Source organism: Oleiagrimonas sp. C23AA, from assembly GCF_011759385.1.
GTDB lineage: Bacteria > Pseudomonadota > Gammaproteobacteria > Xanthomonadales > Rhodanobacteraceae > Oleiagrimonas.
Genome location: NZ_JAARLY010000010.1, coordinates 56,817 through 113,756, shown reverse-complemented (window position 1 = coordinate 113,756; position 56,940 = coordinate 56,817). Strand labels below are relative to the sequence as shown.

Annotated in this window: 52 protein-coding genes and 2 riboswitches (2 of these 54 running past the window's edge); of the genes, 38 read left to right on the top strand and 14 right to left on the bottom strand. The window is 65.7% G+C overall.

The annotated features are described in order from the left end of the window. The 4 genes from HBF24_RS15550 to HBF24_RS15535 all read right to left on the bottom strand — a co-directional run. Nucleotides 1-503, bottom strand: the 5' portion of a protein-coding gene (locus tag HBF24_RS15550; protein WP_167174932.1) for a YceI family protein. Its footprint begins 64 nt before the window's first position; 503 of the gene's 567 nt are visible here — the first part of the coding sequence; it begins with the start codon at nt 501-503; the stop codon falls past the left edge of the window. Then, nucleotides 500-1,081, bottom strand: a complete 582-nt coding sequence (locus tag HBF24_RS15545; protein ID WP_167174929.1) for a cytochrome b — start codon at nt 1,079-1,081, stop codon at nt 500-502. The genes HBF24_RS15550 and HBF24_RS15545 overlap by 4 nt, the downstream gene beginning before the upstream one ends. Beyond that, nucleotides 1,078-1,722 (bottom strand): YceI family protein, encoded by a 645-nt coding sequence (locus HBF24_RS15540; RefSeq protein ID WP_167174926.1) that lies wholly within the window; start codon nt 1,720-1,722, stop codon nt 1,078-1,080. Before HBF24_RS15540 ends, HBF24_RS15545 begins: the two co-directional genes overlap by 4 nt. A 71-nt stretch (nt 1,723-1,793) precedes the next feature. Beyond that, a complete protein-coding gene (locus tag HBF24_RS15535; RefSeq protein WP_167174923.1) occupies nt 1,794-3,290 on the bottom strand; it encodes a GTPase in 1,497 nt (498 codons plus the stop codon). A 163-nt stretch (nt 3,291-3,453) separates the two neighbouring features. Here HBF24_RS15535 and HBF24_RS15530 point away from each other — a divergent pair, with 163 nt between their 5' ends. After that, on the top strand, nt 3,454-6,960 hold the full coding sequence (locus tag HBF24_RS15530; RefSeq protein WP_167174920.1) for a hybrid sensor histidine kinase/response regulator: 3,507 nt from the start codon (nt 3,454-3,456) through the stop codon (nt 6,958-6,960). A 136-nt stretch (nt 6,961-7,096) separates the two neighbouring features. Continuing rightward, complete coding sequence (locus HBF24_RS15525; protein ID WP_167174916.1) at nt 7,097-10,639, top strand: hybrid sensor histidine kinase/response regulator; 3,543 nt, start codon at nt 7,097-7,099, stop codon at nt 10,637-10,639. A gap of 118 nt (nt 10,640-10,757) precedes the next feature. Here the strand turns inward: HBF24_RS15525 and HBF24_RS15520 are convergent, their stop codons facing one another. Next, a complete protein-coding gene (locus tag HBF24_RS15520) occupies nt 10,758-11,177 on the bottom strand; it encodes a DNA polymerase III subunit chi (RefSeq protein WP_167174913.1) in 420 nt (139 codons plus the stop codon). 115 nt (nt 11,178-11,292) lie between these two features. Continuing rightward, nucleotides 11,293-12,768 carry a leucyl aminopeptidase gene (locus HBF24_RS15515; RefSeq protein ID WP_167174910.1) on the bottom strand — a complete coding sequence of 492 codons (1,476 nt, stop codon included), beginning with the start codon at nt 12,766-12,768 and terminating at the stop codon, nt 11,293-11,295. 116 nt (nt 12,769-12,884) lie between these two features. On the opposite strand from HBF24_RS15515, the gene lptF reads away from it, so the two are divergent. Together lptF and lptG are read left to right on the top strand one after the other, a co-directional pair. After that, nucleotides 12,885-14,000 carry an LPS export ABC transporter permease LptF gene (gene lptF / locus HBF24_RS15510; protein ID WP_167174907.1) on the top strand — a complete coding sequence of 372 codons (1,116 nt, stop codon included), beginning with the start codon at nt 12,885-12,887 and terminating at the stop codon, nt 13,998-14,000. Then, on the top strand, nt 13,997-15,091 hold the full coding sequence (gene lptG / locus HBF24_RS15505; protein WP_167174904.1) for an LPS export ABC transporter permease LptG: 1,095 nt from the start codon (nt 13,997-13,999) through the stop codon (nt 15,089-15,091). Before lptF ends, lptG begins: the two co-directional genes overlap by 4 nt. Nucleotides 15,092-15,112: 21 nt before the next feature. On the opposite strand, the gene HBF24_RS15500 is transcribed toward lptG, so the two are convergent. Next, nucleotides 15,113-15,598: an RDD family protein gene (locus HBF24_RS15500; RefSeq protein ID WP_167174902.1), complete on the bottom strand. Its 486-nt coding sequence runs from the start codon at nt 15,596-15,598 to the stop codon at nt 15,113-15,115. A 42-nt stretch (nt 15,599-15,640) separates the two neighbouring features. On the opposite strand from HBF24_RS15500, the gene xerD reads away from it, so the two are divergent. The 11 genes from xerD (at nt 15,641) to HBF24_RS15445 (ending at nt 28,550) form a co-directional block, all read left to right on the top strand. Next, nucleotides 15,641-16,552, top strand: a complete 912-nt coding sequence (xerD, locus tag HBF24_RS15495) for a site-specific tyrosine recombinase XerD (protein WP_167174899.1) — start codon at nt 15,641-15,643, stop codon at nt 16,550-16,552. 90 nt (nt 16,553-16,642) lie between these two features. Then, a complete protein-coding gene (locus HBF24_RS15490; RefSeq protein ID WP_167174896.1) occupies nt 16,643-17,422 on the top strand; it encodes a DsbC family protein in 780 nt (259 codons plus the stop codon). Nucleotides 17,423-17,515: 93 nt separating this feature from the next. Then, complete coding sequence (purL, locus tag HBF24_RS15485; protein WP_167174893.1) at nt 17,516-21,379, top strand: phosphoribosylformylglycinamidine synthase; 3,864 nt, start codon at nt 17,516-17,518, stop codon at nt 21,377-21,379. Nucleotides 21,380-21,428: 49 nt separating this feature from the next. Continuing rightward, nucleotides 21,429-22,298: a glycosyltransferase family 2 protein gene (locus tag HBF24_RS15480; RefSeq protein ID WP_167174890.1), complete on the top strand. Its 870-nt coding sequence runs from the start codon at nt 21,429-21,431 to the stop codon at nt 22,296-22,298. Nucleotides 22,299-22,469: 171 nt separating this feature from the next. Continuing rightward, on the top strand, nt 22,470-24,194 hold the full coding sequence (gene gspE / locus HBF24_RS15475; protein ID WP_167174887.1) for a type II secretion system ATPase GspE: 1,725 nt from the start codon (nt 22,470-22,472) through the stop codon (nt 24,192-24,194). Nucleotides 24,195-24,200: 6 nt separating this feature from the next. After that, on the top strand, nt 24,201-25,418 hold the full coding sequence (locus tag HBF24_RS15470; protein ID WP_167174884.1) for a type II secretion system F family protein: 1,218 nt from the start codon (nt 24,201-24,203) through the stop codon (nt 25,416-25,418). A 42-nt stretch (nt 25,419-25,460) separates the two neighbouring features. After that, nucleotides 25,461-25,892, top strand: coding sequence for a type II secretion system major pseudopilin GspG (gene gspG / locus HBF24_RS15465; RefSeq protein WP_167174881.1), 432 nt, complete (start codon nt 25,461-25,463; stop codon nt 25,890-25,892). A 94-nt stretch (nt 25,893-25,986) separates the two neighbouring features. Beyond that, on the top strand, nt 25,987-26,463 hold the full coding sequence (locus HBF24_RS15460) for a GspH/FimT family pseudopilin (RefSeq protein ID WP_167174878.1): 477 nt from the start codon (nt 25,987-25,989) through the stop codon (nt 26,461-26,463). A 1-nt stretch (nt 26,464) separates the two neighbouring features. Further along, a complete protein-coding gene (locus HBF24_RS15455; RefSeq protein WP_167174875.1) occupies nt 26,465-26,905 on the top strand; it encodes a type II secretion system protein in 441 nt (146 codons plus the stop codon). Then, on the top strand, nt 26,902-27,555 hold the full coding sequence (locus HBF24_RS15450; protein ID WP_167174872.1) for a prepilin-type N-terminal cleavage/methylation domain-containing protein: 654 nt from the start codon (nt 26,902-26,904) through the stop codon (nt 27,553-27,555). The genes HBF24_RS15455 and HBF24_RS15450 overlap by 4 nt, the downstream gene beginning before the upstream one ends. Continuing rightward, a complete protein-coding gene (locus tag HBF24_RS15445) occupies nt 27,552-28,550 on the top strand; it encodes a type II secretion system protein GspK (protein WP_343162781.1) in 999 nt (332 codons plus the stop codon). The genes HBF24_RS15450 and HBF24_RS15445 overlap by 4 nt, the downstream gene beginning before the upstream one ends. Here HBF24_RS15445 and pyrF read toward each other — a convergent pair. Further along, nucleotides 28,532-29,350: an orotidine-5'-phosphate decarboxylase gene (gene pyrF / locus HBF24_RS15440; protein WP_167174869.1), complete on the bottom strand. Its 819-nt coding sequence runs from the start codon at nt 29,348-29,350 to the stop codon at nt 28,532-28,534. The genes HBF24_RS15445 and pyrF overlap by 19 nt on opposite strands. Nucleotides 29,351-29,426: 76 nt before the next feature. Continuing rightward, nucleotides 29,427-31,085 (bottom strand): energy-dependent translational throttle protein EttA, encoded by a 1,659-nt coding sequence (gene ettA / locus HBF24_RS15435; RefSeq protein WP_167174866.1) that lies wholly within the window; start codon nt 31,083-31,085, stop codon nt 29,427-29,429. Nucleotides 31,086-31,288: 203 nt separating this feature from the next. On the opposite strand from ettA, the gene HBF24_RS15430 reads away from it, so the two are divergent. From HBF24_RS15430 to ribD, 5 genes are all read left to right on the top strand, one after another. Then, on the top strand, nt 31,289-32,170 hold the full coding sequence (locus tag HBF24_RS15430; protein WP_343162780.1) for a DUF817 domain-containing protein: 882 nt from the start codon (nt 31,289-31,291) through the stop codon (nt 32,168-32,170). A 121-nt stretch (nt 32,171-32,291) separates the two neighbouring features. Further along, entirely contained in the window at nt 32,292-33,545 is a 1,254-nt protein-coding gene (glyA, locus tag HBF24_RS15425; RefSeq protein WP_167174862.1) for a serine hydroxymethyltransferase, read from the top strand. 104 nt (nt 33,546-33,649) lie between these two features. Continuing rightward, complete coding sequence (gene nrdR / locus HBF24_RS15420; protein ID WP_167174859.1) at nt 33,650-34,177, top strand: transcriptional regulator NrdR; 528 nt, start codon at nt 33,650-33,652, stop codon at nt 34,175-34,177. An 11-nt stretch (nt 34,178-34,188) separates the two neighbouring features. Next, a complete protein-coding gene (locus HBF24_RS15415) occupies nt 34,189-34,389 on the top strand; it encodes a DUF2905 domain-containing protein (protein ID WP_167174856.1) in 201 nt (66 codons plus the stop codon). Beyond that, complete coding sequence (gene ribD, locus HBF24_RS15410) at nt 34,386-35,486, top strand: bifunctional diaminohydroxyphosphoribosylaminopyrimidine deaminase/5-amino-6-(5-phosphoribosylamino)uracil reductase RibD (RefSeq protein ID WP_240922616.1); 1,101 nt, start codon at nt 34,386-34,388, stop codon at nt 35,484-35,486. Before HBF24_RS15415 ends, ribD begins: the two co-directional genes overlap by 4 nt. On the opposite strand, the gene HBF24_RS15405 is transcribed toward ribD, so the two are convergent. Next, the gene (locus HBF24_RS15405) at nt 35,478-36,074 is read right to left on the bottom strand and encodes a TetR/AcrR family transcriptional regulator (RefSeq protein ID WP_167174853.1); all 597 of its coding nucleotides are present in this window, start codon (nt 36,072-36,074) and stop codon (nt 35,478-35,480) included. The two genes, ribD and HBF24_RS15405, sit on opposite strands and share 9 nt — an antisense overlap. Before the next feature lie 167 nt (nt 36,075-36,241). Here HBF24_RS15405 and HBF24_RS15400 point away from each other — a divergent pair, with 167 nt between their 5' ends. From HBF24_RS15400 to HBF24_RS15365, 8 genes are all read left to right on the top strand, one after another. Continuing rightward, nucleotides 36,242-37,171 (top strand): sterol desaturase family protein, encoded by a 930-nt coding sequence (locus HBF24_RS15400; protein ID WP_167174850.1) that lies wholly within the window; start codon nt 36,242-36,244, stop codon nt 37,169-37,171. An 83-nt stretch (nt 37,172-37,254) separates the two neighbouring features. After that, a riboswitch (FMN riboswitch) is annotated at nt 37,255-37,401 on the top strand. Nucleotides 37,402-37,526: 125 nt separating this feature from the next. Next, nucleotides 37,527-38,168 carry a riboflavin synthase gene (locus HBF24_RS15395; RefSeq protein ID WP_167174847.1) on the top strand — a complete coding sequence of 214 codons (642 nt, stop codon included), beginning with the start codon at nt 37,527-37,529 and terminating at the stop codon, nt 38,166-38,168. A 162-nt stretch (nt 38,169-38,330) separates the two neighbouring features. Then, nucleotides 38,331-39,419: a bifunctional 3,4-dihydroxy-2-butanone-4-phosphate synthase/GTP cyclohydrolase II gene (gene ribBA, locus HBF24_RS15390; RefSeq protein ID WP_167174844.1), complete on the top strand. Its 1,089-nt coding sequence runs from the start codon at nt 38,331-38,333 to the stop codon at nt 39,417-39,419. Between the two features lie 90 nt (nt 39,420-39,509). Beyond that, nucleotides 39,510-40,448 carry an LD-carboxypeptidase gene (locus tag HBF24_RS15385; protein WP_167174841.1) on the top strand — a complete coding sequence of 313 codons (939 nt, stop codon included), beginning with the start codon at nt 39,510-39,512 and terminating at the stop codon, nt 40,446-40,448. Nucleotides 40,449-40,481: 33 nt separating this feature from the next. Beyond that, the gene (ribE, locus tag HBF24_RS15380) at nt 40,482-40,940 is read left to right on the top strand and encodes a 6,7-dimethyl-8-ribityllumazine synthase (protein ID WP_167174838.1); all 459 of its coding nucleotides are present in this window, start codon (nt 40,482-40,484) and stop codon (nt 40,938-40,940) included. Then, the gene (nusB, locus tag HBF24_RS15375) at nt 40,940-41,398 is read left to right on the top strand and encodes a transcription antitermination factor NusB (RefSeq protein WP_167174835.1); all 459 of its coding nucleotides are present in this window, start codon (nt 40,940-40,942) and stop codon (nt 41,396-41,398) included. The genes ribE and nusB overlap by 1 nt, the downstream gene beginning before the upstream one ends. Nucleotides 41,399-41,516: 118 nt before the next feature. After that, nucleotides 41,517-42,497, top strand: coding sequence for a thiamine-phosphate kinase (gene thiL, locus HBF24_RS15370; RefSeq protein ID WP_167174832.1), 981 nt, complete (start codon nt 41,517-41,519; stop codon nt 42,495-42,497). Beyond that, a complete protein-coding gene (locus tag HBF24_RS15365; RefSeq protein ID WP_167174829.1) occupies nt 42,494-42,994 on the top strand; it encodes a phosphatidylglycerophosphatase A in 501 nt (166 codons plus the stop codon). The genes thiL and HBF24_RS15365 overlap by 4 nt, the downstream gene beginning before the upstream one ends. Before the next feature lie 26 nt (nt 42,995-43,020). Here HBF24_RS15365 and HBF24_RS15360 read toward each other — a convergent pair whose 3' ends face one another. Then, nucleotides 43,021-43,605, bottom strand: a complete 585-nt coding sequence (locus tag HBF24_RS15360) for a TMEM165/GDT1 family protein (RefSeq protein WP_167174826.1) — start codon at nt 43,603-43,605, stop codon at nt 43,021-43,023. 97 nt (nt 43,606-43,702) lie between these two features. Beyond that, a riboswitch (yybP-ykoY riboswitch) is annotated at nt 43,703-43,809 on the bottom strand. A gap of 139 nt (nt 43,810-43,948) precedes the next feature. Here HBF24_RS15360 and HBF24_RS15355 point away from each other — a divergent pair. Together HBF24_RS15355 and HBF24_RS15350 are read left to right on the top strand one after the other, a co-directional pair. Further along, nucleotides 43,949-44,125: a hemin uptake protein HemP gene (locus tag HBF24_RS15355; RefSeq protein WP_167175091.1), complete on the top strand. Its 177-nt coding sequence runs from the start codon at nt 43,949-43,951 to the stop codon at nt 44,123-44,125. Nucleotides 44,126-44,222: 97 nt separating this feature from the next. Further along, on the top strand, nt 44,223-44,849 hold the full coding sequence (locus HBF24_RS15350) for a hypothetical protein (protein ID WP_167174823.1): 627 nt from the start codon (nt 44,223-44,225) through the stop codon (nt 44,847-44,849). Nucleotides 44,850-44,945: 96 nt separating this feature from the next. Here HBF24_RS15350 and HBF24_RS15345 read toward each other — a convergent pair whose 3' ends face one another. Genes HBF24_RS15345 through HBF24_RS15335 form a run of 3 tightly spaced genes read right to left on the bottom strand, consistent with a single transcriptional unit; the run spans nt 44,946 to nt 47,186 of the window. Then, complete coding sequence (locus tag HBF24_RS15345; RefSeq protein ID WP_167174820.1) at nt 44,946-46,034, bottom strand: PDZ domain-containing protein; 1,089 nt, start codon at nt 46,032-46,034, stop codon at nt 44,946-44,948. A gap of 1 nt (nt 46,035) precedes the next feature. Beyond that, nucleotides 46,036-46,629, bottom strand: coding sequence for a hypothetical protein (locus HBF24_RS15340; protein WP_167174817.1), 594 nt, complete (start codon nt 46,627-46,629; stop codon nt 46,036-46,038). Continuing rightward, nucleotides 46,626-47,186: a sigma-70 family RNA polymerase sigma factor gene (locus HBF24_RS15335; protein WP_343162779.1), complete on the bottom strand. Its 561-nt coding sequence runs from the start codon at nt 47,184-47,186 to the stop codon at nt 46,626-46,628. The genes HBF24_RS15340 and HBF24_RS15335 overlap by 4 nt, the downstream gene beginning before the upstream one ends. 226 nt (nt 47,187-47,412) lie before the next feature. On the opposite strand from HBF24_RS15335, the gene HBF24_RS15330 reads away from it, so the two are divergent. From HBF24_RS15330 to HBF24_RS15295, 8 genes are all read left to right on the top strand, one after another. Further along, nucleotides 47,413-48,690, top strand: coding sequence for an efflux RND transporter periplasmic adaptor subunit (locus HBF24_RS15330; RefSeq protein WP_167174814.1), 1,278 nt, complete (start codon nt 47,413-47,415; stop codon nt 48,688-48,690). Between the two features lie 113 nt (nt 48,691-48,803). Then, entirely contained in the window at nt 48,804-49,520 is a 717-nt protein-coding gene (locus tag HBF24_RS15325) for an ABC transporter ATP-binding protein (RefSeq protein WP_167174810.1), read from the top strand. 26 nt (nt 49,521-49,546) lie between these two features. After that, nucleotides 49,547-50,863 carry an ABC transporter permease gene (locus tag HBF24_RS15320; protein ID WP_167174807.1) on the top strand — a complete coding sequence of 439 codons (1,317 nt, stop codon included), beginning with the start codon at nt 49,547-49,549 and terminating at the stop codon, nt 50,861-50,863. A gap of 13 nt (nt 50,864-50,876) precedes the next feature. After that, nucleotides 50,877-52,127, top strand: a complete 1,251-nt coding sequence (locus tag HBF24_RS15315) for an ABC transporter permease (RefSeq protein WP_167174804.1) — start codon at nt 50,877-50,879, stop codon at nt 52,125-52,127. A 48-nt stretch (nt 52,128-52,175) separates the two neighbouring features. Then, the gene (locus HBF24_RS15310; protein ID WP_167174801.1) at nt 52,176-53,498 is read left to right on the top strand and encodes an ABC transporter permease; all 1,323 of its coding nucleotides are present in this window, start codon (nt 52,176-52,178) and stop codon (nt 53,496-53,498) included. A 10-nt stretch (nt 53,499-53,508) separates the two neighbouring features. After that, entirely contained in the window at nt 53,509-54,723 is a 1,215-nt protein-coding gene (locus HBF24_RS15305) for an FtsX-like permease family protein (protein ID WP_167174798.1), read from the top strand. Nucleotides 54,724-54,836: 113 nt separating this feature from the next. Next, entirely contained in the window at nt 54,837-56,129 is a 1,293-nt protein-coding gene (locus HBF24_RS15300; RefSeq protein ID WP_167174795.1) for an ABC transporter permease, read from the top strand. A 24-nt stretch (nt 56,130-56,153) separates the two neighbouring features. Continuing rightward, nucleotides 56,154-56,940, top strand: the 5' portion of a protein-coding gene (locus HBF24_RS15295; protein WP_167174792.1) for an FtsX-like permease family protein. The gene runs 440 nt beyond the window's last position; 787 of the gene's 1,227 nt are visible here — the first part of the coding sequence; its start codon is at nt 56,154-56,156; its stop codon lies off the right edge, out of view.

Below are 56,940 nucleotides of genomic sequence, written 5' to 3'. Positions count from 1 at the left end.
TTCCAGTCGCTGGCCGTGCCCAGCTTGTAATCGAGCCGGTTCAGCGTGGTGGTGACAGTAAGCGTCGAGGAAGCACCGGCGCCCTGGTGGAAATCGACCTTGAGCGTGACCGGGTGGCTGACGCCGTTGAGGCTGAGCGTGCCGGTGGCCGTGACCTGGCCGGCGCTGTCGCGGGTGAAGGCGCCGCTGGCAAAATGCGCCGTGGGGTGGGCGCTGGTGTTGAAGAACTCTTCGCCGGTCAGGGTCTGGTCGCGCTCGGGGCTTTGCGTATCGACGCTGGCCAGCTTCACGCTGACATCGAAATGGGCCTGATCCAGATGCGCCGGATCGTAGGCGATCTGCGCCTGGAAGTCCTTGAACACACCATGGAAGGCTTCGCCCTGGTAGCTGTCGGAAAAGCCCAGCGAGCTGTGCGTGTGGTCGACCTTCCAGTTGGTGGCGTGCGCGGCCAGCGGCAAGGCCAGCAGCAGGGCAAGCGAGGCGAAAACAGTGCGGATGGTCACGGCAGGTTCTCCGGTTCGGGACGCAGGCGGGTGAAGGGCAGCATGCGGCGCAGCACGTTGTCGCGCTGGAATACATGATGGTAGAGCGCGGCACCGATATGCAGCGCGGCCACCGCTACCAGAATCCAGAACAAGGTTTCGTGGGTTTCGCCCGCCAGGTGGCGCAGCGCCGGGCTGGGGCCGCCGGTCAGGCTGGGCATGCGGATGGTGTTCCACCAGAACAGCGGACGCAGCGCGCTGGCCGAATCGAACAACCAGCCCGACAGTGGCACCGCGAACAGCAGCAGATAGAGAAGGTGATGGGTGCCGTGCGAGATCACGCGCTGCCAGCGCGGCATGCCGGGCGGGTCCAGCGGGCGCCGGTCGAACGCGCGCCAGATCAGGCGCAGCAGCGCCAGCGCCAGGATGGTCAGGCCCAGCGACTTGTGCAGATTGTAGATGGCGAACACGCTGGGCCGCTTGGGCAGCTCGACCATCACCAGGCCGAGGATGCCCTGCGCGATGATCAATACCGCGACCAGCCAGTGCGCCAGCTGCGCGATGGCGCCCCAGCGCTGCGCCGTGGATTTGAGACTCATGGATGCTTCGCCTTGTGAGTGTCGGTCTGCGCCGATTGATAATCGCGGCGCGCGCTGCTGTCGGCGATGGCTTCCACTTCCAGCCGGATCTTCACGTTGCGCCCGATCGAGCCGGTGTGCGAAGTCATGCCCAGCCGGGTGCGGTCAAGCGCGCTGCGCGCGGAAAAGCCGGCCACGGTGTGCATTTCAAAAATGGTCGCACCCAGACGGTTGAGGGTGAAGGCGATATCCACCGGCAGCTGGTGACCGCGCATATCCAGCACGCCGTGCAGCATGCCGCTGTGCTTGTTGGTGCGCGTGACCGAGGTGGAATGGAAATGCGCCAGCGCATAGTCCTTGCAGTCCAGAAACTGGTGCTCGCAGACCACCTGGCTCCATTTGGCATTGCCCATGTCTACGGACGTGGCATCCAGTGTGATCTCGGTGGCCGAGGCGCTCCAGTCATCCGGATCGAAACGCAGCCAGCCGCCCTGGATATGCAATCGACCGACCGGGCGCGAGTAACTGTTGTGATCGACGCTGAAAAGCACCTGGCTGTGCACGGTGTCGATGCGGAACATGCGCGCGCGGGCCTGGGCGGCCGTGGTGGCGGCGCTCAGCAGCAGGCTGACCAGCAACAATGTGCAAAGGCGGTGTGTCATGCGTTGGCTCCTGCGGGCAGTGTGGTGCAAGCTGGCGCGCTTGGGCCAGCGGGAAAGGACGAACGCGCTGTTCATGGCTGGCGACGATCCTCCAGCTGAGGCGGTGGCTCGTCGCGCGGTTCGGCCAGCGCCTCGCGAGTCAATGCGGCCAGCCGTTTCAGGCGGCCGGGGCCGGCGGCGCCCAGCATGGCGCGCAGGTGCGCGGCGGCGGTGTCCTGGTCCAGCTGCTGACGTTCGGCCAGAGTGGCGGCCAGCGCCTTGCCCATGCTGTCGAAAATCAGCGCATAGGCCACTGCATGCACCATGCCGCCACCCAGCGTGCCCAGTCCGGGAAAGGCCTTCAGGGCGTTGCCGGCAATGGCCAGCACCAGCGAGGTGCTGGTGCGCAGGGTCAGGCGGGCCTGCTTCAAGAAGGCCTCGATCTCCAGATCGCTCAGCCGCACCTGATACAGCGTGGCCAGCTCACGCGCCATGGCGGTGGCCAGCGCGCCCTGGATGACCAGGTCCGAGCCCGGTGCAATGGCGGCCAGTGCCCCGACCACGGCGCGCCTGGCGTAGCGCGAAACGATAGCCTCGGCCTGCTCGCTGCGCACCTTTACTTCCAGCGTGCCGGTGGCCTGGTGGAGCTGGCTGAGCACGGCCTGCTCGCGGCCCGGCTCCAGCGCCACCGCGCCGGTATCGGCGATTTCCAGCAACGCCTGGGTCAGCGCAGCGATTTGCGGCGTACGGGCGCGACGTACATGTTCGATGGTGCCGTCGGCGCGCTCGCGACGGAAGTGTTCCTCGCCGCCGGCGCAGGTCGCCAGCACAGCGTCGACGCTGTCGCCGGCCTGCTGGCGCAGGTGGGTAATGAGCGCAGCCAGCTCGTCCGGGGTCCACTGATCGGTCTTGTTGAGCACCAGCAGCAGCGGTTTGCCGACCTCGGCCAGCGCGTGCAGCTCTTCGGCCTGGCGGCGGTTGAGATCGCCGGCGCAGACGTAGATCACCGCGTGTGAGCGTAGCGCCTCGTCACGGGCCAGTGTCTGGCGGGCCTCGCCGTCGACTTCCTGGCTGCCCGGTACATCGGCCAGCGTCAGCGAGCGACCATCGGGCAGTATGCCATCGTGATGGCTGACCGCGCGCGTGGTGCCGGCGCGGGCATCGGTCGGGCGCGTGGCCTGCGGGGCCAGCGCGTTGATCAGCGAGGATTTGCCGGTCGACACCTCGCCATAGACGGCCACGTATAGGCGGCCACTGTGATGGCGCCGATCCAGCTCGCCCAGTTCGCCGCTGAGTTGCGCGGTATTGGCGCCGGTGGCCTGAAGCTGCTGGATGCGTGATTCGATGGCCTCACGCGAGGGCGGCGGCACTGGTACACGCCGGCGCCGAGGCTTCAGCAGCCATACGCCAATGGCTGCGGCGGCGACGGCGAAAGCCAGCAACGCCAATCCCAGTGTCCACTGCAGATACGCAGGTAGGGCCTCAAAGCGCTGCGCCAGCGCCAGCGCGCGTTCGGCAGCCGCCAGCAGCAGCCACAGCAGGGCGGCGATGGCCACCGCACTCAGCAGTAGTCGCCAGCGGCGGGTCACGCCGTGCCTCCCGGTAGGCGGTCGGGCACGCGAGTGGCGACAGTGGAACGCTGGGCGGTGGGACGGGCGTGCATAGGTCTCGGGACAAGGGCAAGCTGCACTTGAGGTTATCATTGCCGCTCGTGGTCGCCACGCCGGCAGGATGCAAGGGGGCAGGGAGTTCATGGGATTTGCAGCGATAGCGCTGGGCGCCGTGCTGGCGGCGTCCGGAGCCGTGCCAGCGCCTATGGTGACACCGCGCTTTAGGCACTACGACCTGGACAGCGGCCTGCCGTCGGATACGGTCTACAGCGCGCTGGAGGATGCGCGGGGGTACATGTGGTTTGGTACCCATGATGGCCTGGTGCGTTTTGACGGCGTGCACTGGGAAGTGTTCCGACACCGCCCGGGAGACGCGTCCTCGCTGGCGGGCAACGATGTATCGGAGCTGCTGCAGGATCGCCGTGGCCGTCTTTGGGTTGGGGGTGCCGGCACGGGGCTTGCCCGATACGTGCCTGGCCATGGCTTCCGTCACTGGCGCCATGACAGCTCCGACCCGGGCAGCCTGGCGGGCGATGATGTCTGGGCGCTGGCGCAGACTTCGGACGGCTCGCTCTGGGTCGGCTTGCACGGTTCCGGGCTGGACCGGCTGCGGCCCGGTGCCAGACATTTCGAGCATCTGGGGTATCACAAGGGCGATGCATCCGGCCTTGGCGATGCCACGGTCACTGCGCTCAAGGCCGGCGCCGGCGACCGGTTATGGATCGGCACCTGGCACGGGGCCGAGCTGCGACGTGCCGATGGGCGGCTTTTGCCTATCCAGTTTCCCAAGGGATTGGCACCGACGGTGTGGCGTATCAACGGGGAGGGTTCGGATGTGCGGTTGTCGACCTCGGCCGGTCTTTTCCGTGTCGACACTGAGCTGCGGGCGCGACGCGTCGCGCCCGGACGGTTACCGCCGATCGGCGTGAACTCCAGTCTGCGCAGCGACGACGGTGGCTTGTGGGTCACCAGTTCCCGACATGGCGTCTATCGGCTGGATGCATCCGGTCAGGTGCGCCATTTCGGCGCACAGCCGTTGTTGCCCGGAGGGCTGCCCTCGCGCAGCTTCTGGAAGGTCTCGGCTGATCGCGAAGGGGGCGTGTGGTTTGCCTCCGGCGACGGTGGCGTGGCCTATCTGTCGCCGGACTGGCAGCGCTTCAGCCGGTTTGGCCATATCCCGGATGATGCCGGTTCATTGCGCATGCGGCGGGCATTATCGCTGTCGTTGGCGCGCGACGGCACGCTGCTGGTCGGCGGCAGTGGCGGGCGCATTGATCGACTGAATCCGTCCAATGGCATGGTGACGCATCTTGGCCATGTCGGTCACGAAACCATCTACGCCCTCGCAGCAGCCAGCCAGGGGCGAATCTGGGTCAGCGCCGGTGATCGGGTCACCCTGTATGACCCTGCGCATGGCACGCAGCATCAGGTGGCCATTCCTGCACCGCTGCAGCAGCACATCGCCGTGGATGCGGCCGGCGACGTGTACGTGGCGACCTATGGCCACGGTGTCTGGTGGGCCAGTGCCAACGGACGCAAGTTGCGGCACATTCCGGCGCCGGATGTTGGCCAGACCCACGGCGTGGTCTCGCAGATGGGCTTCTTCGACGGCCGCCTGTGGCGCGCCACCGAAGCCGGACTGACCGAGCTAAATGCCGACGGCTTGCGTTTTGCCTATGTGCCGGGTGTTCCGCACAAGGCGTTTGACGCCTTCGATGTGCACGGCGACAGTCTGTGGCTGGCCGATGATGACGGGCTCTATCAGTATCGGCGCGGCGCCGACGGGTACTGGCGTCAGGCGCGCCATGTGGCCACCGGTCGTCAGACGCTGGATTCCTCGGTGCGGGTGATGGTTGCCGACGACCGTGGCCGGCTGTGGCTGGCCACTGAGAAAGGACTGTGGCGCTACGACATCAAAAATGGCTCGTTCCGAGAATATGGACGCAAGGACGGCCTGGCCGGCGTGCAGTTCCTGTCTCGGGCACAGGCACGCGCCCCCAGTGGCGCGCTGTATCTGGGAACGCCGCAGGGCATCGTCGGGTTTGACCCGGCGCGTGTTCGCGATACCCGCCGGCGCCCGATGCTGCGGCTGGAATCGGCGCGGGTGCAGCGCGATGGGCACGATCAAGCCCTGCGACCGAAAGACGGGCGCCTGGCGGTCGGCTGGGACGATCGCAATCTCACCGTGACGGTGCACGCGGTGTCTTATATCGATCCGGCGCGCAATCGCTACCGGTTCCGGCTTGATGGTCTGGATGCCGGCTGGGTGGCGACCGGCGCCCGCGGCCAGCGCCAGTTTGCGGCCCTGCCGGCCGGTCACTATCGATTGCAGGTACAGGCGGCAGGTCCCGATGGCGTGTGGGCGCCGCTGGCGCAGCCACTGACGCTGGATGTCAGCGCGCCGCCTTGGCTGCGACTTTGGGCCTTCGCGCTGTATGCGCTGATGTTGGCGGCGCTGGTCTGGCTGGGAGCGGTGCTGTGGCGCCGGCGTCTGGAGCAGCGTCATCGCATGCAGATGGCCGAGCAGCAGCGCCAGCTGGCCGAGCGCGCCAATGCCGCCAAGACACATTTTCTGGCCACGCTGGGTCACGAGATACGCACGCCGATGACCGGTGTGCTGGGCATGACCGAGCTGATGCTGCGCGAGCCACTGTCCGAGCGCCAGCGCCGCTACGCCACCTCGATCCAGCGTTCGGGCAGCCTGCTGCTGAAGCTGGTCAACGACGCCCTGGATCTGGCGCGTATCGAAGCCGGACGCTTCGTGCTGGAGCCGCGACCTTTCGACCCTGCGGCACTGCTGCGCGAGGTGGGTGACCTGGAGTCGGGACTGGCCGCTCGCAAAGGCTTGGCGATGGCCGTGCATGTGGATGGCGCGGTGCCTGCCTGTGTGCTCGGTGACGGTGAGCGCATCCGCCAGGTATTGATCAACCTGACCAACAACGCACTCAAGTTCACCGAAAGTGGCTGCGTTCGGCTGGGTCTTGAGGCGGAAGGGCGTGGGCTGTGCTTCTCGGTGACCGACACCGGGCCGGGCATGGCCGAGGGCAGCCGGGAGCGCCTGTTCCAGCGCTATGAACAGGAGGCGGGACCACAGCAACGTTCCGGTAGCGGTCTGGGGCTGGCGATTTGTCGCGAACTGGTTGAACTGATGGAAGGTCGCATCGAAGTGGCCTCGACGCTGGGGCAGGGCAGCCGCTTCGATGTCTGGCTGCCACTGGCAGTGGTCGAGAGCGGACCGTCCCTGACCGAACCCTCACCCGAGTGCATGCCGTCGGCCGAGCTTTTGCTGGTCGAGGACGATGTCACCGTGGCCGAGGTATTGAAGGACCTGCTGGGCGAGTTGGGGCATCGCGTCACCCATGTGGGGCATGGGCTGGCCGCGCTGGGTGAATGCCAGGCCCATCGTTTTGACGCGGTGCTGCTGGATCTGGATCTGCCGGGAGTGGATGGCTTCGAGGTGGCGGGCATGCTGCGCCGCCAGCCTGGTGGCGAGGAGGCGATCATCATCGCCGTCACCGCGCGCTCGGGCGGCGATGAACAGACGCGTGCGCAAGCGGCGGGCATGGATGGTTTCTTGCGCAAGCCGCTGACACTGGCTCAGCTGGAAGCCGAGCTGCGCCGGCTGCTGTTTCCGCACGTGCTGACCTGAGATGAGGGCTGGCGGTGCATGATGGTAATCGACGTCATGGGCGGCGCAGGGCAACTTGAGGCGCTATCATGTCGGGCGTTGGAATTTATGTACGCGCGTGCCGACGCTTGGGCCATCGCGTTTGGGGGAATTGCCCATGTTGTTCGCCGCCATGTCGCTGGGCGCCGCGCTGGTTTCCGGGTCCGCGCCCACGGTTGCCCGTCCGCGCGGACCGGTGCCGACGCCTCAGTTTCGCACCTATGGCGTCGATGACGGGCTGCCATCGACAGAGACGTACGCCCTGGCCCAGGATCGCCAGGGTTACATCTGGGTTGGAACCCGCGATGGGCTGGCCCGCTTCGACGGCCAGCAATTTCGCGTGTTCCGTCACCGCCCGGATGATCCGTCATCGCTGCCGGCCAATTTTGTCACCGGTCTTCTGGTGGGACGCGACGGGCACCTATGGGTCGGCGGCGAGAGTGCCGGGCTGAATCTGTATCAGCCCAAGACCGGCGGATTCCGGCATTGGCTGCATGACCCGGATGACCCGCACAGCATTGCCGGCAACGATGTGGATTCCATCGCGCAGACGCCGGATGGCTCGATCTGGGCGGCCATTGACCAAGTGGGCCTGGATCGCCTGGTGCCTGGGACCGATCGCTTCGAGCATCTGGTGCACCGCGATGGCGATGCACACAGCATCGCCTCCAACTGGGTACTGGCGCTGCGGGCCGATGCGCGGGGCAATCTCTGGATCGGGTCGGCGGTCGGTCTGGACGTGCGCCGTGCCGACGGTCGCATCGAGCATGTGCATTTTCCCGGGCATGGGCGCAATGATGTCTGGCGCATTGATGTGCAAAACGGTCAGGTACGCGTCGCCACTGCACGAGGGCTGTTCGTCGTCGATCATGACCTGACGGCACATCGGGTGGCCCCCGGGGCGTTGCCGGGGCAGTTGGTGACGTCCAGCCTGCGTGCTGACGATGGCAGCCTGTGGGTGACCTCGCGCAATGGCATCTTCCGGGTCGACACGGCGGATCATGCCGAGCATTTCACCGGTCACCCCTTGCTACCGGGAGGTCTGGGCGGTCATTTCTTCTGGCAGGTGATCGCCGACCGGGAGGGTGGCCTGTGGTTTGCCTCGCGTGATGGTGGGTTGAGCTACCTGGCTCCCACCTGGCGTGATTTCACCCATTTTCGCCATGTGCCGGATGCCCCTCAGTCACTGACCCATTCGCATGTGATCGCGCTGGCGGAGGACCAGGGGTGCCTGCTGGTGGGCGGCGCCAACGGGCAGCTTGACCGGCTTGATCCGGACACCGGCAAAGTGGTGCATCTGGGACCACGGTTGGGTTTGAACGGCGAGCGGGTGGTGGCCGCGGCAGCCACGCCGTCAGGTCTGATCTGGGTCGGTTACAACACCGGGGCGGCGTTGATCGATCCAGTCACGGGCGAGCGCAAGGTCACTGTGAAAACGCCCTACATGGTGACCGGCATCATTACCGATGGTGATCGGGGCGCCTATCTGCAATCGGATTTTCAGGGCGTGAGCTACGTCACCGCAGCGGGCAAGCGGACCCCGCTGATCTCGGCAAATGCCGGGCCGGATGGCTCCACGGCCCTGCAGATGAGTCTGATCGATGGCCATCTTTGGCGTGCCACGCGCGCCGGGTTGTCCCAGCTCACTGCGGACGGCAAGCGTTTCCAGTTCGTGCCGGGCGTCAGCCGTGGCCGGATAGATGCGTTCGATGTACGGGGTGACCAGCTCTGGCTGGTCAGTACGCAGCACCTGATGATGTACCGGCGTGAAGCAGGCGGGCGTTGGTCCCTGCAGCGCGATGTGGTGGCCGGCGATGGCTGGTCCGGTACGCGTGTGCATGCGCTGGTGGCAGACCGGTACGGCCATGTCTGGCTGGCCAGCGAGGATGGCCTGTGGCGCTACGATGTGGCCAGTGGCCACTTTCGTGTCTACGGGGTGCATGACGGTCTGCCCGGGTCGGAGTTCACCTCCAAGGACGTGGTGATCGGAGCCCACGGCACGGTGTACATGGGCACCATCGGCGGGGTGGTTGGATTTCGCCCCGGGCAGATGTCCGACCGGGTGTTTCCGCCAACGCTGGTACTTGAGTCAGTGCAGGTGCGACGCCACGGCGAGGATGTGTCCCTGGTCGCCAAGCAGGGGCATCGGACGGTGCGCTGGGATGATCGTGACCTGCGCATACGGGTTCAGGCGCTGTCCTACGTCAATCCGTCCGCGGTGCACTATCGCTTTCGCCTGAAGGGGTTCGACACCCGCTGGGTGGATACCGGTGCCCACAATGTGCGCCAGTTCGCCGCGCTGTCGGCGGGCCACTACGAGCTGCAGGTGGAAGCTGCCGGCGCGGACGGTCACTGGGCGGCGCTGGCAGTTCCGGTGCGTTTCGATGTGGCGGCACCACCCTGGTTGCGACCGTGGGCCTTTGTCGCTTATGCGCTGGCCATAGCGGGCCTTATCTGGCTGGTTCTGGTGCTGTGGAAACGGCGTATCGAACAACGCCATCGTATCCTGCTGGCCGAACAGCGCCATCAGCTGGCCGAGGAGCGGCGCGAGCTGGCCGAGCAGGCCAGCGCCGCCAAGACCGGGTTCCTGGCTACACTGGGGCACGAAATCCGTACGCCCATGACCGGCGTGCTGGGCATGGCCGAGTTGCTGGCGCATGCCCCGATTGGCGAACGCGAGCGACGGTTTGCCGAGGCCATCCAGCGTTCGGGCAGTGTCCTGCTCAAGCTGGTCAACGATGCGCTGGATCTGGCGCGAATCGAGGCGCGCCGCCTGCAGCTGGAACCGGAGGTGATCGACCCGGTCGCGGTGACGCGCGAAGTGGTGGATCTGCAGTCCGGGCTGGCCGTTAGCAAGGGACTGACGATGCAGCTGCATGCCGCGGACGGGCTACCTGCGCGGGTGGTTGGCGACGGCCGGCGTCTGCGTCAGATCCTGCAGAACCTGATCAACAATGCGGTGAAATTCACCGAGCGGGGGCGTGTCGATGTACGGCTGAGCTGTGCGCCCGAAGGGCTTCACTTCACGGTCGAGGACACCGGCCAGGGCATTGCGCAGAGCAGCCGCGAGCGCCTGTTCCAGCGATATGAGCAGGGTGACACGCCGCAACGCCAGGCCGGTAGCGGACTGGGCCTGGCCATCTGCCGTGAGCTGGTGGCGCTGATGCAGGGGCGCATCGAACTTGAATCGGTGCCGGGGCAGGGTAGTCGTTTCGATGTCTGGCTGCCGCTGCCCGAGGCGGCGCCCGAGGTGGCGCCGGCGAGGATGGATGACACGCCGATGCCGAATCTTTCGATTCTGCTGGTTGAGGACGATGCCACCGTGGCCGAGGTGGTCACCGGTTTGTTGGAAGCGCAGGGGCATCACGTGACCCATGCCGGCGACGGCCTGGCGGCGCTCAGTACCTGGCAGGCCGGTCATTTCGATGTCGCGTTGATGGATCTGGACCTGCCGGGCATCGACGGGTTTCGCGTCACTCAGATGATCCGCGCCCAGGAGGGCCAGGCGCACATGCCGGTGATTGCCATCACCGCGCGCTCTGGGGGCGATGAACAGGCGCGCGCCATGGATGCCGGCATGGATGCATTTTTGCGCAAGCCGGTCAGTGGTGAGCAGCTGGATTCGGTGTTGCGGCAAGTGCTGTGCACCAGCCGGTGCTGAGTTGTCGATGCGCCAGCGCCGCTTGGGTTCGTGTGGGGGGTAGGCCGTAGCATCGCCGGGCAAGACAAGGCGGCCTCGCCGGTCGCCTTGTCTGCAGATTCCAGCTTGAGCCATCGCCCTACATGTCGTGCTTGGCGATCTCGAAGCCGCGCTGCTTGTACTGGCGCCAGCGCTGGCGCGAGCCTTCGCGTTCGGCCGGATCGGCGGCGACCACTTCCAGCACGCGCTGGTACTGACCGCTGGCGATCGTCTCGCGCAGGTTGATCACCAGGGGCCGGTCCTGCACCTCGGTATCCGGTGGCACGATCAGTACCGCCGTGATGTCATCGTCCTCGTCACCGGCAATCTGGTGCGGAATGAACGCATCCTCGTCGAATGACCACAGCAGGTCGTCCAGCGTGTCGGCCTGCTCGAAGTCGCGTGTCAGCACCAGGGTCGGCTGCTGTGCGGCCATCGCCTTGCGCGCCAGCTCACACACCAGCAGCAGCGGCTGCTCGCGGAAGCGGGGCTTGTCGATCAGATAGAAATCAGCGCGCATCGGATGATCAGTCGGAAAGTGCGGGGCAGGGCATCAAGGAGTGGAAGCGAAAGATACTGGCGTCGAGCCGCGAGTCATCTCTCACTTTCCACTCCTCTTTACTCACTACTTCGGCTTACTTGGCGCTCTGCTCGATCAGCCACTGGCTGAGCAGCGATACCGGGCGACCAGTGGCCAGGCCCTTGCGGCCGTCATCCCAGGCGGTACCGGCAATGTCGATGTGCGCCCAGCGCTGACCTTCGGCAAAGCGTGACAGGAAGCAGGCCGCGGTGATGGCGCCGGCCGGCTTGCCGCCGATGTTGGCAAAATCGGCAAAGCCCGACTCCAGCTGGCTCTGATACTCGTCCCACAGTGGCATGCGCCAGGCGCGGTCCAGTGTTTCCTCGCCGGCGGCCAGCAGCTCCTCGGCCAGGTCGTCGTGCTTGCTCATGATCGCCGAGGCGTGCTTGCCCAGGGCGATGACGCAGGCGCCGGTCAGGGTGGCGGCATCGACCAGGGCCTTGGGCTCAAAGCGCTGCGCGTAGGTCAGCGCGTCGCACAGGATCAGGCGGCCTTCGGCATCGGTGTTGAGCACTTCGACGGTCTGCCCGGACATGGTGGTGACCACATCGCTGGGGCGGTAGCTGTCGCCGTCGGGCATGTTTTCCACCGACGGCACCACGCAGACCAGGTTGACGGCCAGCTTCATCTTTACCGCCGCGGTGAAGGTGCCAAGCATGCCGGCGGCGCCGCACATGTCGAACTTCATTTCTTCCATGCCCGGGCCGGGCTTCAGGCTGATGCCACCCGAATCGAAGGTGACACCCTTGCCGACCAGCACGTATGGCTTGTCGCCGTCCTTGCCGCCGTTCCACTTGAGCACCACCAGGCGCGGCGGGTTGGCCGAACCGCGGCCGACGGCCAGCAGCGAGTGCATGCCCAGCTCGGCCATCTGCTCAGGTTCCAGCACTTCGGCCTCGACGCCCTCGTGAGCTTCGGCGAAGGCCTTGGCCTGCTCGCCCAGGTACTTCGGCGTGCAGATGTTGGGCGGCAGATTGCCCAGCTCGCGGGCATGGCGCACGCCTTCGGCGATGCCGGCGGCCTGATCCAGGCCCGCCTGTGCGGTGCTGTCACCGGCAAAAGCGATCGCTTCCAGGCTCAGCGCGGCCGGCTTCACCGTGGCGCCGTAGCGGTAGGCGACATGGTCGGTGGCCAGCGCCGCGGTGCGCACACGCCAGGCGCTGTCGCGACCGGGCACGTTCAGCTCGCTCAGCCAGCTGGCGGCCTGCTTCACGGTGAGCTTGGTCACCGCACGCGCCGCTTCGGTGCATGCGCGCTTGAAACGGGCGGCATCGAAGCTCTTCTCGGCACCCAGGCCAACCGCCAGCACACGCTTGGCGGTCACGCCGGACAGATCAAACAGTACCTGCGTGTTGCCGACCTTGCCGCTGACGTCACCGGCCTCGATACGACGCTTGATGGCGCCACCGCTGGCGCTGTCGATACGCGCCGCGGCACTGCTCAGGGTACCGTTTTCGTACACGCCGACAATGGCGCAGGGGGTATCGGTGGTTTCGGGGGCGTCGGACTGGAGGCTGAACTGAAGCGTCATGGGGATGTCCTGTTCTTCTAGCCCGCCGGGGGTGCCGACAGGCTACACTCACGGTTTGTCGCGCCTGGCTGCAAAGCCGTGGCCGGCACGACGCGAAAACCCCAAGTGTATCGCTAATGCTGCGTATTCTCGATCGTTACTTCCTGCGTGAATTGCTGTTTTCCGTACTGGGTACGGCCATTGTGTTGCTGGTCATCGTCACCGGCGGCACCTTTGCGGCCGTGCTCAAGCAGGTGGCCAACGGCAGCTTTCCGGCCAGCGTGATGTTCGAGGTGCTGGGCCTGCGCATGATCGACGTGCAGACTGCGCTGTTGCCGATGGCGCTGTTTCTGGGGGTACTCACCGCGCTGGGGCGCCTTTATCGCGACAGCGAGATGCATGTGCTGGCCTCATCGGGCATGGGCCCGCGTGGTCTGTTGCGCCCGGTGATGCTGCTGGGCCTGCCAATGGTGACGCTGATCGCCCTGATATCGCTATGGTGGGGGCCCTGGTCGGTGCGCACCGCCAACGCGCTGGTCGAACAGGCCAATCGCTCGGTGATCGCGGCGGGCCTGGAGGCCGGGCAATTCACCGAGCTGCCGGGCAAGGGGGGCATCATTTTTGTCGATTCGATGAACGCCGCCGGGACCAAACTGGGCAAGGTGTTCGTGGCCAGCGACAAACCTGGCGACAAGACGCACCCGCCGAAAATCAACGTGATCACCGCCAAGCGCGGTCAGCTGTATCAGGAAAGTGACGGCGCCGGCCGCTTCCTGGCGCTATTTGATGGTTGGCGCTACGAGCTTCCCATGGGGCATCTGAACTGGCGGCGCATGCAGTACGCACGTCAGGATGCGGCCTTGTCCTCGGTACAGCCCGGCGATGACGGTGGCGACAATGATCCCATCCATGAAATGTCCACCGGCAAGCTGTTCGGCGCAAGGTCGTCCGAACAACGCGCCGAGCTGGCCTGGCGCATTGCCTCGCCGATGGCTTCGTTGGTGCTGATCCTGCTGGCCTTGCCGCTGTCGCGCCAGACCCCACGTGAACCACGTTACGGTCGTTTGCTGATTGCGGTACTGAGCTACTTCATCTATCTGGGCCTGCTTTCGTTCGGTCGCGCGCTGATCGGCCAGGGCAAGGTGCCCAACAGCGCGCCACTCTGGGGGCTGCACCTGGCCGTGGCGGCACTGGCGCTGTGGATGTTCTGGAACCAGTACCGCGCCCGCGTGCCGAAGGGAGCCAAGGCATGATCCGCATCAAACGTGCCGACCGCCTGATCGCCGGCAGCGTGCTGGGTTCATTGCTGATCGTGTGGGTGGTGCTGGTCGGCTTCGATACGCTGACCCAGTTTCTGCGTCAGCTGGGCGATGTCGGCAAGCATGGCTACACGCTGGCCGAGGCGGCGGTGTACATCGGCATGACGGTGCCGCGGCGCCTGTATGAATACTTCAGTTTTGCCGGTTTGATCGGTGGTCTCTTGGGTCTGGGAGGGCTGGCCGCCAGTGGCGAGCTGACCGCATTGCGTGCGGCCGGCATGTCCAAGCTGCGTATTGCCGCCTCGGTGGTGGCGGTGGTGGCGGCGCTGACCGCGGTGGTGGTGCTGATGGGCGAGACCGTGGGTCCGCTGGGGGACCAGGCCGCGCAGGCCATGCAGGTGCGATTGCGCTCCAACAATCTGGGCCTGACCCGCGGCAGCGGTCTGTGGGCGCGCGATGGTCACGACATCATCAATGCCAAGGCGGCGCAGGCGGTGGAAAAGGACGGTCACCCCTCGGTGCAGCTGGCCGACGTGCGCGTGTTCACGCTGACCGACGACGGCCAGCTGACGCAGTTCTCCTGGGCGCGCACGGCCGATCACATCGGCGGCACCTGGACCTTGCATGATGTGCAAAATACTACGCTCGATGCCAAGGGCACGCATGCCAGCACAGCCAAGGATCAGGTCTGGCATTCCAGTCTGAATCCGCGTGTGCTGGAGCAGTCGATCGTGCATCCGGAATATCTGTCGATGGTCGATCTGCAGCGCAATATCCGCTATCTGGAGCGTAACGGACAGAATCCGGGCGTGTACGCCAGCGCCTTCTGGGCGCGTGCGCTGTATCCGTTGAACGTATTGGCGCTGGTGCTGTGCGCGATGCCATTCGCCTTTGGTGGGCTGCGTTCGGGCGGCTTGGGCAAGCGCCTTTTCATCGGCATTCTGCTGGCGGTGGCCTGGTACTTCCTGCAGCGTTCGCTGACCAGCATGGGTTCGGTATACGGCATTCCGCCGCTGCTTTCCAACCTGCTGCCGGCGCTGGTGTTGCTGGGTGTGGCCGGCTACTACTTCCGGCGTCACGCCTAGCCGCCTGAACCGCCGAGCTGACTACAGCCGCTGACGCAGCTCGGTACCGGCGGCCAGGTCGTGCAGGGCGCGCCGGCGCGGATCGAAGGCCGCCCAGGCAAAATCCAGCGCCCAGACCAGCAGCACCAAGGCGATTGCCGACCCGGCTCCGGTCCACGGCGTCAGTGCCAGCAGCAACAAGGGCGCGGCGGCGGCGGCGAAGCGGATCAGTGCTTGACGCCAGCGCGGCGCAGCGCCGCTGGCGGTGCACACACGGATGCGCCACGGGCGCATGCCCAGTGTCTGCCCACCGCGCAGCCAGGAGGCCAGGAAATACGCGCCCAGCGCCGCCAGCAGCGTCAGCCGGTACCACAGCGCCGACGGGTCCAGCGTGCCGGCGGTCAGCAGCAGGCAGACCATGATGGTGACCATCACCACCGCGGCCATGGCGAAAAGGTCGTAGCCCAGCGCGGCCAGGCGCCGCCACAGCGGTGCGGGCAGGTGAAAGGCAGTGGTTTCGGCATTCATGATGCTTGCGCAGCTCCCCGGCTTGAGGCCAGCATCGCTTGCATGGCTCACGACCTCCAACTTATCTCCAAAGCCGACCTCGCCGCCATCGACGCCTTCATCGAGCGCTTGTGGTCGGAAGATGGCCTGGCCGCGCGCACGCTCGATGCCTACCGGCGTGACCTGGAAGGTCTGGCGGCTTGGCAGGGCGCGCACGGGCGTCAGTTGATCGGCGCCAGTCGCGAGGATGTATCGCGTTATTTTGCCGAGCAGCGTGTCTCGACCCGCTCCATGGCGCGGCGCCAGAGCAGCTTCCGGCGCTTTTTCGCCATGCGAGCGCGCACCGAGCCGGGCGTCGATGATCCCACCTTGCTGCTGCAGCGTCCGGTACTGACGCGCAGCCTGCCCAAGGCCATCGGCGAGAAACAGATCGAAGCGCTGCTCGGCGCGCCGGATGTCAGCAGCCCCCTGGGTTTGCGCGATCGGGCGATGCTCGAGCTGATGTATGCCTCGGGACTGCGTGTGTCCGAACTGGTGGAACTGCCGCTGGCCGCACTGAACCTGCGCCAGGGCGTGTTGCGTGTCACCGGCAAGGGCGGCAAGGAGCGTCTGGTGCCGGTCGGCGAAACCGCGCTGGACTGGATCGTGCGCTATCTGCGCGAGGCACGTCCCGTGCTGGCGCGGGGCCGACAGCCGCTGGCGTTGTTTCTGTCCAACCGCGCGCAAGGCATGAGCCGGCAGATGTTCTGGGTGCTGGTCAAGCGCTATGCGATGAGCGTGGGCATCGACACCAAGCGTGTGTCGCCACATGTGCTGCGGCATTCGTTCGCTACGCATCTGCTCAACCATGGCGCCGATCTTCGCGCCCTGCAGATGCTGCTGGGCCACAGTGCGCTCAGCACCACGCAGATCTACACGTTGGTGGCGCGCGAGGGGCTCAAGCGCCTGCATGCCGATCACCATCCGCGCGGTTGACATAGCTGAACGGGCACGCACCGCCGATCGTGCGACAATGCGCGCCCCACATCGCCGGATATCCCCAACCGGCTCGTTCGAGGTTGTTGCATGAAAGTCTCGCTGAAGGCGTGGGTGCTGGCCGCTGCACTGCTCGTGGCCGGCACCGCGCAAGCCACCGATGCGGTGCAGACAGTGCGTCACACGCTGGAGAAGATTTCGCCGGGCGACACGTCCAGCCAGATCCGGAAAGCGCCGATGCCCGGTTTCTACCAGGCCCTGCTTGGCGGGCGCATGGTGTATGTCAGCGCCGATGGCCAATACGTGATGGACGGGCGTCTTTATGACACCCACGCCATGGTCGACCTGACCGGCCGCAGCATGCGCGCGGTGCGCTTGAAGGCGCTGGCCGGCCTGCCGGCGGCCGATCGCATCATCTTCTCGCCGCCGCACCCCAAGTACACGGTGACCGTGTTCACCGATGTCGATTGCGGTTACTGCCGTGCGCTGCACAAGGAAATCGGCGCCATCAACAAGCTTGGCATCGCCGTTCAATACGTGGCCTGGCCGCGTCAGGGCATCCACAAGGTGCCCAGTGGCGCCGAAACGCAGGCTTATCGCGAGGCGGTGAACGTGTGGTGTGCCAAGGATCGCAATGCCGCCTTCACCGCGGCGATGGACGGCCACAAGGCACCCAAGTCCGACTGCGCCAATCCGGTGGCCGATGAGTTCAAGCTGGGCATGAAGATCGGCGTCGATGGCACGCCGACGATCGTGGCCGGTGACGGCACCGTGCTGGGCGGCTACATGCGCCCGGGGCAGCTGTTGAGCGCGCTGCGCCAGCTTGATGCAGCGTCCGATGACAGCGCCGCGGCCGATGCCGGCCACTAAAGATCTGGGTTGGTCGCCGGCTTTGCCTGGCGGCCATTCGTGTTGCATTGCGGCATCAGTTACCATGCCGCTTTTATCAGCGTCGTTCCTGGCATGATCGCTCTCGACGGGCAAACCGCCCTTTCGCCGTTCCGTCTCGACCGCCTCAACGCCCGCCTGGATGCCGCGCATCGCGGCACACGGGCCGTGGCGGCGTGGTTTGTGTATTTCATCGACGCCGAGCAGGTGCCGGAAGGTGACGCCCGCGCGCGCCTTTTGGCGGTGCTGGAAGCGCGTGATGCCGACGCCGAGGATGCCTCGGTGTGGGTTACGCCGCGCTTTGGCACCATCTCGCCGTGGTCGAGCAAGGCTACCGACATTCTGCGCAGCGCCGGCTTCGATATCGCCCGTGTCGAGCGTGGCGTGGCCTATCGCCTGGACGAGCTGCCGGCGCCGGGCGCCGAGGGCCACGAGGCGGTGATGGCGGTGCTGCACGATGCCATGACCGAGTCGTATTTCAGCGACCGTGCCCAGGCCGATCACCTGTTCCTGCATGGCACACCGGGTCCGCTGGGCCGGGTCACGCTGGCCGGCGATGCCGGCGCCGCGCTGGCCGAGGCCAATCGCGAATTGGGCCTGGCCCTGGCCGAGGACGAAATCGAGTATCTGGCCGCCGCCTACGCCGAGATGGGCCGCGATCCCAGCGACGCCGAACTGATGATGTTCGCGCAGGCCAACTCCGAGCATTGCCGTCACAAGGTGTTCAACGCCAGCTGGACGGTCGACGGCCAGGACAAGGACGAAACCCTGTTCGGCATGATTCGCCACACGCACCAGTCCTCGCCGGCGTTCACGCTGTCGGCCTACAAGGACAACGCGGCGGTCATCGAGGGCAACGACGGCCAGCGCTTCATGGTCGATGGCGATGGCATCTGGCGTGCCCACGCCGAGGCCATTCCGTACGCCATCAAGGTTGAAACGCACAACCATCCCACCGCGATTGCGCCGTGGCCGGGCGCCTCCACCGGCGCCGGTGGTGAAATCCGCGACGAGGGCGCCACCGGTCGGGGTGGCAAGCCGAAGGCCGGTCTGGCCGGTTTCTCGGTGTCGCATCTGCGCATTCCGGGCATGGCGCGGCCGTGGGAGAACGAGCGCCCGTTGCCGGAGCGTTTCGCCACTGCGTTCGAGATCATGCGCGATGCGCCGCTGGGTGCGGCCGCTTTCAACAACGAGTTTGGCCGCCCGTGCCTGGGTGGCTATTTCCGCAGCTTCGAGGTCGAGAACGGCAAGCCCGGCGTGCGCCGAGGCTATGACAAGCCGATCATGATCGCCGGTGGCCTGGCCAACCTGCGTGACGGCCACGTGCAAAAGCGTGCGCTGGAGCCGGGTGACAAGGTGGTGGTGCTGGGCGGTCCGTCCATGCTGATTGGCCTGGGTGGCGGCGCCGCCTCGTCGATGAGCGGCGGCAGCTCCAGCGCCGAGCTCGATTTTGCCTCGGTGCAGCGCGACAACCCGGAAATGGAGCGGCGCTGCCAGGAAGTGATCGACGCCTGCTGTGCTCTGGGCGACGCCAATCCGATGGTGTCGATCCACGATGTCGGCGCCGGCGGCCTGTCCAACGCCATCCCCGAGCTGCTGCACGATGCCGGAGTAGGTGGCACGATTGATCTGTCGGCCATTCCTTGCGCCGATCCGTCGCTGACGCCGATGCAACTGTGGTGCAACGAATCGCAGGAACGCTACGTGCTGGCGTTGCGTCCGGCCGACGTGGCGCGCTTCGAGGCGCTGTGCCAGCGTGAGCGCTGCCCGTATGCGGTGGTCGGCGAGGCCACCGCGGCCGAGCATCTGCTGGTACACGACCCGCGTACCGATACCCGCGTGATCGACTTGTCCATGGACGTGCTGTTCGGCAAGCCGCCGCGCATGCACCGCGATGCCAGCCGCTACAAGCCGCGCATCGATCTGGTGCCGGATTTGTCCGGCATCGAGCTGGGTGAGGCGCTGTCGCGGGTGCTGCGCATGCCGGGCGTGGGCAGCAAGTCGTTCCTGGTGACCATCGGCGACCGCTCCGTAGGGGGCCTGTGTTCGCGTGATCCGATGGTCGGCCCCTGGCAGGTGCCGGTGGCCGATTGCGCGGTCACGACCACGGATTTTGAGGGCTATACCGGTGAAGCCATGGCCATGGCCGAGCGCGCACCGGTGGCGCTGCTGTCCTCGGCCGATGCCGCGCGCATCGCTGTGGGCGAGGCCATCACCAATCTGGCCGCGGCCAGTATCGGCGAGCTGGGCCAGGTGCGCCTGTCGGCCAACTGGATGGCAGCGGTCGACCACCCGGGCGAGGCGGCAGCGCTGTACGACGCCGTGCATGCGGTCGGCAAGGAACTGTGCCCGGCACTGGATATTTCCATACCGGTCGGCAAGGACTCGTTGTCCATGCAGACGGTATGGAACGACCCGCAGGCCGGCGAACAGCGCACCGTCTCGCCGGTGTCGCTGGTGATCACCGGCTTTGCGCGTGTCAATGATGTGCGCAAGACGCTGACACCGCAGTTGCGCCTGGATCAGGGCGACTCGGATCTGTGGCTGATCGACCTGGGCGGTGGTCGTGATCGCCTGGGTGGCTCGGCGCTGACGCAGGTGTTCAACCGTGGCGGCGGCGTGCCGCCGGACCTGAACGATCCGGCGCGCCTGAAGAGCCTGTTCAACCTGGTGCAGGAGGCCAACGCGGCGGGCCTGGTGCTGGCCTATCACGACCGTTCCGATGGCGGCGCCATTGTGACCTTGCTGGAAATGGCCTTCGCCGGTCATTGCGGCCTGGAAATCCATCTCGATGGCTGGGCCGAAGCGACGCTGCGCGCGTTGTTCAACGAGGAGCTGGGTGCCGTGCTGCAGGTGCCGCACACGCATCGCGAGGCCTTCGAGCAGTTGCTGGTCAAGCACGAGCTGACCGCCATGGCGCACCGCATCGGCCGGCCCAAGGAAAAGCTGGGTATCAAGCTTTACGTGGGCAACGAGTCGATCAAGAAGTGGAACTGGCAGCAGCTTTTCGGTGCCTGGTCGGAAACCAGCCACGCCATGCAGCGCCTGCGCGACAATCCGGCCAGCGCCGACGCCGAGGCCGAGTGGCGCGTCGACGATACCGATCCGGGTATCAGCCCCAAGCTCGGCTTCACGCCCGGCGAGGACATTGCCGCGCCGTACATCGCCCGTGGCCAGCGTCCGCGCATCGCGATCCTGCGCGAGCAGGGCGTCAACGGTCAGGTGGAGATGGCTGCCGCCTTCACCCGCGCCGGTTTCGATGCGGTCGATGTGCACATGAGCGACCTGATGGATGGCCGCTATACCCTGGATCAGTTCCGCGGTCTGGCCGCCTGCGGCGGCTTCTCCTATGGCGACGTGCTCGGCGCCGGTCGTGGCTGGGCCACGTCGATTCTCTATACCGAGCGTCTGCGCGCGCAGTTCGAGGCCTTTTTCGCCGACGACTCGCGCTTTGCACTGGGCGTGTGCAACGGCTGCCAGATGATGTCGCACCTGAAGGACATCATCCCCGGTGCCAAGCACTGGCCGCAGTTTCTGCGCAATGCCTCCGAGCAGTACGAGGCCCGCCTGGCCACGCTGGAAGTGCTCGACTCGCCGTCGATTCTGCTCAAGGGCATGGAGGGCTCGCGCATTCCGGTGGTAGTGGCGCACGGCGAGGGGCGCGTCGAATTCGAACGCTCCTGCAGCCCGTCCAAGAGCCGCCCCAGCCTGCGTTTCGTCGACAACCGCGGCAAGCCCACCGAGGACTATCCGCTGAATCCGAACGGTTCGCCGGGAGGCCTGACCGGCTTCACCGCCGCCGAGGGACGCGTCACCATCATGATGCCGCACCCCGAGCGCGTGTTCCGTAGCGTGCAGATGTCATGGACCCCGCCGGGCTGGGGTGAGGACTCACCGTGGATGCGCATGTTCCGTAATGCCCGCGTCTGGGTCGATTGATGATCCGGATGTGCCGCGTGCAGCGCCCTTCGCATGAGGGCAAGGCCGCATGAATCAGGGGCTGACCAGCGTCATCGTGGTCGCCGCCGACAGTGGCCCGATGCTGCGCGATTGTGTCGAGCGGGTGCTGGCCTGCAGTGCACCGCTGGAACTGATTGTCATCGACAACGATTCCAGTGATGGCGTGCCCGAGGCCCTGCAGCGGGCGCTTGCCTCGGAGGTGCGCCTGAAGGTGGTGTACAACCGTGCCAACCTGGGTTTCGGTGCCGCCGTCAATCGTGCCGAGGAAGTGGCCACGGGCGACGCACTGCTGATTCTCAACCCCGATTGCCTGCTCGAGCCGGACACGCTTTCGCGTCTGCGCTGCGTGCTGGACAATCATCTGCATGCCGGCGTGGTTGGTGCAGTGGTCATGGATGGCGATGGTACGCCGGATCCGGCCTCATGCAGGCGCGATCCGCTATTGCGCCGGGTACTGGCCACGTTGCGCAGGCGTGACGCGGAAGAAGGGCTCTATGTGACGCCGCCCTGGCCCGAGCATGTCGCCGAGGCGGAGGCGATCTCCGGTGCACTGATGCTGATGCCGCGCCGCGCGTTCCGAAACATAGAAGGTTTTGACGAGGACTATTTCCTGCATTTCGAGGATCTGGACCTGTGTCGCCGCCTGCGCGATGCGCACTACCAGGTGCTGCTGGCCGGCGACGTGCGCGTGCACCATGCCAAGGGCACCTCCAGCGCCCACCGGCCGGTATTTGTCTCTCGCCATAAACACGCCGGCATGTGGCGCTGGCTACGCCGATACGACCCGGCGCTGAAACGTCCGCTGACGGCGCTGACCGTCTGGCTGGGGCTATGGGCCCATTTCCTGGCGGAACTGCCGTTGTTGATGCTCAAACGGCGCCCACGCCCGCGTTCCTGAACCACCGGGCGCGATGGGTCATCGGTGGCGTGATGCCTGTCACGTTCACCGCGCACTGCCTCGCGTCCGTCATCGCCTTATGCTACCAATGGCCGATGCACGGATGGCCGTGGCACCTCAGTAGGTGACATGCGCTGAACATGGTGCGGCAAGGGAAGGGCAGGCGAGGTCATGGCGGCAGTGGCTCAGACAGGCGGGGGGCAGGCGGTACCGACAGCCGAGGTGCGCGTGTGCCAGTGGCTGGTCGAGCGCGGTCGTCTGAAGGAGGGCGACCTGGTTCGCGCGCGGCGCCTTTACGAGGAAACGCCCGATGGCACCCTGAGCGCCTTGCTGGCCCGGCTGGGCCTCGTCTCCGAGCGCGATTTGGCCGAGGCCTGGTCGGCGCAACTGGACGTGCCGCAGCTGTCGGCCCGCGAGGCACCGGAGTTGCCACCGGCCGACGTCGATGTCTCGGTGCGTTTCCTTCGCCAGCATCATGTGGTCCCCATCCAGACCGGCGAAGGTGGCGCGCTGGGCCTGCTGGTGGCCGATCCCGGTGATGCCTATCCGGTCGATGCCATGCGTCTGGCCTGTGGCCGTCCGCTGGCGCTGCATGTGGGACTGCGCAGCGAGATCGACGACCTGATCGAGCGCTACTACGGCCAGGGCCGTTCAGCCATGGGCACCATCGTCGAGAACATGGACGGTGTCTCGGCCGAAGAAGATGTCGAGCACCTGCGCGATCTGGCGTCCGAGGCGCCGGTGATCCGCCTGGTCAACCTGATCATCCAGCGCGCGGTCGAACAGCGCGCCTCGGATATCCACATCGAACCGTTCGAGAACCGGCTCAAGGTGCGCTATCGCATCGATGGCGTGCTGCATGAAGTGGAGGCGCCGCCGGCCAGCTCCACTTCGGCAGTGATCAGCCGCGTGAAGATCATGGCGCGGCTCAACATCGCCGAACGCCGTCTGCCGCAGGACGGACGCATCATGTTGCGCGTACAAGGCAAGGAGCTGGACCTTCGTGTATCCACCGTGCCAACCAGCTTCGGTGAATCGGTGGTGATGCGCATTCTGGATCGTGAATCGGTGGTGTTCGATTTCTCCACCTTGGGATTCACCGACGCCTTCCGCCAGCGCTTCATCGAAGTATTGAAGCGCCCGCACGGCATCTTGCTGGTGACCGGCCCCACCGGCTCGGGCAAGACCACCACGCTGTACACGGCGCTGTCGTCTATCAACACCGCCGACGTGAAGATCATCACCGTCGAGGACCCGGTCGAATATCAGCTGGAAGGCATCAACCAGATTCAGGTCAAACCGTCGATCGGGCTGGATTTTGCCGGCGCGCTGCGCTCGATCGTGCGCCAGGATCCGGACGTGATCATGATTGGCGAAATGCGCGATCTGGAAACCTGCCGCATTGCCATCCAGTCGGCACTGACCGGCCACCTGGTGTTGTCCACATTGCATACCAATTCCTCGGCCGGCGGCATCACGCGCCTGCTCGATATGGGCGTGGAGGATTACCTGCTCGGTTCCACCGTCAACGGCATCCTGGCGCAGCGCCTGGTGCGCCGCCTTGATCCGGATACGGCCATCGCCTACGAGGCGCCGCCGGAAGTGGTCGAAGAATTCGGTCTGGAGCGCTTCACCGACGAGCGCCCGATCCGGCTCTGGAAGCCGGGCCAGAGCGCGGCCAATCCCACCGGTTACCGCGGCCGTCACGCCATCATGGAGTTTTTGCCCATGAGCGATGCCTTGCGTCGGCTGGTGATGCAGCGCGCCGGGGCCAGCGAGATCGAGCGTGCCGCGCGCGAAGAGGGCATGCGCACCATGTTCGAGGATGGTCTGGCCAAGGCGGTGGCCGGACAGACCACCATCGAGGAAGTGCTGCGCGTGACCCAGGAGGATTGACCGGCCGTGGCGCAGTTTCGATATCGGGCCATCAATGCCGCCGGCGACATGCTGGAAGGGCAAATGGACGCGGCCAGCGTGCAGGAAGTGGTCACGCGCCTGCAGGATCAGGGCCACACCGCGCTGGATGCGGTGCCGGCCGATGCCGCGCCGCCGCGCTCGGCGCTGGCCGCACTGATGCAGCGCGGCCCGTTCAACGGCGCGCAGTTGGCGCAGTTCACCCATCAGCTGGCGACGCTGCTCGGTGCCGGCCAGCCACTGGATCGCGCCCTGGGCATTTTGCTGGAGCTGCCCGAGGGTGAGCGCGCGCGGCGCCTGGTCGAGCGCCTGCGCGAGCGTGTGCGCGGCGGCGGCACGCTGTCGCAGGCGCTGGATGAAGAACACGGCGTGTTCCCGCGTCTTTATGTGTCGCTGGTGCGTGCGGGCGAAGCCGGTGGCGCGCTGGATGTCACGCTGCGGCGCCTGGCCGATTATCTGGAACGCGCCCAGGCCATGCGCGGTGAAATCATCAATGCGTTGATCTATCCGGCCTTTTTGCTCACCGGTGTGCTCGGTTCGCTGGTGTTGCTGCTGGCCTACGTGGTGCCGCAGTTCGTGCCGATCTTTGCCGACATGGGCGTGCCGATTCCGTTCATCACCCGCGTGGTACTGGCGCTGGGCAGCGCCGTGCAGCATGGCTGGTGGATCGCGCTGATCGCCTTGATTGGCGGCTGGATGGTGATGCGCTCACGGCTGCGTCAAACCGAGTCGCGCCAGGCTTTCCATGCCTGGCTGTTGCGCGTGCGCATGCTCGGGCCATTGCTGCTGAAGATCGAGACCGCGCGCATCGCGCGCACGCTGGGCACGCTGCTCAGCAACGGCGTGCCGCTGATGCAGGCGCTGACCATTTCGCGTCAGGTTACCGGCAACAGCGCGCTGGATGCGGGGCTGGAGCAGGTCGCGGCCAGGGTCAAGGACGGCGCCGGGCTGGGCAGCGCGTTGGCCGAGGCCAAACTGTTGCCGCGGCTGGCGGTGCAGATGGTGCAGGTGGGCGAGGAAGCCGGCGAGCTCGACACCATGTTGCTGAAGGTGGCCGAGACCTTCGACAGCGAAAGCCGGCGCGCCATCGATCGCCTGCTGGCGGCGCTGGTGCCGGCGCTGACCATCGTCATGACGGTGCTGGTGGCCTTCATCATGGCTTCGATTCTGCTGCCGCTGCTCAGCCTGACCAGCAACATGGGCTGAGCACACATTGTTCGTTGTATCGCGTTGTTCGGGAGGAGTTTCATGCACAACTACAAGCGCGCCCACCGGCTGCCGCACACGCAGCACGGCTTTACCCTGCTGGAGATGCTGGCGGTGATCGTGCTGATTGGCATTGTCGGCGCCATCGTCGTCAGCCAGGTCGGCAAGAATGTGGACAAGGGCAAGTACGGTGCCGGCAAGGCGCAGCTGACCACCCTTGGTCAGAAGATCGAGAACTACGCGTTGGACAACGGTTCGCCGCCGCCCAAGCTCGATGATCTGGTCAACAAACCGTCCGATGCACCCAACTGGATGGGGCCGTACGCCAAGCCGTCTGAGCTGAAGGATCCGTGGGGCCACGCCTTTGGCTACCGCGCGCCGGGTGAGCACGGCAGCTACGACCTGATCTTCTACGGTCAGGACGGCAAGCCGGGTGGTGATGGCTTCAGCAAGGATGTCGGCAACTGGCAGTAAGGCCGGTCGCCGAGCATGTCGCATGCGTCCGCATGACGCGCCCGAAGTTTTTCGTGATGCCCGCTGGGGGACGGCGGGGCGCGCGGCCCCTTGCATGAAGGGTTGCCTATCCGCGAGGCGCGGCGCACGCGGCTTCACCTTGCTGGAAATGCTGGCAGTCATCTTGCTGATCGGCATCGCCGCGACGGTGGTTTCGGTATCCATTTCGCACGGTCTGAGCGGTGCGCGCGTGCGCGCGGCGGGCAGTGATCTCTCGGCCGCGCTGCGTTACACCCGGGCCCAGGCCATTGTGCATCGGCGCAGCGAAGTGTTGCGGGTAGACGTGGCCGCGCGTAGCTATCAGGCGCCTGGGCGTCCGGCCAAGCGCCTGCCCAGTGGCATGGCGCTGAAGGTGACCAGCGCCAGTGGCGACCAGCAGGGCGGTCATCTTGCCGGCATCCGTTTTTTCCCGGATGGCAGTTCCACCGGCGGGCGCATCACGCTGCGCCGCGGTGCGCGCGAGTGGCATGTCAACGTGGCCTGGCTCACCGGCGCCATCGAGGTGAAAGCGGTCAACCGGGGAGGTGCCTGACATGCGCGCAGGCCATCGCGGTTTTACCTTGCTGGAAATGATTGGCGCGATCGCCATCATGGCGATCTCCTTCGCGGTGCTGCTGGAGGCGCTGGGCAGTTCCATGGCGCTGACGCACAAGGCCGATCGGCACTCGGCTGCGGCGCTGGTGGCGCAAAGCGTGCTCGACAGCGCTTTCGTGATGTCCTCGCCTGCGCCCGGCGTGCAGCACGGGCACACCGAGGACGGGTTCGACTGGGATCTGCAAACCCGGCAATGGCACGGCACGCCGTCCGGTGGCAGCGGGTCGGCGCCGGGGGCGGTGATGATGATGGCGCAGAACCAGCAGCTGTATCGCCTGGACCTGACCGTGCGCTGGGGGCCGCAGGGGCGTCGTCGCCAGGCGCATTTCGCCACCCTGCGCCTGGCCAACACCATGCGCAACGAAGGCCGGGCGCGATGAAAGCGCGCGGTTTCACGCTGCTGGAAGTGCTGGCGACCATGGCCTTGCTGTCGCTGCTGCTGCTGGGCGTATGGTCGGGGCTGCACGGTGCCACCCGGGCGGTGAGCTCGGGACGCAAGGCGATCGATCATCTGGACAGCATGCGTGGCGCGCAGGATTACCTGCGCCGTGAATTGACCCAGGCGCAGCCATTGCCGTTCGCACAGAATCACGACGACGAGGGCATCATCTTCCAGGGTGATGCGCAGCGGCTGCGCTTCGTCGCGCCCTTGCCCGGTTACCTTGGGCGGCTCGGTCCGCAGCAGCAGACCTTGACCCTGGTACAGGGCAAACACGGCTATCGCCTGCAGCTGCAACTGGCGCTGTTGCCGCCCGACGGCTCGCCGCCAAAGGCGCTGGGCAAGCCACAGGTGTTGCTGCGTGGCATCCGCAACGGCCACTTCAGCTATCGCGGCACCACCGAGCGCGGGAAGGTGCTGGCCTGGGCGACACGCTGGGGGCAGGACACACGACTGCCGTCGCTGGTACGCATCGACCTGGACCTTGGCAAGGGCCGTGACTGGCCGCTGCTGGAGGTGCCGCTGCGCGTGGACGCGCACGCAGTGCGCTCGGCCATGATGTCCGGTCGCGCCTCGAGGATCAGTCTGTGAATATCGGCGCGCGGCGAACCCAGCGCGGCGTGGCGTTGCTGATCGTGTTGTGGGCCTGCGCGCTGCTGGCCATCCTGATTGGCGGCTACGCGCTGCTGGCACGTAGCGAGGGCATGCAATCGCGCTATCAGTTCGCCCACACTCAGGCGCGCTACGACGCCGAGTCCGGTATCGCGCGGGCCGTGTACGGCTTGAGTCTGCACGATGTGGCCAGGCGATGGGTGCCGGATGGGCGTGCCTACGATTTCCGCTTCAACGGGGCGCGGGTGTCGGTCACGGTGACCGACGAGGCCGGCAAGGTGGATCTGAACAGCGCCGCGCCGCCGGTGCTGGCCGGTTTGTTCCGCAGCGTTGGTGCCTCGCGCGACAAGGCCAAGGCACTGGCCGATGCCATTGCCGACTGGCGCGACCGTGACGCGAACACGCGCGTGCATGGTGCCGAGGCGCCGCAGTACCGCGCCGCCGGGCGCGATTATGGTCCGCGCAACGGCCGCTTTGAGAGCATCGAGGAATTGCAGCAGGTGCTGGGCATGACGCCGGCGCTGTACCAGGCGGTGGCGCCCTGCGTTACGCTGTGGTCCGGGCGCAATGAGCCCGATCCACGTTTTGCCTCGGCGCAGGTGCTGGCTGCGCTGCCCAACATGAGCACCCAGCAGGCCAACGATTTCGTCCGGCAGCGCCAGGCGCTGAACGAGGCCACCGGCGGCGCGCGGCTGACGGTGCCGGGCGAGGCCAGCCCGTTGTTGATGGGCGGTGGCCACGGCATCGTGCAAAGCATTCGCAGTGAAGCGGTGCTGCCCGATGGCACCAGTGCCGTGGTACGCGCGGTGGTGCGGCTGGGCCTGTCGCGCGTGGACAAGCCCTATACGGTGCTGCGCTGGCTGGACGGCGATGACGCCAGCCTGTCGGCGACAGGCGGTGGTGCGGGCAAGGACGGCAAAGGCACCAGCGGAAGGGGCGGACCCTCAGTGGGCCATCACGCGGTGTTGCGGTAACCGTTGATCTTCGCGCGCAGCGCCTGCGTGGCCGCGCGTGCCGCTTCGGCAAAGTCGGCGCCATCACTGGCGTAGAGGATGGCGCGCGAGGAGCTGATCATCAGGCCCAGGCCATCGGCCGTGGCGCCATGGCGCAACACGGCTTCGACATCGCCACCCTGCGCGCCGATGCCGGGGACCAGCAATGGCATGTCGCCGACGATGGCGCGTACCTTGCCCAATTCTTCGGGCCAGGTCGCGCCAGTGACCAGGGCGCAATTGCCGTGTCCGTTCCATGCATCGGCGATGGTCTGGGCGACGCGCAGGTAGAGTGGCTGACCGCCGCAATCGAGCGCCTGGAAGTCGGCGCCGCCGGGGTTGGAGGTGCGACACAGCAGGATCACGCCCTTGTCCTCGTAATCGAGGAACGGCTGGGCCGAGTCGTGACCCAGATACGGGTTGGCAGTGACCGCATCGGCGTCGTAGCGCTCGAAGGCTTCCAGCGCATAGCGTTGCGCGGTCGAGCCGATGTCGCCGCGCTTGGCGTCCAGGATCACCGGCACGCCCGGGTGGGCGTGGTGGATGTGCGTGATCAGCCGCTCCAGCGCTTCCTCGGCACCCAGCGCGGCAAAGTGCGCGATCTGTGGCTTGAAGGCGCAGGCCAGATCCGCCGTGGCATCGACGATGGCGCGGCAGAACGCAAACACTGCATCGTCGCCGCGCACCACCGCCGGCAGGCTCGCCGGGTCAGGGTCAAGGCCCACGCAGACCATCGAATCGTTGCGCTGCCAGGCATCGGACAGCATCTGCATGAAGCTCATGCCAGCTCCTTGAAACACTCACGCCTGCGGCGCGTCAATACGGCGCGGCGCCCGCAAAGGGCGCCGCGCAGACGGATCAGACCAGCTTCTTGTAGCGCACGCGCTTGGGGCCGGCATCGTCGCCGAGACGGCGCTTCTTGTCGGCCTCGTACTCGCCGTAGTTGCCGGGGAAGAACTCGGCGTGCGAGTCGCCCTCGAAGGCCAGGATGTGCGTGGCGATGCGGTCCAGGAACCAGCGGTCATGCGAGATGACCATGGCGCAGCCGGGGAACTCCAGCAGGCCGTCTTCCAGCGCGCGCAGGGTTTCCACGTCCAGGTCGTTGGAGGGCTCATCGAGCAGCAGCACGTTGCCGCCCTGCAGCAGGGTCTTGGCCAGATGCAGGCGGCCGCGCTCACCACCGGAGAGGTTGCCGACCAGCTTCTGCTGGTCCACGCCCTTGAAGTTGAAGCGGCCGATGTAGGCGCGCGACTGGATCTCGAAGTTGCCGATGGTGATGATGTCCGAACCGCCGGAGACTTCCTGCCAGACGTTGTTGTCACCTTCCAGCGCGCCGCGCGACTGCTCCACGTAGGCCAGCTTCACGGTATGGCCCAGCTTGATCTCGCCCTGGTCGGGCTCTTCCTTGCCGGTGATCAGCTTGAACAGCGTGGACTTGCCGGCGCCGTTGGGGCCGATCACGCCGACGATGGCGCCCGGCGGCACCTGGAACGACAGGTCGTCGATCAGCATGCGGTCGCCGAACGACTTGGAGACGTTCTTGAACTCGATCACCTGGTTGCCCAGACGTTCGCCCGGCGGAATGAAGATCTCGTTGGTCTCGTTGCGCTGCTGGTACTCGACCGCGTTCAGTTCCTCGAAGCGCTGCAGGCGCGCCTTGCCCTTGGACTGGCGGCCCTTGCTGGCCGAACGGATCCATTCCAGCTCGCGCTTGATGGCCTTCTGGCGGGCCTTCTCGGCAATGGCTTCCTGCGCCAGACGCTCGTCCTTCTGCTCCAGCCAGGACGAGTAGTTGCCCTTCCAGGGGATGCCGCGACCGCGATCGAGCTCCAGAATCCACTCGGCGGCGTTGTCCAGGAAGTAGCGATCATGGGTGACCGCGACCACGGTGCCGGTGTAGCGCTGCAGGAACTGCTCCAGCCAGTCCACCGACTCGGCATCCAGATGGTTGGTGGGCTCGTCCAGCAGCAGCATGTCCGGCTTGGACAGCAGCAGGCGGCACAGTGCCACGCGGCGCTTCTCGCCACCGGACAGCGGGCCGACCTTGGCGTCCCACGGCGGCAGACGCAGCGCGTCGCCGGCCACTTCCAGCTGGCGCTCCAGCGCGTGGGCATCGTTGGCGGCCAGGATGTTTTCCAGGCGCTGCTGTTCTTCGGCCAGCTTGTCGAAGTCGGCGCCTTCCTCGGCGTAGGCGGCGTAGACCTCTTCCAGCCGCGCCTGGGCCTGCAGCACTTCGCCGACGCCTTCCTCGACCGCTTCACGCACGGTCTTTTCCGGGTCCAGCTCCGGCTCCTGCGCCAGGTAGCCGACCTTGATGCCCGGCTGCGGACGCGCTTCGCCCTGGAAGTCCTTATCCACGCCAGCCATGATCTTCAGCACCGTGGACTTGCCGGCGCCGTTCAGGCCCAGCAGGCCGATCTTGGCGCCGGGGAAGAACGACAGCGAGATGTCCTTGATGATCTGGCGCTTCGGGGGAACGATCTTGCTGACCCCGTTCATGGTGTAGATGTACTGCATGCACACTCCTGACAGATGCGGTCGGCCGCCGCCCGGCAGACAGCCGGACTGTGGGGATGAAGCGGCGAGAGACCTGCAATTATCGCCGATTCGCGGGCGCCTTTCCATGCCATTTGCCCGCAAATAGCCAGAACCTCTCAGCTTTTTTCACCGCCGCCTCACTCATGCTGGCGGCGGTTGGGTGTTGGTGAGGGCGGTGCGGCGTGCAGCTTCGGGGGCCGGTTGATCAGGCGTTGTCGGTACGTGGGTGGCAGGCGCTGGATGGTGCGCTTTCGCGCCGGGCGCGTGCTGGCGGTCGCGTTGGCGTGTTCGCGCACGAGCTGCTGGTGTTTGGCTTGAAGCAAGCCTGGGCCTGCCTTTTCGGCGGCCTGATGCTGGCCATGATGCTGGCGGCGCGGGCGTGGTGGCCAGCCGATGCGCCGCTGGCGCGCAACGATGCCATGACGCTGGGTGCGCTGGCGATCCAGGCGCTGATGCTGATGGCGCGGCTGGAAACGCGTCGCGAGCTGGTGGTGATCGTGCTGTTTCATGTCGTCGGCACCGCCATGGAGCTGTTCAAGACCGCCACCGGTTCCTGGCTGTATGCCGCCGGAGGCGTGCTGCATGTCGGCGCGGTGCCGTTGTTTACCGGCTTCATGTACGCGGCGGTCGGCAGTTATATCGCCCGTGCCTGGCGGGTATTCTCATTTCGCTTCACCGATCACCCGCGCTGGTCGCATACCGCCTGGCTGGCGCTGGCCATCTACGCCAATTTCTTTACCGATCACTACGGTGTCGATATGCGTGCCTTGTTGCTGCTGGCGATGGGCGCGTTGTTTGCACGCACGCAGGTGCATTTTCGGGTGCGCCAGGCCTATCGGCGCATGCCGCTGCTGCTGGGCTTCGTGCTGGTGGCGCTGTTTATCTGGCTGGCCGAGAACGTGGGCACGTTTCTGGCCGTTTGGCGCTATCCGGGGCAGGCACATGGCTGGCATCCGGTGCCGGTATCCAAGCTGGGCGCGTGGTTGCTGCTGATGTCGATCAGCTACGTGATGGTCTCGGCGCTGCATCGCCACCGCTTGGGTCTGAACAGGCGCCGGGCATGAACATATTGGGTTGTGACCGCGGCTGGGATACCATTTTCGCTTTCCGACCGCCCGTGACTTCGGGCGCGCGGTCCGCCTGGCGGGCCGTTCCCACCGTCCAATCAACAAGGTGCCTCCCCGCATGTTCTCCCGCTCGCAGCGCATTGCCGGATATGACGACGAACTGGCCAAGGCCATCGCCGACGAAGTTCAGCGTCAGGAAGATCACGTCGAACTGATCGCTTCCGAGAACTACACCAGCCCGCGCGTGATGGAGGCCCAGGGCAGCCAGCTGACCAACAAATATGCCGAGGGCTATCCGGGCAAGCGTTACTACGGCGGTTGCGAATACGTCGATGTGGCCGAGAAGCTGGCCATCGATCGTCTGAAGCAGCTGTTTGATTGCGACTATGCCAACGTGCAGCCGCACTCGGGCTCGCAGGCCAACCAGGCGGTGTACTTTGCGCTGCTTTCACCGGGCGACACCATCCTGGGCATGAGCCTGGCCCATGGCGGCCACCTGACCCACGGCGCCAAGGTCAATGCCAGCGGCAAGCTGTTCAACGCCGTGCAGTATGGCGTGGACGAGAACGGCATGGTCGATATGGACGAGGTCGAGCGTCTGGCCGACGAGCACCAGCCGAAGATGATCGTGGCCGGTTTCTCGGCCTACTCGCAGGTGCTGGACTGGGCGCGTTTCCGTGCCATCGCCGACAAGGTGGGCGCGTACCTGTTCGTGGACATGGCGCATGTGGCCGGCTTGATCGCCGCCGGTGTCTATCCCAGCCCGCTGCCGCACGCGCACGTGGTCACCTCGACCACGCACAAGACGCTGCGCGGCCCGCGCGGCGGCATCATCGTGGCCAAGGGCGCCGACGAGACACTGACCAAGAAGCTGCAGTCCATCGTGTTCCCGGGCATCCAGGGTGGTCCGCTGATGCACGTCATTGCCGGCAAGGCGGTGGCCTTCAAGGAGGCGCTGGAACCTGAGTTCACCACCTATCAGAAGCAGGTGGTGGTCAATGCCAAGGCCATGGCCAAGGTGTTCATGGAGCGCGGTTTCAAGATCGTCTCCGGCGGCACCGAAAACCACTTGCTGCTGGTCGACATGATCGGCCGTGATGTCACCGGCAAGGATGCCGAAGCCGCGCTGGGCCGTGCCCACATTACGGTGAATAAGAACGCTGTGCCGAACGATCCGCGCTCGCCGTTCGTCACCTCCGGCCTGCGCCTGGGCACCCCGGCCGTGACCACCCGTGGTTACACCGAGGCCGACTGCACCGAGCTTGCCGGCTGGATCTGCGATGTGCTGGACGCGCCGCAAGACGAGGCCGTGATCGGCGCCGTGCGTGAGAAGGTCACTGCGCAGTGCAAGAAGTATCCGGTTTACGGTTGAGAACGAGAAGTGGGTCGAGAGAAGTGAGAAGTGAGAGGGAGCTGGGGCCAGAGCGGACGCCTTTCTCTCGCTCCCCACTTCTCAACTCTTACTCCTGAAACCCTATGCATTGTCCTTTCTGCCAGCACGAAGACACCCGCGTGATCGACTCGCGCCTGACCGAGGACGGCACCACCGTGCGCCGTCGTCGCGAATGCCCGCAGTGCGGTGAGCGCTTCAACACCTTCGAGACGGCGGAGTTGAAGCTGCCCTCGGTGGTCAAGTCCGATGGCCGCCGTGAAGCCTTCGACGAACGCAAGCTGCACACCAGCTTTGCCCGCGCGCTGCAAAAGCGTCCGGTGTCCAGCGAGGCGGTGGAGGCGGCGGTGCGCGCGGTACTGCACGAGCTGCGCCGTATCGGCGAGCGCGAAGTGCCGTCGATGCGTGTCGGTGAGCTGGTGATGCGCGAGCTTAAAGGGCTGGACCAGGTCGCCTTTGTGCGCTTTGCCTCGGTGTACCGGCGCTTCGAGGACGTGCAGGCGTTCCTGGAAGAAATCCAGAAGCTCGACCGCGAATTGCCGGAGTTGCAGCGCCTGCAGATTCCGCTGCTGGACGAGGCCGTGGCCAAGCGTCGCGGCGGCAAGAAGTCCTGACCTGCGCGATCATGTCACGCCTTCTCATCATCGCCGGCGTGATCCTGATCGCCCTTGGCGCGTTGTGGCCTTGGGTGCGAAAGCTCGGGCTGGGACGGCTGCCTGGCGATATCCATGTGCAGCGTGAAGGCTTCAGCTTCCACTTTCCGATCGTCACCTGCCTGATCATCAGCGTGGTGCTCAGCTTGCTGTTGCGGTGGTTGAACAAATGAGCCCATTTTCCGCCCTCGATCATGCCCATATGGCGCATGCGCTGCGCCTGGCCGAACGCGGCCTGTTCACCACGCAACCCAATCCGCGCGTGGGCTGTGTCATCGCCCGCGGCGAGTCGGTGGTCGGTAGCGGTTTCCACGAACGTGCTGGCGAAGGGCATGCCGAAGTGCACGCTTTGCGCGACGCGGGCGACCGCGCGCGTGGCGCCACCGCTTACGTCACGCTGGAACCGTGTGGCCTGCACGGGCGCACGCCGCCATGCGCCGATGCGCTGATTGCCGCCGGCGTGTCGCGGGTGGTGATGGCGGCCGAAGATACCTCGCAAGCGGTGGGAGCCGGGCTGGCGCGCCTGCGGGAGGCGGGCATCACGGTCGAATCGGGCCTGATGCGCGAGGCCGCGCGCGAGCTCAACGTCGGCTTCTTCAGCCGCATCGAGCGCGGACGTCCGTTTGTGCGCGTGAAGCTTGCCATGAGCCTGGACGGGCGCACCGCGCTGGCCGATGGCAGCTCCAAGTGGATTACCGGTGCCGCGGCACGCCAGGACGTGCAGCACTGGCGCGCGCGCGCATCGGCCATTCTCAGCGCCAGCGGTACGGTGCTGGCCGACAATCCGCGCCTGACGGTGCGCCTGGCTGACACCGCCTTCGTGCCGCCGCTGCGTGTAGTGCTGGATCGAAACCTGAGTACGCCGGCCGGCCATCATGTGCTCGACGGCAGCGCGCCCACCCTGCTGCTGCATGCCGAGCAGGTGGTGCGTGACGATGCGCGCTTTGCCGGCATCGAGCGGCAAGGGATGCCTGAAGTCCACGGGCGGCTGGATTTGCACGCGGTGCTGGCCGAGCTGGCCAGGCGCGGTTGCAACGAAGTGCATGTGGAAGCCGGCCCCACGCTATGTGGCGCCCTGCTGGCCGAACGTCTGGCCGACGAGCTGCTGCTCTACATCGCCCCCGTGCTGTTGGGCAGCACCGCGCGTCCGTTGCTGGATCTCCCACCGCTGGCCGACATGGCCGAGCGCTGGCAGCTGGAAACGCTCGATCGGCGAGTGCTGGGCGACGACCTGCGATTGCGCCTTCGCCCCAAGACGGCGTCAGCCTGATCGCGCGGCACGCGCCTGAAAAAATCCGGCAATCAGCGTCACCAGCGCATCCTCCACGGTGCGCTTTTTCAGCATGGCCGGATCGTGCTGCACGGCGGCGCGAATGACGCCTGCCACCGCGCGCGTAAGTACGAAGGCTTCGGTTTCCGAGAGCGCGATCGGCGTGTGGCCGTGCGGGTCGGTGATCTCGCCGGTGGTCAGCATGTTGGCCAGGCGCACCATGGGTCCGTCCAGCTCCTGCTGACGCCCCTGCTGCAAGGCCCGATCGATCAGGATGCGGCGCGCGCGCTGACGCCCATCAAACGCATGCAGCACGATGCGCACCACCTTGCGGATGCGGGCGTGATTGTCGGTTCCTGCTTCGGGGCTTTTTTCGACCTTATCGCCGTCGGCGGTGTCCCCCAGCGCCTCGCGCACCTTGCCGACGCGCCGCTCGCGCTCGTGCTGGGCCAAGGCGTCGAGAATGGCCTGCTTGTTGTCGAAGTACTGGTAGATGGTGCCGACGCTGTAGCCGGATTTTTCCGCCAGGCGGTTGGTGGTGAAACGCGCCAGACCGTCGGCCTCCAGCATCTGCACCGCCGTTTCCAAGATGAGCTCCTGGGTCTTTCGCGCGCGCTTCTGGCTGGGCTGGCGTCGTGCAGGCGTTTGTTTTTTCGTCACTTTATTGCCGCCTGCGCGCGCGCTTGAATCTGAGCCATAAACATGAGTATTACTCATAAAATGATGTCATTCCAGCGGCACTGAAGGTGGCCCCAATGAGTGATGTTCTGGCTTTCGCATTTCCGTTCGTGATCGGCTTATCGCTGATCGAGGCGTTGGTGCTGCACTGGCGACAGCCGGGCAGCTACGACTGGAAAGCGGCGGGCGTGTCGCTGCTGGATGTGCTCGGCCGCAAGCTGTTGCTGGCCTTGCCTTTCGCCATTTCCGCCCCCTTGCTGTTATGGGTGTGGCAGCACCGCGTGATGACGGTGCCTTTGCACACAGGCTGGGCGCTTTTTCTGCTTTTTCTGGCGCAGGAGCTGGCCTATTACGCCTACCATCGTGCTTCGCATCGTGTGCGCTGGTTCTGGGCCACGCACTCGGTGCACCATTCGCCCAATCAACTGAACCTGGCGGCGGCTTACCGCCTGGGCTGGACCGGCAAGCTCACCGGCACCTTGCTGTTTTTCATCCCGGTGATCTGGCTGGGCTTTCCGCCCAAGGCCGTGCTGGGTGTGCTGGGTATCAACCTGCTGTACCAGTTCTGGCTGCATGCGACCTGGATTCCACGGTTGGGGTGGCTGGAATACGTGTTCAACACGCCTTCGGCGCACCGCGTGCATCATGCGTCGAACCTGGATTATCTGGACGCCAATTACGGCGGCGTGCTGATTGTCTTCGACCGCTTGTTTGGCACCTACGTGGCCGAGCGCAAGGACGAACCGCCGGTTTACGGTCTGGTGCATCCAGTGACCACACACCATCCGGCGACCATCGAGTTTGGTCGCTGGCATGAGCTGTGGCAGGACTTGCGTCAGGCGCGCTCGATGCGCGAGGTGGCGGGCTACCTGTTCATGCCGCCGGGCTGGGGCCCGCACGGCAAAGGCCAGACCACCGAAGATTTGCGCCGGCAACGCGATGCCGAGAACGCATCGCGCATGGCCAGCACGGCGCCGGCCGAGCCGCCACTGCCGTTGGCCGGCTAATTGCGGTAGGTGCTGATGGCGCCAACTTCACCCTACGCGGTGGTATAGTGCGCGCCATCGGCTTGGGCCGATGCAATTGAACGCAACGTCTTCAGGGCGGGGTGAAAGTCCCCACCGGCGGTAGGCTCTTTCCAAGAGCGAAGCCCGCGAGCGCTTCCGGCAACGGAAGGTCAGCAGATCCGGTCCAATGCCGGAGCCGACGGTCATAGTCCGGATGAAAGAAGACGGTACGGCGCCACTCATCGTGCGAGTGGGCGCCGGCCTCATGCCTTGAGGCGTTTTTCGCCATTGACACGCGGAAACGTTTCATGAAACGCAAGCAAGTACCAAGCGCCTCCGTGCCGGAGGTGGCCTGATGTTTACCGGCATCATCCAGTCCGTAGGGCGCATTCGCAGCCTGGAACGGCGCGGCGGTGACGTGCGTCTGAGCATCGATACGGCCGATCTTGATCTTTCCGACGTAAAGCTGGGCGATTCCATCGCCGTGTCTGGCTGCTGCCTCACCGCGGTTGCCATTGATGCGCAGGGTTTTGCCGCTGACGTTTCCAATGAGACCTTGTCATTGACCAGCCTGGGCGGCCTTGCCAGCGGCGATGCGGTGAACCTGGAAAAAGCCTTGCGCCTGTCTGATCGCCTGGGCGGACATCTGGTGTCCGGCCATGTGGATGGTCTGGGCAAGGTCGTGTCGATCAGCGCCGATGCGCGCTCGCAGCGCTGGACCTTTCAGGTGCCCGACGAACTGGCGCGCTACATCGCACACAAGGGCTCGATCTGTATCGACGGCACCAGCCTTACCGTCAACGAGGTGGAAGGCAGCCGTTTCGGCGTCAACCTGATTCCGCACACCGTGGCCCACACCACCTTCGCCGATCGCCGTCCGGGCGATGCGGTCAATCTTGAGGTGGACGTGGTCGCGCGCTACATCGAGCGCCTGTTGGGTGCCGGTGCGGCCCCCAAGCTTGATGAGGCGTTCCTCAAGTCGCACGGCTTTGCGTGAAAGCTTTTCTCCTCCCCTTGAGCTTGCAGGGGGAGGTCGGGAGGGGGTGAACGCCCCCTCGACACCATGGTTTTTGCTGACGCCGTGGCGTGGCAGCAAGGCTTCACCCCTCCCAGCCTCCCCAGCGCGCAGGGGAGGGGTTCGATAAGGCGTTTTCAGACTATGTCCTTCAACACCATTCCCGAGATTATCGAAGACATCCGCGCCGGTCGCATGGTCGTCATCCTGGATGATGAGGACCGCGAGAACGAAGGCGACGTGATCATGGCGGCCGAGAAGGTGGCGCCCGAGCACATCAATTTCATGGTGCGCGAGGCGCGTGGGCTGGTGTGCCTGGCGCTCAACGAGAAGCGCTGCCGCCGGCTGGGTTTGAAACCCATGGTCAGCGACAACACCTCGCCGTACCACACCAACTTCACTGTCTCGATCGAGGCGGCCGAAGGCGTGACCACGGGCATCTCCGCGCATGACCGTGCGCGTACCGTGCGGGCGGCGGTGGCGGCCGATGCCAAGCCGGAAGACCTGATCCAGCCCGGCCATATTTTCCCGTTGACCGCGCAGCCGGGTGGCGTCTTGAGCCGCGCCGGTCACACCGAGGCGGCCAGCGATTTGGCCGGTCTGGCGGGTCTCGAGCCGGCCGGTGTGCTGGTCGAAGTACTGCACGAGGATGGTTCGATGGCGCGCCGTCCGGATCTGGAAGTCTTCGCCGCCAAGCACGGTTTGAAGATTGGCACCGTAGCCGACTTGATCCGCTACCGCCTGGAAACGGAGAAAACGGTCGAGCGCGTGCACGAGGCCGAGGTCGATACCGAAGCCGGTCCGTTCCGGCTTATTGCCTATCGCGACCAGCTCAAGCAGGGGCTTCACTTCGCGCTGGTGCGCGGTCGCATCGACGATGGCGAGCCGGTGCTAAGTCGCGTGCATGTGCGCAACACGCTGTCCGATGTGCTGCATCTCAAGCGCGACGATTGGGGGCTGACGGTGACGTCGGCGTTGCGCCGCATCGCCGAGGAAGAGCGCGGCGTGCTGCTGGTACTGACCGGGGATGACAGCGCGGAAACCCTGCTCGATCGCCTTGAGGGGCGCACGCGCCCCAAGGGCAAGCGCGAAAACCAGCAGGAATGGCGCGAGCTGGGCCTGGGTGCGCAGATTCTGGCCGATCTTGGTGTGCGCCAGATGCGCGTGCTGGGTACGCCGCGCAAGCTGGTGGGCCTGGCCGGTTTCGGCCTGGAAGTGGTCGAGTACGTGTAAAGCGCCCGCGCATGGCCCGCGGCGGCGCCCGGAAGGCGCCGTGGCCTGGGCTATGCTCGTTGTCATCTTTGTTCACGTCAGCCCTCTGCCATGACCGATCCGTTTTCCATCGAACTGATTGCGCCCTCCGGTTTTCCCCCGGAGCACGCGCTGGCGCGTGGCATCGAACGGCTGCGCTCGGCCGGGCACGAGGTGCGCAATGCGCAGGCCGGGCAGCGCCGCTTTCAGCGATTTGCCGGCACCGTGGCCGAGCGCGTGGCCGAGATCAATCGACTGGCCGACCCGTCGCACCCGCTGCCCGACCTCGTGATGGCGGTGCGTGGTGGTTACGGTGTGCACCAAGTGCTGGCTTCGCTGGACTACGAAGGGTTGCGTGCGCGCTTTGGCTCCGCGCCGTGCCCCATTGTCGGGCACAGCGACATCTCGGCCTTGAGCATGGCCCTGCTGGCCCGCGCCGGCGTGCCGAGCGTGGCCGGGCCGATGCTGGCCTATGACTTTGGCGGTGACACCATGTCCGAGTTCACCCAGCGCGCCTTCTGGGCGCTGATGGCCGGTGAGTCCGGACCGGCACGTTGGCACAGCGGTACCGAGGCCATGGCCTGCGAAGGCGTGCTCTGGGGCGGCAACCTGGCGGTGCTGTGCGCATTGCTGGGCACGCCGTATCTGCCGCAGGTCGACGGCGGCATTTTGTTTGTCGAGGACATTGCCGAACCGGCTTTCCGCATCGAGCGCCTGCTGATGCAGCTGCATCTGGCCGGCGTGCTGGGGCGCCAGCGCGCGCTGATTCTGGGCGACTTTGCCGGGATGCGCGCCGATGCCTACGATCCGGCCTATGACCTTGATGTGGTCGCGGCGCGCATCGCCGAGGTCGCCGGCATTCCGGTCGTGCGAGGGCTGCCCTTTGGTCATTGTCCGGACAAGCTGTCGCTGCCCATCGGGGTGACGGCGCAACTGTCCGTCGACGAAGCCGGGCTGGCCTGCCTTGGTTTTGCCAGCCCCTGGTCGGCACGTCCGACGCAAACGACGTAGAATACGCGGTCCTTTGAGGAGTTTCCCCACGCCATGAAGATCATCGAGGGCGATTTCGCCACCCCTGCCGGACGCTTTGCGATTATTGCCGGTCGCTTCAATGCCTTCGTCGTCGAGCCGCTGGTCTCCGGCGCGCATGACACCCTGCGCCGCCACGGTGTGGCCGAGGACAACATCGACCTGATCCGTGCGCCGGGCGCGTGGGAACTGAGCCAGGTGGCACAGAAACTGGCCGATTCGGGCAAATATGCTGCGGTGATCGCGCTGGGTGCGGTGATTCGCGGCTCCACGCCGCATTTCGATTACGTGGCCGGTGAAGCGGCCAAGGGTCTGGCCGCGGCCGCCCAGGGCGGCGTGCCGGTGATCTTCGGTGTGCTCACCACCGACACCATCGAGCAGGCCATTGAGCGTGCCGGCACCAAGGCCGGCAACAAGGGGGCCGACGCGGCGATGGCGGCGGTGGAAATGGTCAATCTGTACGCGCAACTGTGATGTCCAAGAACAAACCTTTCGGCCTGGATCCGGCGGCGCGCTCCCGTGCCCGTCGACGTGCCCTGCAGGCGGTGTACGCCTGGGAAATGGGCGGCGCCAAAATGGGCGCGGTGATCGAGCAATTCCGTTCCGAGCAGGACATGGAAATCGCCGACGCCGAGTATTTCGAAGCCCTGTTGCGTGGCGTGGAAGAGCATCGCCAGGTGCTGGATGAGGGCCTGGCGCCGCATCTGGATCGCGATGTCGACCAGGTCGATCCGATCGAGCGTGCCGCGCTGCGAGTGGCTGCCTTCGAGCTGAAATTCCGCCCGGATGTGCCGTACCGCGTGATCCTCAACGAGGCCATCGAGTGCACCAAGCGCTTTGGCGCCGAGCACGGCCACACCTATGTGAACGGCGTGCTGGACAAGCTGGCCGAGGATTGGCGTGGCCCGGAAAAGTACCACAAGGGGCAGTGACGCTGCAGCGCCTTGCACGCGGTCTCGACGCGACGCAGGCATGATGTCATCAAGGGCACGGCACGCATGGCGCCGTGCCCTTTCACGTTCAAGGCCAGCCAGGAGTCACTTCGCGCGCATGGAATTTTCGCTGATCGAAGCCATTACCCGTCGTACTGCACAGGCGCGCGAGGATGTGGTGCTGGGCGTGGGCGATGATGCCGCGCTGCTGGATGTGCCTGCCGGCCAGCAGTTGGCGGCGGCGGTCGATACGCTGGTCGAGGGGGTGCACTTTCCCAAGGGGACGGCACCGGCGGATATCGGCTACAAGGCGCTGGCGGTGAATCTCTCCGATCTGGCAGCGATGGGCGCGATGCCGGCCTGGTCGCTGCTGGCGCTGACCCTGCCGGCGCCGGATGCCGATTTTGTCGAGGGCTTTGCGCAGGGCTTCGCACAGGCGGCGGCCCCGTATCGCATGGCCCTTGTGGGCGGCGACACCACCAGTGGTCCGCTTTGTGTCAGCGTGACGGTGCATGGCCTGGTCCCGCAGGGCGCGGCGCTGCGCCGCGACGGCGCTCGCCAGGGCGATGTGGTGATGGTCACCGGCACGCTGGGTGATGCGGCGGGCGGTCTGGCCTGCCTTGATCGCTCGCATCCGCGCGCCGCGGCGTTGATGGAGGCGCCCGAGGCGCTGCGAGCCGCCCTGCTGACACGGCTGAACCGGCCCGAGCCGCGCGTGGCGGCCGGCTTGCAGCTGCGCGAAGTGGCCACCGCGTGCATCGATGTGTCCGATGGCCTGCTGGCCGATCTGGCGCATATCACGGCGGCCAGTGGCGTGGGCGCGCATATCGATGCGGCGGCACTGCCTTTGTCATCGGCGCTGCTGACGCTGTTTCCTGAACAGGCGACCGCGTTGGCCCTGGGCGGCGGCGATGACTATGAGTTGTGTTTTACCGTGCCGGCCGATGCGGCGGCGCAGGTCAGCGCGGACCTGGCCCGACTGGGCTGCGGTGCCACGCGTATCGGTCGCATCGTGGCCGGCGAGGGCGTGCGTGCATTCGATGCCGAAGGACAGGACGTGACGCCGCCCCGGCGCGGCTGGGAGCACTTTGGCGCATGAGTGACAAATACACACTGGATGCGGCAGACCGACGACGCCTGATGGCGCACCCGTCCGGCTGGCTGGGCACCGGCCTTGGCAGCGGCCTGGCACCCAAGGCGCAGGGCACGGTGGGTTCGGCGGTGGCGATTCTGCCGTGGCTGGCGCTGCGCGAGCTTTCCTGGCCGGTGTATCTGCTGGTGCTGGTGGTGGCTTTCGCGATCGGCGTGTGGGCCTGCGACGTGTGTGGACGACGCCTGGGCGTGGCCGATCATCGCTCGCTGGTGTGGGACGAGTTTGTCGGCCAGTGGATCGCGCTGTGGCCGGCCATATTCGCGCCCTGGTGGGCGGTACTGGCCGGCTTTGTGCTGTTTCGCATCTTCGATGTGGCCAAGCCCTGGCCGATTGGCTGGCTGGATGCGCGCGTCAAGGGCGGCATGGGTGTGATGATCGATGACGTGATTGCCGGCATGTTTGCCGCCCTGCTGCTGGCGCTGGGCCTTTACCTGTTGCACTAGACCCAGCGCCTGTTTCTCGTGGCAGGCTAGTTGAGCCCCGGGATCCCGGTGCCGCCGGCGACGGCCGTCCAGATCGCCAGCACGGCGAACAGCAGCGCCGCGGTGATGCGCGTGGCCTTCAGCGGCAGCCGGTTGGCAAAACGCGAACCCAGCCACACCACCGGCACGTTGGCCAGCATCATGCCGCAGGTGGTGCCGGTGATGACCTGCCACAGCGGGTGGTATTCGGCGCTTAGCACCACGGTGGCGACCTGCGTCTTGTCGCCCATCTCGGCCAGGAAAAACGCGATCATGGTGGCGATCAGCACGCCATGGCCGCTGCCCGGCGAGGCTTCGTCTTCATCGACCTTGTCGGGAATCAGCGTCCATATCGCCATGGCCGCCAGTGAGATGACCACCGACCAGTGCACGATCTCGGGAGTCAGCCAGCGCGCCAATAGGGCACCCACGGCGCCGGCCAGGCCGTGATTGACGATGGTGGCGAAAAAGATGCCCAGCACGATGGGCCAGGGCTTGCGGTATTTGGCCGCCAGAATCAGCGAGAGAAGCTGGGTCTTGTCGCCGACTTCGGCCAGTGCCACCACGCCGGTGGCAATCAGGAAGGCTTGCACGAACACTCCAATGGGCCGGGGACCTGATGCGATGACACGAAGGCCCGCGCACACCGCCCCGGCCGGGTCGATACGCACGAACCAACGGTCTTGCCGGGCACCAAGTGCGGGTCTTGATGCTTGTGCGCCATGGCCGGTTCAGGCCAAGTATGTTGACGCACAGCCCGCCACGTGGGCGGTCGGCTACTCCCCGATGGAGTGCCGCGAAGCTTAGCCGGACCCGCGCGGGCGCACAAGTTTGGGCGGAGAAGCGTGTTCGGTGTTGACGAGTAAATGAGAATGGTTATTATTTGAAACCACATTTACCCCTGTGGAGCTTCTCATGTTGCTGCGAGCCTCACCCATGCGTGTCCATGCCCCGGCCAGCCGCTCGACGTCTTCGCCGGCCCCGGTCTCGCCCGTGCGTCGTATTGATAGCCAGCGTCTACTCGACGGTGAGCGCGAGCTGGTCATCGAGCACCAGGGCAACGAATACCATCTGCGCCTGACCCGCAACGACAAGCTCATCCTCACCAAGTAATCCGCTTCTCCCCAGCGCGGGCGCCAGCCACGCGGAGCCTTGCCTCCCGCCAGCCACGGCCGCCACCGACATGCATCTTTGAGGTAACGAGGTGACCATGCGCGTCCGTCAAGCCTGGCGTCGTCATGCCGGAGATCCGTCCGGTGCTGTTTCCACCCGTGCCGAGGGCGCGCGCCACGCCGCCTTGCTGGCCGATCTTCCCAGTCTGGGCGTGGTGCTGTGCCAGTCGCGCGCGCGCGCCGACCACCAGGATCTGGCGCGCTGGATCGCGGCCGAGCCGGGTATGCCGTGGCCGGATCATCCCTGGTTGCGTGGTGTCTGGCAGGCCAGCGAAGTCAGCGTGCAGGCACGCGTGGGGCCCGACGGCGTGCGCGAATGGCTGGACTTTGCCGATGAAACGGCGCGCGTATGGTTGCGCGTGTGGTTGCTTCCGGACAGCGATTACTGCGCCTGGGACGCGCTGCTGGAGCGCCATCGCATGATCGTGCACCGGGCCGAACCCAGCGCCGATACCTGTTTGCCGCGGGCCTGCCTTCGCGAGCGCTGGAATGGCCTGCACGGCGCGCCGGCGGCGCTGTGCCGCTTTGCAGTCAGGCGCCTGGGGGGCATGCAACTACTGGGCCTGAGCCCGGTCGCCGGCGGCTCGAGGCAGACGCTGGCCCATGTCGAGCGGGTGGTGCGCGGTCATGCCCGCGCCGGTGAGCCCGCTGCGCTGTGGATGTAGGCCGCGTCCGGCCTTCGCAGCAAAGAAGTCCCACCACGGCGGACCGGTATGAAGGCCGGCTACCCGCCGTGGTGGAACTGGGGTGATCAGAAAACCTTACCGACCGGCCGACCCGGGCTTGGCCGGAGCGTCGATCCTTCGCATCGGCGGCGCCATGGGTGGGCGCGGTCCCATGTGCGGGCTGGGCGGCGGTGGCGGCAGACGGTGATCCATATCGGGCACCTTCAGCGACAGCGTGTGCTGTTGGTTGTGGCGACGCACGGTGATCGACACGGTATTGCCCTTGCCGTGTTTTGTGCCCGGCTGCCGGTCCACCCCGGCGTGCATCAGCGCGCGCATCGCCGAGGGCGGATCGCCGACGGCATGACCGTCGATCGCGATGATGACGTCACCGCTGTGCAGTCCGGGATAGCGGTGTGCATCGCTGGACAGTACCAGCGCACCCTTGTGAGTACCGAAGTAACTGCCCAACTCGCCGTCGAGCGGCGCCAGGTGCAGCCCCCACCACGGCATGCCGGCAAAATCGGGCATGTGGCCGAAGCGGTGCGGCAGATGCCCCAGCATGCCCAGCATATGCGGCCAGTCCGGACCGCTGCCAGCGACGGGCTTGAGTGTGAGCTGACGGGTCTTGCCGTCATGCAGCACCGTCAGAGTGACCGCCTGGCCGGGCTTGAGCGAGCCCAGCAGACGATGCGGCGGCATCGGCCACGGGTGATGACGATCCCGTGGCGCTTGCTGGTGCTCGCGGTCTTGCGGGTTGGGTGGCATCGCGGCGGGCAGCGCATGGCCGTCGACGGCCATGATTACATCGCCGCTGACCAGGCCGGCCTTGTCGGCCGGTCCATCCGGCGTCACCGCAATGATGCGTGCGCCCTTGGCGCTGGGGCGCAGCACGACGCCGAGCAGGCCATGTTGGGGGTCGGTCAGCTGCTCAAGAGCTTTCAGCCGTGGATCGTCCTCGGCCAGACGCGAGGATAGCGTGGCCATGCGTGCGGCGAGCTGGCCCATCTTGGCCTGCATCTGCTCCAGCTCCTTGCGTGTGGCGGCCGAGTCGGCCTGGGCGGCGTGGCCATGGGACGGGCTGGCCGTGTGCTCGGCGGTCTGGGCGGTAACGGCACTGCCGAACAGCAAGCCGCTGCCGAGCAGGGCGACGGTCAGCGCGTGGCGGGTGAGTCGAGGCTTCATATCAGTCGATCCAGGTATTGGCGGCGTGGCCATGCCCGTGCGCCGATGTGGAGGTGTCGGCCAGCGCGCCCTGCGCCAGTTGCAGCGTGGCCAGGCTGCGCAGGCGTTCAACGCGCTGGCGCCACAGCGATTCGCGCTGGCTGGCATCGTCACTTTGGCCCAGCTGCACGTCGATGGCGGCCAGTTGGTCGCGCAGTTGCACCTGGGTGGCAAGGTCCTGGCCGGTGGTCATCACGCTGCCGGCGCGAAGCTGGCGCAGCCAGGCTTCCAGACGCTGCGAGCGCACCTGCAGGGCGGCGATGCGTGCTTCGCGGTCAATCGAGTGGCCAGTCGGGTGACTGGGCGCACTGGCAATGCTGCCAGTGGCGGTGCCGGCCGTAGGGGGGCGCTGCACCAGCATGACCACCAGCGCCAGGCTGGCTGCGGCAGCCAGGGGCAGGGCGATATACCAGGCGCGACGGCGCATGCGACGGCGGCGTGCGCGTGCGGCGACCAGCGCAAAGGCGTCGTGGGGCGGCGATACCTGCGGCAGGCTGCGTAGCAGCGCGCCCAGGTAGGCCGGCTGATCCGGGTCGTGATGGGGGCGATCGATCATGGCGAAGTCTCCGCCGCAGGTTCCAGCAAAGCGCGCAAGCGGCGTGTGCCGCGCGCCAGTTGTGATTTGGAGTAGCTCACGCTGCGGCCGAATTGGTCGGCAATCTCCACATGCGTGTAGCCCTCCACGTGATAGAGCCACAGCACCGCGCGGGTGGCGTCGGGCAGCTGTTGCAGGGCGCGCTCGACCAGCGCCACGTCCATGCGTTGCCAGGGCAGGGCGCTGGACTCATCGCAATACACGTCCTCGTAGCCCTCGCTGGCATGACGCTTGTCCCGGCGCAGACGCATCAACGCCTCGTTGACCGCCATCTGCCGCAGCCAGCCCCAGAACGGGCTGTCACCGCGGAACTGGTGAGCGCGCTCGAAAGCTTTCAGCAGCGTGTCCTGCAACACCTCGGCGGCCGCATCCGGCTGGCCGGTCAGGCGTAGCGCCAGCGTGTACACCGGCGTTTCGAAGGTGCGGTAGACCTGCTCGAACGCATGCATGTCGCCGCGCTTCAAACGTTCGATGGTGCCTTCCGGCAGTGGCTTGGCGAAGGAGGATGGGCTGTTCACGTTGCAAGAGATGCCGGTGTGGGGCCAAGCGTCGCAGCGATGCGTGCCTGCGGACTGTCCACGCAGGCGTCCGCGCTGTCCGCCGGGGTGTCCGCGGACACTCTAGCGCAATCGGTTATGTGGCACTTAATTTATTTATTTCATCAGCTTGCGTGCATTTTTTGTCGTTGGCACGGGGCTTGCTGTTCTTCATCACGTATACACATTCGACTGCACCGGACACCGCATGATTCGCGACACTTCTGCCCAGGACCAGCTTCTCGACACCAGTGCCAGCAAGCGCCGCAGGCGCTGGATTTTCATCGGCGCTGGCGCGCTGCTCATCGTGGTGGTGGCGCTGCTGGTGCCGTGGCTGAGCCGGGCGCTGTCGGTGGATGCCTCGGTCAGCGCCTCGCGCCTGTCCTTCGCGACCGTCGAGCGCGGCTCGTTCGTGCGTGATGTGGCGGCCGAGGGCCGCGTGGTGGCCGCGGTCAGCCCGACCATGTACGCCAACTCGCCCGGCGACGTGACCCTGAAAGTGCATGCCGGCGACACCGTGAAGAAGGGTCAGGTGCTGGCGGTGATCGACTCGCCCGAGCTCAAGAACAAGCTGTTGCAGGAGCAGTCGGCCCTGGCCGGCAACGAGGTCGATTACGAGCGCGCCAAGATCGATGCGCGGCAAAAGCGCCTGCAACTGCAGAAGGCCGTGGACAACGCCAAGGTGGATGCCAACGCCGCCGAGCGCGAGCTGCAGCGCAACCGCGAAGCGTTCGCCAAGGGTGCGGTGCCGAAGATGGATGTGGACAGCGCCGAAGACGCCAAGGAGAAGGCCGACATCGCGCTCAAGCACGCGCGCCAGGACATGAACCTGGACAAGGACAGCCTGACGTTCGACATCAAGGCCAAGAAGCTGATCCGCGACAAGCAGAAGTTGCTGGTCGCCGACTACCAGCGCCAGGTCGATGACCTGAATGTGAAATCGCCAGTCAACGGCCAGGTCGGCCAGATCTTCATCGCGCCGCAGGCAACCGTGGCCAAGGACGCCAAGCTGCTGACGGTGATCGACCTGTCCGCACTGGAAGTGGAAGTGAAGGTGCCCGAGAGCTTCGCGCGCGATCTGGGCGTCGGCATGCCGGCCAAGATTTCCGGCAATGGCCACACCTGGGACGGCGTGGTCGGCTCGATCTCGCCCGAAGTGGTCGACGGCCAGGTCTCGGCGCGGGTGCGCTTTGCCAAGGGCGACAAGCCCGAGCAGCTGCGCCAGAACCAGCGCCTGTCCGTGCGCATCGTGCTCGACCACGAAGACAACGCGCTGACCGTGGCGCGCGGCTCGTTCGTGGATGAATCGGGCGGTCGTTACGCCTACGTGGTGCACGACGGCGTTGCCGTGAAAACACCGGTGCAGCTGGGCCCCAGCAGCATCGACAAGGTGGAAATCCTCAAGGGGCTCAAGGCCGGCGACAAGGTGGTGATTTCCGGCTCGGACAACTTCAACGGCGCCGCCCGCGTCGCCATCAGCGATTGATCAAGCGGGAATGGGGAAAGGGTGCCGATGGCAGGCCCCCAGCTGACACCGGCACACCTTTCCCCGTGACCGTCAGCCCACGATTTTCAATTTCTACGCAAAGGACCAACACCATGCTCAAGATGACGCACCTGTCCAAGGTCTACCGCACGGAAGTGGTGGAAACCTACGCCCTGCGTGATTTCTCCATCGATGTGAAGGAAGGCGAGTTCGTCGCCGTGACCGGCCCGTCCGGTTCGGGCAAAACCACCTTCCTGACCATTGCCGGCCTGCTGGAAACCTTCACCGGCGGCAGCTACCACCTGGACGGCGTGGACGTAAGCCATCTCAACGACAACGCGCGCTCGAAGATCCGCAACGAGAAGATCGGCTTCATCTTTCAGGCCTTCAACCTGATTCCCGATCTGAACGTGTACGACAACGTCGAGGTGCCCTTGCGTTATCGCGGCATGAAGGCGGCCGAGCGCAAGAAGCGGATCATGGAATCGCTGGAGCGCGTGGGCCTTTCCTCGCGCCTGAAGCATTACCCGGCCGAACTTTCCGGCGGTCAGCAACAGCGCGTGGCCATTGCCCGTGCGCTGGCCGGCAGCCCGCGTCTGCTGCTGGCCGATGAGCCCACCGGCAACTTGGACACGCAGATGGCGCGCGGCGTCATGGAGCTGCTGGAGGACATCCATCGCGAGGGCGCCACCATCGTCATGGTGACCCACGATCCGGAACTGGCCACGCGCGCGCAGCGCAACGTGCACGTGATCGACGGCCAGGTCGTCGATGTGGCCGAGGACCGTGTGTTCTCCACCTCGCAGCTGGCCGAACACAGCCCGGCCTGATCCGTTTTCGGGGGAAGTGCACGCACATGTTTGCCTATTACGTTGATCTTGCCTGGCGCAGCCTGCGCCGTAGCCGCGGCCTGACCATACTGATGGTATTGGCCATCGGCTTCGGTGTGGCCGCGTCCATGACCACCTTCGCGGTGTTCCGTGCCGCCTCGGGCGATCCGATTCCGTGGAAGTCGGGCAAGCTGTTCGTGCCACAGATCGACTCGGCCGGTCCCGGCAACGGCAACACCGACAACGAGCCGCCCCAGCAGCTGACTTATCCGGATGCGATGGCGCTGATGCGCGATCACCGCGCCGTGCACCAGTCGGCGATGTACCGCCTGGGCGTGTCGGTAGTACCGGACAAGGCCGGTGCGCATCCGTTCAACGTCGACGGTCATGCGGTGTTCGCCGGCTTCTTCCCGATGCTGGATGTGCCCTTTGCCTACGGCAGCGCCTGGAGCCACGCCGACGACCAGCATCGCGCCGCGGTGGTGGTGATCTCCTCGCATCTGAACGACAAGCTGTTCGGTGGCGGCAACAGCGTTGGGCGTTCGATCAACATAGAGGGCAAAAACTACCGCGTCGTTGGTGTCACCGATCACTGGGACCCCAAGCCGATGTTCTACGACGTGGTCAACACCGGCGGTTTCACCACGCAGCGTGATGACGTGCTGATTCCGTTGCCCAGTGCCATCGACGCCAACATCACCAACCAGGGCACCACCAACTGCAGCCGGCCAAGTCCCGAGCCCGGTTTTGTCGGGTTGCAGCATTCCACCTGTGTGTGGATTGCCTACATGGCTGAACTCGATAGCACTGCCCAGGTCAGCGCCTACAAACGCTATCTGGACAACTACGCGCGTTCGCAGCAGCAGGCCGGCCGCTATGACTGGCCGCCCAACAACCGTCTGCGCAGCCTGCCGCAGTGGCTCGATTACATGCATGTGGTGCCGTCGGACACCAAGGTGTCGCTGCTGGTGGCGCTGGGTCTGTTCGTGGTCTGCCTGGTCAATACCGCCGGGCTGCTGCTGGCCAAACTGACCCGACGTTCGGGTGAGATCGGTGTGCGCCGCGCCATTGGTGCGCCGCGTCGGGCCATCTACGCGCAGTTTGTCATCGAGGCCGGCATGGTCGGCTTGACCGGCGGCGTGCTGGGCATGGTGCTGACCGCGCTGGGTGTGCTGGCCATGCGCGTGGTGCTGCCGCCGGAAATTGCCGATCTGGCACGCCTGAACGTCGGTCTGTTCGCGCTGACCGTGCTGGTCGCCATGGCCGCCACCGTGCTGGCTGGTCTTTACCCGTCATTCCGCGCCGCCAACGTGCAGCCGGCCTGGCATCTGAAATCGCATTGAGAAGGCGCCCTTCATGACTGTGCATCCCATCATTGCCGCGCTGCGCCGCCACAAGGCCGGCGTCATTCTCATCGGTCTGCAGATCGCGTTGACACTGGCCATCGTCTGCAATGCGGTGTTCATCATCGGCCAGCGTATCTCGCGCGTGGACCGGCCCACCGGCATCAACGAATCGAACCTGTTCCTGGTCACCCAGCAATATGTGGGCGCGCCCAGCTCCGACACCAAAGCCGGTGCCGACAAGCTGGACACCATGGAGCTGGAGGACGCGGCCGCATTGCGCCAGCTGCCGAGCGTGGCCAAAGTCTCGGTGATCAGCTCCATGCCGCTGCTCAATTCGGCCTGGAACGGCGGCATGTCCACCAAGCCGCAGGCCAAGAGCGGTTTCAAGATGACCACGTATTACTTTGGCGACCAGAACATGTTGTCCACGCTGGGCGCGCAGCTGGTGGCCGGACGCGACTTCAACGCCGGCGATGTGCAGCATGCCGGTTTCCGCACCGATGCCAAGCGGCCGGTGGTGATTGTCACCCAGAGCCTGGCGCACAAGCTGTTCCCGAACGGCTCGGCACTGGGCAAGACGGTGTACATGGATGGCAGCGGCTCGCCCTCGACCATCATCGGCATCGTCAAGCGTCTGCAAACGCCGTCCACCAGTGACTGGGCGTCCTCGTTCGCCTACGACTCCACGCTTATTCCCACCCGCAAGGACGCCTTCTTCAGTCGCTATCTGGTGCGGGCCAAGCCGGGACAGATGAAGGCAGCGATGGCTGCCGCGCACGATGCGCTGTTCAAGGTCAATCCGATGCGAGTGATTGACGATGACATGGGCATCCGCAGCTTTGCCTCGATCCGTGCCGAGGCCTACAAGCAGGACGTCAGCATGGCGATCCTGATGGGCGCGGTGTGCATCATCCTGCTGGCACTGACCGCTGCCGGCATCGTTGGCCTGACCAGCTTCTGGGTCGGTCAGCGCACCAAGCAGATTGGCGTGCGCCGGGCGCTGGGTGCGCGTGGCATCGACATCCTGCGCTACTTCCAGCTGGAGAACCTGTTCATTGCCGGCATGGGCGTGGTGGTTGGCCTGCTGCTGGCCATCGGCGTCAACCAGTGGCTGGTGCAGCACTTCGAGATGGATCGCATGCCGCTGGGTTACCTGTTCGTGGGTGTGCTGGTGGTGCTGGTCCTGGGTCAGCTGGCCGTGTTCGTGCCGGCGCGACGCGCCTCGCGCGTGCCGCCGGTGACTGCCACCCGAAGCGTATGAGCTTCTCCCTCTCCCCGCGCCTGGGGAGACGGTTTTCGAGGAGGATGGATGTTCAAGTATTACCTGCAACTGGCCGTGCACAGCCTGAAGCGCTATCCGGTGCTGACCGGGTTGATGGTGCTGGCCATTGCCGTGGGCATCGGCGCCAGCATGACCACGCTGACGGTGATGCATCTGCTGTCGGGCAACCCCATGCCGGGCAAGAGCGGCAAGTTGTTCTATGCGCAGGTGGACGCCGATACCGACAACAGCTATCCGCACAAAGATCCATTGGACATGCTCGACTATCGCTCGGCGATGGACCTGTGGAGCGCGCACAAGGCCGATCGGCAAACGCTGATCATCGACAGCTCCGTCAAGGTGGTCGCTCCCGACAGTCAGTTGCCGCCGCTCATGCGGACCATGCTCTCGACCACGTCGGATTTTTTCCCCATGTTTGATGTGCCTTTCCAGTATGGACAGGCATGGACCGCCGAGCAGGGACAGCGCCATGCGAGGGTCGCGGTCATTTCGGCCGCACTCAATCGCAAGCTGTTTGGAGGCGCCAATAGCGTGGGGCGTACGCTGCGCATCCGCGGGGCGGATGTGCGTATCGTCGGCGTGCTGGCGCAGTGGCGGCCGTCACCGGTGTTCTACAAGGTGGTTGGCGGTCGCTTCGGCGCGGCCACCAATGGCCGTTTTTACGGAGATACCGAAGATGTGATGATGCCGGTGGGGACCGGGATCGACCTCAACGACGGTCATTTCGAACCGTTCACCTGCTGGGATCTGCCCGAACACGCCGGGCATCTGACCCATGCCGGTTGTGCCTGGGTCGGGCTGTGGGTGCAGCTCGATTCACCGGCCAAGGTCACGGCCTATCACGAGTTTCTTACCCATTACGCCCAGCAGCAGAAGCAGCTGGGACGCTTCACGCATACCGACGTTCGCCTGCGCGACCTGATGCAGTGGCTCACCTTCAACCAAGTGGTGCCGCCGGACGTGAAGTTGCAGACCTCGCTGGCTTTCGCCTTTTTGCTGATTTGCCTGTTCAACACGGTGGGCCTGCTGTTGGCCAAGTTCCTGCGTCGCTCGGGTGAAATCGGTCTGCGTCGTGCGCTGGGCGCCACGCGCGCGTCGGTGTTCGCGCAGTGCCTGGTCGAGGCGGGGCTGGTCGGGGTGCTCGGGGGGATCGGCGGCTGGGTGCTGACCCTGGTCGGCCTGTGGGCGGTACGCCAACAGCCGGTGGCCTACGCCAATCTGGCACACATGGACCTGTCCATGTTCGCACTGACGTTTCTGCTGTCGGTGCTGGTGGCCGTGCTCGCGGGCGCATTGCCAGCCGCGCGTGCCAGCCGTACCGCGCCAGCGCTGCACTTGAAGACGCTGTAAGGAGACTGGCATGCAGATTCAACCCATACTTGCCGCCCTGCGCCGTCATCGACTGGCCACCTTGCTGATCACACTGCAGATCGCCCTGGCGTGCGCGGTGCTGAGCAACGCGAGCTTCCTCATTTCGCAGCGGATATCGCGCATGCACGCGCCCAGCGGTGTGGACAACGCACAGCTGGCCGAGGTCAGTGTGGAGGGCTTCGCTCCGGACCAGGCCAGCAACGTCAATGCGCGCATGCTGGCCATGTTGCGCGGCACCGCTGGCGTCAGTTCGGCGGCGCTGATCAATGCCGTGCCATTTGGTGACCCGGCGGCCAACGCCGGCATCAAGCTCGATCCTTCGGAGCAGGGCACGCACGGCGTAATGCATTTCTACGTCGGGGGGCCTGGAGCCTTTCAGGCGCTGGGACTGAAGGTGGTCGAGGGTCGTGCGCCACAGGCCGGTGACTACCAGCCAGTGGCCGATTTCACACCAAAACAGGCCCCAGTAGTCATCACCCGCGCATTGGCCACATCGCTATGGCCACAGGGTCATCCACTGGGCAAGTCCATATGGATAGGTTCGCGCCGGTTTCGGGTCATTGGTGTGGTCAAGGGACTGATACGTCCGGCGCCTTTCACCAGCAGCAACCGCCCGGCGCAGGGCAGCATTTTTGTGCCCGGACAGCCTGGTCCGCAGTTGGTCGGGCGCTATTTGATCCGGGTCGCTACCGGGCAGATGGACTCGGTGCTTGAACGGGTACGCAAGGCGGTCAGGCAGATGGGGCCGCAGGTAGTGCTGGATGAAGCGCAGACGGCGTCTGTCGAAAGCCTGCATTCGAGCTACTTCCAGACCGATCGCTCCATGGTCGCACTGTTGCTTGGTGTAGTGGCTGCGCTGCTACTGGTCACGGCGCTTGGCATGGTCGGGCTGGCCAGTTTCTGGGTCAGCCAACGCACGCGACAGATTGGTGTGCGTCGCGCACTGGGCGCCACGCAGGGCGCGATCCTGCGCTATTTCCAGACCGAGAACCTGCTCATTGTCAGTGCCGGCATTGCGCTGGGCGTGGTGATGGCCTTCGCGTTGAACGTGCTGCTGATGCAGTACTACGAGGTACCGCGCCTGCCGCTGGGGTATCTGCCGGTGGGTGCGCTGGCGCTGTGGTTGTTGGGGCAACTGGCGGTGCTTTCGCCGGCCTTGCGCGCTTCGCGCGTGCCGCCGGTGGTGGCCACGCGCAGCGTATGAATGTCTCCCTCCCCTGCGTGCAGGGGAGGGCCGGGGAGGGGTGAAGGTGTGCCGTAAGCACCCGAGCCTTTCCCAGCCGTCCTCTGCATGCAGGGGCGCTATGGAGATGATGGATGTTGAGTTACTACCTGCAACTGGCCTGGCGCAGTTTACGCCGCTACAAGACGCTGACGGTATTGATGGTGCTGGCCATTGCCGTGGGCATTGGCACCAGCATGACCACGCTCACCGTGCTGCATGTGTTGTCGGGCGACCCGATTCCCGCCAAGAGCGGCAAGCTCTTTCGTGTGCGCATCAATACATTCCCGGATGATCGCTTCCAGCCCACGGACAAGACGCCGGATAACCTGACCCGGCGCGATGCGACAGCCCTGCTTGGCGATGCACGCGGCGATCATCAGGCGGTGATGTCGGCCGGCAGCGGCGTGCTGATAACGCCCCAGGGCGAGCCGATGCGCGCGCAGGCGCGCTACACCACGGCGGACTTCTTCCCCATGTTCAACGTTCCCATGCGCTACGGCCGGGCGTGGAATGGGCAGGCGGATACGGCTCATGCGCGGGTCGCGGTGATCTCGAGCCAGCTCAACGATCTGTTGTTCGGCGACCAGAGTGGCGTGGGCAAGACCCTGCAATTCGGCGATGCCAGCCTGCGCATCGTCGGTGTGCTCGGCAGCTGGGACATGAATCCGCGCTTCTACGATTTGAGCAACGGCGAATACGGCGACAGCGAACAGGTATTCGTGCCGCTTTCCACCGCGCTGGACCTGCATCTAGGCACCAGCGGCACGATGAATTGTTGGGGCAACGCCAAGGACGCTCACGACCTGGATGCGCCGTGTATCTGGCTGCAGTACTGGGTGGAACTGGACAGCCCGGCCAAGGTGGCTGCCTACCAGCGCTACCTGCACAACTACATGGCGTTGCAGCAGCAGGCCGGACGTTTCCGTCATCCAGCACAGGTGCGGTTGCAAAACGTCATGCAGTGGCTTGATTACAAGGGCGTGGTGCCCGCCGATGTGCGCATGCAGGTGTGGCTGGCCTTTGGCTTCCTGATGATCTGCCTGCTCAACACGGTGGGTTTGCTGCTTGCCAAGTTTTTGCGCCGTGGCGGCGAGATTGGCGTGCGGCGCGCGCTGGGTGCGTCGCGACGCGATGTGTTCATGCAGTACCTGATCGAGTCGCTGGTGATCGGCATGGTCGGCGGTCTTCTTGGCCTTGTGCTGGCTTATGCCGGTGTTGCTTTGGTTCGCCAGCAACCGACTGAATATGCGGCATTTGTGCACATGGATCTGGGCATCTTGCTGATGACGCTGCTGCTGGCCCTGGTGGCGAGTCTGGTGGCCGGGCTGTTGCCTGCCTGGCGCGCCATGCAGATTCAGCCCGCACGGGCATTGAAGGCTTACTGACCGGCGCCGCCAAGGACACTATCCATGCACATTCGACACATCCTGGCCGCGCTGCGCCACCACCGCATTGCCGCCTTGCTCATCACGCTGGAAATTGCCTTTTCCTGCGCGGTGATCTGTAACGCACTGTTTGTCATCAGCACGCGGCTTGAGCGCATGCATCGGCCGACGGGTGCCGATGAAACGCATCTGGTCGAGGTGCGTGTGGGCCACGTGGCGCGGCGTTCGGCCGAGGCCACCCTGGCGCAAACCCATACCGACTTGGCCGCATTGCGGCGCATATCCGGCGTCAGCCACGTCACTCTGGTCAACCAGACGCTGTTCGGCAGTTCCATTTCCTTCAGTAGCGTCAGTTTGAGCAGTGACAGCAACGCGCCGTCCACGGCGGTCACGCAGTACATGGCCGATGTGAACCTGATTGACACCCTCGGCTTGAAGGTGGTCGCCGGAAGAGGCTTCCGGCCGGATGACCAGGTCACCGACGCCAGCTTGAATGACAAGAATCCGCCGCAGATGCCGGTGATCATCAGCCAGGCGCTGGCCAAGCACTTGTTCCCGGGACAAAGCGCGGTGGGCAAGACACTGTATGCCTTTGGCCCCAATCGCATTGTCGGCGTGGTCAAGCGCCTGGTGCAGCCGCGTGATTTCGGTGCCCCCGGTGAGTACGAGTACGCGATGGTCTTCCCGGTCGATACGCCGTATCCGCAGGGAACCTATCTGTTGCGCGTGCGCGACCCGGCACAGCGCCAGCAGGTGATCAAGCAGGCCTTGTCGGTGCTCAAGAAGGATGGCCCGCTGCGCTTGGTATCAC

Bases quoted from the DNA above. Each gene is read 5' to 3' on its own strand.
- lptG (WP_167174904.1), top strand. From the start codon at position 13,997: ATGATCCGCATCAAACGTGCCGACCGCCTGATCGCCGGCAGCGTGCTG.
- HBF24_RS15300 (WP_167174795.1), top strand. From the start codon at position 54,837: ATGTTGAGTTACTACCTGCAACTGGCCTGGCGCAGTTTACGCCGCTAC.
- HBF24_RS15345 (WP_167174820.1), bottom strand. From the start codon at position 46,034: ATGAAGCCTCGACTCACCCGCCACGCGCTGACCGTCGCCCTGCTCGGC.
- HBF24_RS15320 (WP_167174807.1), top strand. From the start codon at position 49,547: ATGTTTGCCTATTACGTTGATCTTGCCTGGCGCAGCCTGCGCCGTAGC.
- purL (WP_167174893.1), top strand. From the start codon at position 17,516: ATGATCGCTCTCGACGGGCAAACCGCCCTTTCGCCGTTCCGTCTCGAC.
- HBF24_RS15400 (WP_167174850.1), top strand. From the start codon at position 36,242: ATGAGTGATGTTCTGGCTTTCGCATTTCCGTTCGTGATCGGCTTATCG.
- HBF24_RS15530 (WP_167174920.1), top strand. From the start codon at position 3,454: ATGGGATTTGCAGCGATAGCGCTGGGCGCCGTGCTGGCGGCGTCCGGA.
- HBF24_RS15500 (WP_167174902.1), bottom strand. From the start codon at position 15,598: ATGAATGCCGAAACCACTGCCTTTCACCTGCCCGCACCGCTGTGGCGG.
- HBF24_RS15520 (WP_167174913.1), bottom strand. From the start codon at position 11,177: ATGCGCGCTGATTTCTATCTGATCGACAAGCCCCGCTTCCGCGAGCAG.
- HBF24_RS15315 (WP_167174804.1), top strand. From the start codon at position 50,877: ATGACTGTGCATCCCATCATTGCCGCGCTGCGCCGCCACAAGGCCGGC.
- nusB (WP_167174835.1), top strand. From the start codon at position 40,940: ATGTCCAAGAACAAACCTTTCGGCCTGGATCCGGCGGCGCGCTCCCGT.
- HBF24_RS15385 (WP_167174841.1), top strand. From the start codon at position 39,510: ATGACCGATCCGTTTTCCATCGAACTGATTGCGCCCTCCGGTTTTCCC.
- pyrF (WP_167174869.1), bottom strand. From the start codon at position 29,350: ATGAGCTTCATGCAGATGCTGTCCGATGCCTGGCAGCGCAACGATTCG.
- HBF24_RS15515 (WP_167174910.1), bottom strand. From the start codon at position 12,768: ATGACGCTTCAGTTCAGCCTCCAGTCCGACGCCCCCGAAACCACCGAT.
- gspE (WP_167174887.1), top strand. From the start codon at position 22,470: ATGGCGGCAGTGGCTCAGACAGGCGGGGGGCAGGCGGTACCGACAGCC.
- xerD (WP_167174899.1), top strand. From the start codon at position 15,641: ATGGCTCACGACCTCCAACTTATCTCCAAAGCCGACCTCGCCGCCATC.
- HBF24_RS15365 (WP_167174829.1), top strand. From the start codon at position 42,494: ATGAGTGACAAATACACACTGGATGCGGCAGACCGACGACGCCTGATG.
- HBF24_RS15480 (WP_167174890.1), top strand. From the start codon at position 21,429: ATGAATCAGGGGCTGACCAGCGTCATCGTGGTCGCCGCCGACAGTGGC.
- HBF24_RS15355 (WP_167175091.1), top strand. From the start codon at position 43,949: ATGCGTGTCCATGCCCCGGCCAGCCGCTCGACGTCTTCGCCGGCCCCG.
- ribBA (WP_167174844.1), top strand. From the start codon at position 38,331: ATGTCCTTCAACACCATTCCCGAGATTATCGAAGACATCCGCGCCGGT.
- HBF24_RS15325 (WP_167174810.1), top strand. From the start codon at position 48,804: ATGCTCAAGATGACGCACCTGTCCAAGGTCTACCGCACGGAAGTGGTG.
- lptF (WP_167174907.1), top strand. From the start codon at position 12,885: ATGCTGCGTATTCTCGATCGTTACTTCCTGCGTGAATTGCTGTTTTCC.
- nrdR (WP_167174859.1), top strand. From the start codon at position 33,650: ATGCATTGTCCTTTCTGCCAGCACGAAGACACCCGCGTGATCGACTCG.
- HBF24_RS15350 (WP_167174823.1), top strand. From the start codon at position 44,223: ATGCGCGTCCGTCAAGCCTGGCGTCGTCATGCCGGAGATCCGTCCGGT.
- ribD (WP_240922616.1), top strand. From the start codon at position 34,386: ATGAGCCCATTTTCCGCCCTCGATCATGCCCATATGGCGCATGCGCTG.
- HBF24_RS15460 (WP_167174878.1), top strand. From the start codon at position 25,987: ATGAAGGGTTGCCTATCCGCGAGGCGCGGCGCACGCGGCTTCACCTTG.
- HBF24_RS15415 (WP_167174856.1), top strand. From the start codon at position 34,189: ATGTCACGCCTTCTCATCATCGCCGGCGTGATCCTGATCGCCCTTGGC.
- thiL (WP_167174832.1), top strand. From the start codon at position 41,517: ATGGAATTTTCGCTGATCGAAGCCATTACCCGTCGTACTGCACAGGCG.
- gspG (WP_167174881.1), top strand. From the start codon at position 25,461: ATGCACAACTACAAGCGCGCCCACCGGCTGCCGCACACGCAGCACGGC.
- HBF24_RS15545 (WP_167174929.1), bottom strand. From the start codon at position 1,081: ATGAGTCTCAAATCCACGGCGCAGCGCTGGGGCGCCATCGCGCAGCTG.
- ettA (WP_167174866.1), bottom strand. From the start codon at position 31,085: ATGCAGTACATCTACACCATGAACGGGGTCAGCAAGATCGTTCCCCCG.
- HBF24_RS15455 (WP_167174875.1), top strand. From the start codon at position 26,465: ATGCGCGCAGGCCATCGCGGTTTTACCTTGCTGGAAATGATTGGCGCG.
- glyA (WP_167174862.1), top strand. From the start codon at position 32,292: ATGTTCTCCCGCTCGCAGCGCATTGCCGGATATGACGACGAACTGGCC.
- HBF24_RS15340 (WP_167174817.1), bottom strand. From the start codon at position 46,629: ATGATCGATCGCCCCCATCACGACCCGGATCAGCCGGCCTACCTGGGC.
- HBF24_RS15525 (WP_167174916.1), top strand. From the start codon at position 7,097: ATGTTGTTCGCCGCCATGTCGCTGGGCGCCGCGCTGGTTTCCGGGTCC.
- HBF24_RS15330 (WP_167174814.1), top strand. From the start codon at position 47,413: ATGATTCGCGACACTTCTGCCCAGGACCAGCTTCTCGACACCAGTGCC.
- HBF24_RS15310 (WP_167174801.1), top strand. From the start codon at position 52,176: ATGTTCAAGTATTACCTGCAACTGGCCGTGCACAGCCTGAAGCGCTAT.
- HBF24_RS15490 (WP_167174896.1), top strand. From the start codon at position 16,643: ATGAAAGTCTCGCTGAAGGCGTGGGTGCTGGCCGCTGCACTGCTCGTG.
- HBF24_RS15540 (WP_167174926.1), bottom strand. From the start codon at position 1,722: ATGACACACCGCCTTTGCACATTGTTGCTGGTCAGCCTGCTGCTGAGC.
- HBF24_RS15305 (WP_167174798.1), top strand. From the start codon at position 53,509: ATGCAGATTCAACCCATACTTGCCGCCCTGCGCCGTCATCGACTGGCC.
- ribE (WP_167174838.1), top strand. From the start codon at position 40,482: ATGAAGATCATCGAGGGCGATTTCGCCACCCCTGCCGGACGCTTTGCG.
- HBF24_RS15395 (WP_167174847.1), top strand. From the start codon at position 37,527: ATGTTTACCGGCATCATCCAGTCCGTAGGGCGCATTCGCAGCCTGGAA.
- HBF24_RS15450 (WP_167174872.1), top strand. From the start codon at position 26,902: ATGAAAGCGCGCGGTTTCACGCTGCTGGAAGTGCTGGCGACCATGGCC.